Consider the following 55,738-nt stretch of genomic DNA (forward strand, 5'->3'; position numbering starts at 1 on the left):
GGGTTCCTTCCAGACCTGGCGGGTCTTCGCGTACTCGACGGCCCGGGCGAGCGCGTAGCGCCCCATCCCGATGGCGAAGGCGGCGGTCATGATGCGCTCGGGGTTGAGCCCGGCGAAGAGCTGGAGGAGACCGGCGTCCTCGTCGCCGACGAGCGCGTCGTGCGGCAGGCGGACGTTGTCGAGCACGAGCTCGAACTGCTTCTCCTGCGCGTGCAGTTCCATGTCGATCTGCGAGCGCTGGAAGCCTTCGGCGTCGCGGGGCACGATGAAGAGACAGGGCTTGAGTTTCCCGGTGCGGGCGTCTTCCGTCCGCCCGACGATGAGCGTCGCGTCAGCGATGTCCACCCCGGAAATGAAGACCTTGCGCCCGCTGAGGATCCAGCCGTCGTCGGTGCGGCGCGCGGTGGTCGTGATCCGGTGGGAGTTCGACCCGGCGTCGGGCTCGGTGATGCCGAAGGCCATGGTGAGGCTGCCGTCCGCGAGTCCGGGCAGCCAGGCGGTCTTCTGCTGCTCGGTGCCGAACCGGGCGATGACGGTGCCGCAGATGGCGGGCGAGACGACCATCATGAGCAGCGGGCAGCCGGCGGCCCCCAACTCCTCCAGCACGATGGACAGTTCCTGCATCCCGCCTCCGCCGCCGCCGTGCTCCTCGGGAAGGTTCACCCCGAGATAGCCGAGTTTGGCGGCCTCGGCCCACAGCTGCTCGCGGTCGTACCCGCGCCCGTGCCGCTGCCCGAGGGCGGCGACGGCGGCGCGCAGATCGGTGTGCTCCTGACGTTCTACGACGCTGCTCATGCTTCCTGTTCCTCCTGTACGACGGCGAGCAGGGCACCGACCTCGACCTGACGGCCGGGTACGGCGTGAAGTGCGGTGAGTGTGCCGGAGGCCGGGGCCACGATCCGGTGCTCCATCTTCATGGCCTCCAGCCAGACGAGCGGCTGTCCCTGTTCGACCCGGACGCCTTCGCCGATGCCGTCGGCCACGCGGACGACGGTCCCGGGCATGGGCGCGAGCAGCGATCCGGGGACGGCGCGCTCCTCGGGGTCGGTGAACCGGGGCCGGGCGGTGAGGGCGTACGAGCCGAGCGGGCTGTCGATGTGGACGCGGCCGTCGCCGTGGTCGGTGACGTCGAAGTGGCGTACGACGCCGTCGATTTCGAGCGCGACGCGACGGGGGCCGGCGCCGACGACGCGCACGCCGGGCATGTCGTCGACGGCGTACCCGCCACTCCGGGTGGGCCGGTAGCGCACCTCGTGCTCGCCGTAGCCCTTGACCTGGGGCTGGGAGGTCAGGTTGCGCCATCCGCCGAACCTCCCGCTCCGGGATGCCGCGTCCGCGAGTGCCGCGGCGGCCGCGGCGTACGCCTCGCCGGGCGCGGCGCTCGTCAGCTCCTCCAGGTTCCGCTCGTAGAACCCGGTGTCGAACTCCGCGCCGGCGAACTCCGGATGTTCCAGCGACCGTACGAGCAGCTCCCGGTTGGTCACGGGCCCGTGCACCCGCGCCCGCCGCAGCGCGTGAGAGAGCCGCCGCAGGGCCTGGGCGCGGGTCGGTGCCCAGGCGATGACCTTGGCGATCATGGGGTCGTAGTGCACGCCGATGGTGTCGCCGTCGCTGTAACCGGTGTCGACGCGCACGGCCGGAGGCTCGCCCGGGACCCGGAACTCGTGCAGGACGCCCGTCTGCGGGGTCCACTCCTGCGACGGGTCCTCCGCGTAGAGGCGGGCCTCGATCGCGTGGCCGCGCGGTTTTGGGGCATCGCCGAGTGGCGTGCCCTCCGCCACCTGGAGCTGGAGTGCGACGAGGTCGAGGCCGAACACCGCTTCCGTCACCGGGTGTTCGACCTGGAGACGGGTGTTCATCTCCAGGAAGTGGGCCCGGCCGTCCGGAGCGACCAGGAACTCCACCGTGCCCGCACCCCGGTAGCCCACCGCCCGTGCCGCGGCCACCGCCGACTCGTGGAGCGAGGAGACCAGCTCCGGCGCCAGGCCGGGGGCCGGGGACTCCTCGATCACCTTCTGGTGGCGGCGCTGGAGCGAGCAGTCGCGCGTGCCGAGCGCCCATACCGTCCCGTGCGCGTCCGCCATGATCTGGACCTCGACATGGCGGCCGCGTTCGATGTACGGCTCCAGGAACACCTCGCCGTCGCCGAAGGCGGACGCCGCCTCGGAGCGGGCCGCGGCCAGCTCACCGGGCAGCGCGGACAGCGAGCGCACGATCCGCATGCCGCGGCCGCCGCCTCCCGCCGCCGCCTTCACCAGGACCGGGAAATCGGCTTCCGTCACATCGACGAGGGGCGCCAGACCCATGAGCTTTTTCGCCTGCGTCTTCGACGCCATCGCCTCGATCGCGGACGCGGGCGGGCCGATCCACACCAGCCCCGCGTCCTCGACCGCCCGCGCGAACTCCGCGTTCTCGGACAGGAATCCGTACCCCGGGTGCACCGCGTCGGCTCCCGCTGCCAGCGCCGCTTTCACGATCAGCTCGCCGCGCAGATACGTGTCCCCGGGAGCTGCCCCCGGCAGCCGTACCGCCGCGTCCGCCTCCCGTACGTGCAGCGCCGACCCGTCCGCGTCCGAGTACACCGCGACCGTCGCGATGCCCAGCTCCCGGCACGTGCGGAAGACCCGGCACGCGATCTCGCCTCGGTTGGCGACCAGAACAGACCGAATCATCAGGACCTCACATCCGGAAGACGCCGAAGCCGCCGCGCGCGCCTTCGACCGGGGCCGTATGGATCGCGGACAGGCACAGCCCGAGGACGGTACGGGTGTCACGAGGGTCGATCACACCGTCGTCGTACAGCCGCCCGGACAGGAACATCGGCAGGGACTCGGACTCGATCTGCGCCTCCACCATCGCGCGCAGGCCCGCGTCCGCCTCGTCGTCGTACGGCTGCCCCTTCGCCGCCGCCGACGCGCGCGCCACGATCGACAGCACGCCGGCCAGCTGCTGCGGCCCCATCACCGCGGACTTGGCGCTCGGCCAGGCGAAGAGGAAGCGCGGGTCGTAGGCCCGGCCGCACATGCCGTAGTGCCCGGCGCCGTACGACGCGCCCATCAGCACCGACAGATGCGGCACCTTCGAGTTCGACACCGCGTTGATCATCATCGCGCCGTGCTTGATGATGCCGCCCTGCTCGTACTCCTTGCCGACCATGTAGCCGGTGGTGTTGTGCAGGAACACCAGCGGCACGTCCCGCTGGTTCGCGAGCTGGATGAACTGTGCGGCCTTCTGGGACTCCGCGCTGAACAGCACGCCCTGCGCGTTGGCCAGTACGCCCACCGGATAGCCGTGCAGCGATGCCCAGCCCGTCACCAGGCTCGGCCCGTACAGCGGCTTGAACTCGTCGAAGTCCGAGCCGTCCACGATCCGCGCCACGACCTCCCGCGGGTCGAACGGCGTCTTGAGATCCTCCGGCACGATGCCGAGCAGCTCCTCCTCGGCGTACTTGGGCCCGGGCGCCGGTGCCGGATCGGCGCTCGCCTTGCGCCAGTTGAGCCGGGCGACCACGCGGCGTGCCTGCCGCAGCGCGTCCGGCTCGTCGAGGGCGAAGTAGTCCGCGAGACCTGACGTACGGGCGTGCATCTCCGCGCCGCCGAGCGATTCGTCGTCGCTCTCCTCGCCGGTCGCCATCTTCACCAGCGGCGGCCCGCCGAGGAAGACCTTCGACCGCTCCTTGATCATGATCGTGTGGTCGGACATGCCGGGGACGTACGCGCCGCCGGCGGTCGAGTTGCCGAAGACGACGGCGATCGTCGGGATCCCGGCCGCCGAGAGGCGGGTGAGGTCGCGGAAGAGCGCGCCGCCGGGAATGAAGATCTCTTTCTGGGACGGCAGATCCGCGCCGCCGGACTCGACGAGGCTGATGCACGGCAGCCGGTTCGCGTACGCGATCTCGTTGGCGCGCAGGGCCTTCTTCAGGGTCCACGGGTTGGACGCGCCGCCGCGTACGGTCGGGTCGTTCGCGGTGATCAGGCATTCGACGCCTTCGACGACGCCGATGCCGGTCACCATCGACGCGCCCACCGGATAGTCGCTGCCCCACGCGGCGAGCGGCGAGAGCTCCAGGAACGGTGTGTCCGGGTCGAGCAGCAGCTCGATGCGTTCGCGGGCCAGGAGCTTGCCGCGCTTCCGGTGCCGGGCGGTGTACTTCTCGCCGCCGCCCGCGAGGGCTTTCGCATGCTCGGCGTCGAGTTCGGCGAGCTTGCCGAGCATGGCCTCGCGGCGGGCGGCGTACTCGGGACCGGCGGTGTCGAGAGCCGAGGAGAACACGGTCACAGCAGTACCTCCGGGATGTCCACGTACCGCGAGCGGAGCCACTCGCCCAGCGCCTTGCCCTGCGGGTCGAAGCGGGCCTGCGCGGCCACGCCTTCGCCGAGGATTCCTTCGACGGTGAAGTTCAGGGCCCGCAGATTCGGCAGCACATGCCGTACGACGGTCAGTTCCGCCGTCTCGGGAAGCAGCGCGCGGAACCGCTCCACGGTCAGCTCGTGGGCGAGCCAGCGCCAGGCATCGTCGGACCGGGCCCAGACGCCGACATTGGCGTCGCCGCCCTTGTCTCCGCTGCGTGCCCCGGCGATCAGCCCGAGTGGCGCGGCGCGGCGGGGCCCGTCGGGCCACGGCTCGGGCAGCCCGCCGTCGACGACGACCTCGACTGCCCTGGTCCGTACGGGAGTCGGGATCACGACCTGCCGGCCGTCGGGCAGTACGGCCGTGTGCGTCACCTCGGCCGCGTCGATGTGCTCGGCCTCGAAGACCCCGTACGGCGCGCCCTTGCCCGGCGGAGCCGTGACATGGAACCCCGGGTAGCTGCCGAGCGCCAGCTCGACGGCCGCGCCGCTGACCGCGCGGCCGACCTTCTCGGCGTCGCTGTCGCGCACGACGAGCCGAAGGTAGGCGCTGGCACGCTCCTCGGTGTCGCCGTCGGCCCGCTCCGTACGGGCCAGTTCCCAGCGCACTTCGGCCGGCCGGTGTTTGCCGAGGGCGTCCTCCAACTGGTCCCGCACCAGGCGGGCCTTGGCCTCGATGTCGAGTCCGGTGAGGACGAACACGACCTCGTTGCGCCAGCCTCCGATGCGGTTGAGGCCGACTTTCAGCGTGGGCGGCGGGGCTTCGCCGCGTACGCCGGAGATCCGTACGCGGTCGGGCCCGTCCTGCTCCAGCCGTACGGTGTCGAGCCGGGCGGTCACGTCCGGGCCCGCGTAGCGCGCGCCGCCGGTCTCGTACAGCAGCTGCGCGGTGACGGTGCCGACGTCGACGAACCCGCCGGTGCCGTCGTGCTTGGTGATGACGGAGGTCCCGTCGGCGTGGATCTCGGCGAGCGGGAAGCCGGGCCGGCGTACGTCGTGCCCGCTGAAGAACGCGTAGTTGCCGCCGGTGGCCTGGGTGCCGCACTCCAGGACATGCCCCGCGACGACCGCGCCCGCGAGGGCGTCGAGGTCGTCCTCGCCCCAGCCGAAGTGGGCGGCGGCGGGCCCGGTGACGAGTGCGGCGTCGGTGACGCGGCCGGTGACGACGACATCGGCACCGGCGCGCAGGCAGGCGGCGATGCCCGCGCCGCCGAGGTAGGCGTTGGCGCTCAGCGCGCCGGGGAAGCGGCCGGCGAGCTCGTCGCCCTCGACATGAGCGACCTTGACGGGGACGCCCACGCGGTCCGCGAGCTCCCGTACGGCGTCGGCGAGCGCGGCCGGGTTGAGCCCTCCGGCATTGGTGACGATCTTCACGCCACGCTCGTGGGCGAGCCCGAGGCTCTCCTCCAACTGCTTGAGAAAAGTCCTGGCGTAGCCGAGACGAGGGTCCTTCAGCCGGTCGCGGCCGAGGATGAGCATGGTGAGCTCGGCGAGATAGTCGCCGGTCAGGACGTCGAGAGGGCCGCCGGTGAGCATGTCGCGGACGGCGTCGAAGCGGTCGCCGTAGAAGCCGGACGCGTTCCCCACTCTCAGGACGGGGCCGGTCATTGGGCCGCACCCTTCGGCGCGCGGCCGGGACCGGCCGGGCCCGCGAAGGACTGGGCGATGTCCAGCCACTGGTCCGCGTCGGGGCCCTGGGCCCGTACATCCAGATCCGCCCGGTTCGCGCGCTGCGTCACCAGCAGGCAGAAGTCCAGCGCGGGCCCGGTCACGCGCTGGGCCGCGTCCTCGGGACCGAAGGTCCACGGCTCGCCGCCGTCCGGCGCGGTCAGCTCCACCCGGAACGCCTCGGCCGGCGGCGTCAGCGAGCGCACACCGAAGGCGTAGTCCCGCGCCCGGACGCCGATGTACGCGACATGCCGCAGCCGCGCGGTCGGTTCGCGTACGACGCCGAGCGCATCCGCGATGTCCTGCCCGTGCGCCCAGGTCTCCATCAGCCGCCCGGTCGCCATCGACGCGACGCTCATCGGCGGCCCGTACCAGGGGAAACGGGCCTTGGCCGGTGCCTCGCGCAGGGCCAGCTGAAGCCGCTCGCGCCCCTCGCGCCAGCGGTCGAGCAGCTCGTGCGGCGGCAGTGCGGCACCCGCCTCGGCTCCTTCGTCGACGAAGGAGTACGGCGCGGCGAACGCCTTCTCGGTCTCGACGGCGAAGGCCGCGGCGTCGGTGACGGCGAGCAGCGCGGCGGCATCGGTCCAGGCGAGATGCGCGATCTGGTGGGCGACGCTCCAGCGTGGCGCGGGCGTCGCGAGCGCCCAGGCGCTCTCACTCAACTCGCTCACCAGCTGGTCGAGTTGATGGCTCTCATCGCGCAGATCGTCGAGTACGACGGTCGGGTCGGACACGGTGCGCTCCCTCGGGACACGACGTTGTGTGTCCCGGAGCATGGCACCGTACAGAGAAACAAGCAAGCATGCTTGCTTTGATTAGGCCTTCGTTTTCTCCCGCGTCGCGGGCCTGCCGCCCACCTGCGTCCGCACGGCCCCCATGCTCGCCCCGATGACCAGCGCGATCGCCAGCGCGTCGGTCGCGGAGAGCGCCTGATGCAGCACGAGGAACCCGGCGGTCGCCGCGATCGCCGGCTCCAGGCTCATCAGCACGGCAAAGGTCGACGCCGGCAGCCGGCGCAGCGCCAGCAGCTCCAGCGTGTACGGCAGGACGGAGGACATCAGCGCGACGGCCAGCCCGAGGGCGAGTGTGGAGGGCACGACCAGCTTGGACCCGGCCTCCGCGATGCCCAGCGGCAGACTCAGCACCGCGCCGACGGCCATGGCCAGCGCAAGCCCGTCGGCCTGCGGGAAGCGCCGGCCGGTACGCGCGCTGAAGACGATGTACGCGGCCCACATCGCGCCCGCCGACAGCGCGAACAGCGCGCCCACCGGGTCGAGCCGGTCGAAGCCGCCGCCGCTGAGAAGGACGACGCCGCCGAGAGCGAGCCCGGCCCAGACGAGGTTCACCAGCCGCCGCGACACGATCACCGACAGCACGAGCGGCCCGAGCACCTCGAAGGTGACGGCGGCGCCGAGGGGAATGCGCTCGACGGCCTGGTAGAAGAGGATGTTCATCGCGGCCAGGACGGCGCCGAAGGCGACGACGGTGCCCCAGTCGGCACGCGAGTGCCCACGGAGCCGGGGCCGGCAGACGACGAGCAGGACGAGGGCGGCGAGGACGAGCCGCAGCGTGACGACGCCGAGGGCTCCGGCGCGAGGCATGAGCAGTACGGCGATGGCGGCGCCGAACTGGACGGACAGACCGCCGGCGACGACGAGAGCGACGGGCCCGAGGGTGCGGCGCGACCCGGCTGTCCGGGCGCTCGCCTCCAGCGCGGCAGCTGCCTCCGGCTCGTTGGCAACGACTACGGTGCGGCCCTCGTCCACCAAAAACCTCCCTGGTCCGGCCTCCACGCTACGGCCCATCTCCCGCCACGTGAAATGCCGACTGTGCTGCGGTTATGCTCCGCGTCCGACGAGGCCACGGACGCTCGGCGGCTGCGACGGTGGCCGCTGCGCCTCGGCCACGCGTGGTCCGCACTCGGCCCGTACACCACCCCGCTGCTGCGCCGCCGGCCGCGTGAGCACCGCGAGACCCCGCTCGAACACAGCTGCCCGGCCACCGGCGGGCCGGCCCGCCTTCCCCGTGCTAGAGAGGTCGTATGAACCGCGACGACCTGATCTGGTTCCTCCGCAGGTACAAGCTCGCCGTTCAGGCCTCCGTGGGCCTGGACGGAGCGCCCCAGTCCGCGGTCGTCGGCTATGCCGTCAGTGACGACCTGGAGATCGTCTTCGACACCGTCGAGACGACCCGCAAGTGCCTCAACCTGCGCGCCGACCCCCGCATCTCCCTCGTCATCGGCTGGGACGACGCGATCACCGCCCAGATCGAGGGCGTCGCCGACTTCCCTTCCGGCGCCGAGCTCGAACGCCTCCAGGCGTGTTACTTCACCGTGTACCCGGACGGCCGGGACCGTCTCACATGGCCCGGCATCACGCACGTACGGGTGCGGCCCAGCTGGGTGAGGTACAGCGACTTCACGCAGGATCCGCCGCGGATCATGGAGGTCCCCGTCGGGTGACCGCCCGACGGCGCACGCCTCACCCGTTCAGACCTTCCGCCAGCACCTCCGCCACGTGCCTCGCCCGCCTGCCCTGAAGCTGCTCCAGCTGCGTCCGGCACGAGAACCCGTCCGCGAGCAGCTCCGCCCCGTCCCCCGCCGCCCGCACCGCCGGCAGCAGTTGGTCCTCCGCGCACGCCACCGACACCTCGTAGTGGCCCTTCTCGAAGCCGAAGTTGCCCGCCAGGCCGCAGCAGCCGCCGCTCAAGTCGCCTTCCAGGCCCGCCCGTTCCCGCAGGCGGCGGTCCGCGGCGTCGCCCAGAACCGCGTGCTGGTGGCAGTGGGTCTGACCGGCGACGGGCCGGGAGATCAGCGGCGGCGTCCAGTCCGGGGCGCATTCCTCCAGTGTCTGGGCGAACGTGCGGACGGACGCGGCCAGTCGGGCCGCGCGCGGGTCGTCGGTCAGGAGTTCTGGAAGGTCCGTCTTCAGGGCCGCCGCGCAGCTCGGTTCCAGGACCGTGACCGGGACGCCCAGGTCCAGCAGGGGCTCCATGGTGTCGAGGGTGTGGCGCATGACGGTTCGGGCGCGGTCGAGTTGGCCCGTGGAGACGTAGGTCAGGCCGCAGCAGACCCGGCCGGGCGGGAGCGCGAGGCCGATGTCCGCCGACTCCAGGACCTCGACCGCCGCCCGGCCCACCGACGGCGACAGGTGGTCGGTGAAGGTGTCCGGCCACAGGACCGTCGTGCGGTGGGAGGAGAGGACCTGCGTACGGTCGCCCAGGTGCCCGCGCAGCCACGCGCGGAACGTCTCGGGGGCCAGCACCGGGAGCGTGCGCTCCGGCGCGATGCCCGCCACCCGTTTGGCGAGCCGGGCCAGCGGACGGATCCGCGCCGCCGCGTTCACCACCGGGGCGTACGGAGCGGCCAGCCGCAGCCATTGTGGCAACCGGCCCATCGCGTAGTGCGACGCCGGGCGACGCCGGCCCGCGTAGTGGTGGTGCAGGAACTCCGCCTTGTACGTGGCCATGTCCACGCCCACCGGGCAGTCGCTGCGGCAGCCCTTGCACGACAGGCACAGATCGAGCGCGTCCCGCACCTCCGCCGACTGCCAGCCGTCAAGTACGACCTCGCCCGCCAGCATCTCGTGCAGCAGCCGTGCCCGCCCGCGGGTGGAGTGCTGTTCCTCGCCCGTCGCGCGGAAGGAGGGACACATCACGTCGGATCCCGAAGAAGGACCTGACACACGGCACTTGGCGACTCCGACACACCTGCGCACCGCGCTCCCGAAGTCACCGCCATCGTGCGGATAGCCGAACTCCACCTCCACCGGCACCCGCGGCAGCACCGCGAAGCGGAGGTTCTCGTCGAGCCGGGAAGGACGGGCCAGCATGCCCGGGTTCATGGCGCCCGCCGGGTCCCACAGGTCCTTGAAGCGGCCGAAGAGGGCGACCAGTTCGTCGCCGTACATCTTCGGCAGCAGCTCGGCGCGTGCCTGCCCGTCGCCGTGCTCGCCCGACAGCGAGCCGCCGTGCGCGACGACGAGGTCGGCGACCTCCTCCGAGAACCGCCGGAAGGCCCGTACACCCGCGGAGCTCATCAGGTCGAAGTCGATCCGGACATGAATGCAGCCGTCGCCGAAGTGCCCGTACGGCGTCCCGCGCAGCCCGTGCTGCGCCAGCAGCGCGCGGAAGTCCCGCAGATACGCGCCCAGCCGGGCCGGCGGCACCGCGCAGTCCTCCCAGCCCGGCCAGGCCTCGCCGCCGTCCGCCGTGCGCGTCGCCGTGCCCGCCGCGTCCTCCCGGATCCGCCACAGGGAACGCATCCCGGCCGGATCGTCGACGACCGCGCCGTCCAGCGCGTCAGCCGCCCGTACGATCCCGGCCGCCCGCTCCCGCGCCTCGGCCGGCGAATCGCCGCCCGTCTCCACGAACAGCCAGGCCGCGCCGCGCGGCAGGCCCTGCTCGCCGCGCACCAGGTCCTCGGCCATGCCCTCGACCGTCAGCGGGCCGTACGGCAGAAGTCCGGCCGCCGCCTCGGCCGCCGCGCTCTCGTCCGGGTAGCCGAGCACCGCCAGCGCGCGGGCGCGCGGGGCGTCGACCAGGCGCACGGACGCCTCGGTCACCACCCCCAGCGTGCCTTCACTGCCGCAGAACGCCCGCGCGAGGTCGACGCCGTTCTCCGGCAGCAGTGCGTCCAGCGCGTAGCCGGAGATACGGCGCGGCAGCCCGGTCGGAAAGCCGGTCCGCAGCAGCGCGAGATTCCGGTCGATCAGGCCACGCAGGCCGGCCGGAGAGCCGCCGTCCCAGCCCTGGGCGACATCAAGAGCACTGCCGCCGTAGGTGAGCACCGACAGGCTCCGCACATTGTCGGCGGTCGTGCCCCACGCCACCGAGTGCGCGCCGCAGGAGTTGTTGCCGATCATGCCGCCGAGGGTGCAGCGGCTGTGCGTGGACGGATCGGGCCCGAAGGTCAGCCCGAGCGGCCGTACGGCGTCCCGCAGCGTGTCCAGGACCACGCCGGGCTGTACGACGGCGGTGCGGGCGTCCCCGTCCACGGAGACGACGGCGTTCATGTGGCGGGTGAAGTCGAGCACCACGCCGATGCCGGTGGCCTGCCCGGCGATCGACGTGCCCGCGCCGCGTGCCACCACAGGTACGCCGTGCTCCCGGCACACCGCGAGCGCCGCGGCCACGTCGTCCGCGTCGCGCGGGGCCACGACGCCGACCGGCACGCGCCGGTAGTTGGACGCGTCCATGGTCGTCAGGGCGCGGGCGGCCGCGCCGAAGTCCACCTCGCCGCGCACGGCGTTGGCCAGCTCCCGCGCCAGCCCGCCCGCGTCCGAACCCTGCCGCGCGTCCTGCCGTTCCTGTCGCTGTTCCGCCATGTCTCCCAGGATGCCCGCGTCACCGTCCGGGTCACTCTCGTCACACCGTCGGGAAAGATGCCAGTTGAGGACGCCGCATTACGTCAGCCCTTGGCAAAGCCCTCGGGAACTGCCCATAGTGATCGCCAACTCTCCTATAGTGACTGCCACTTCACCAGGAACAGACGGCTCCAGTTATGCCCCCGCCACCCCCCGGAAGGCAACACTCGATGACCGGCACCGCCCAGAACCGATGACCCGCGGCACGCGGGCGGTCCCCCCGGCGCGGCTCCACCCCACGCCCGCCGGGACGACCACGGACACCACGGACACCACGGACATCGACGCCACCGACATCGATGTCCTGGACTTCAACGCCCTGAAGATCGTCGTCGTGGGCGGCTTCGGGGTCGGCAAGACGACGATGGTCCGCTCCGTCAGCGAGATACGCCCGCTGCACACCGAAGAGGTGATGAGCCACGCGGGCCGCAGCCTGGAGAACACCAGCCGGGTCAGCGGAAAGAGCGCCACGACCGTCGCCTTCGACTTCGGCCGGATCACGATCGACGAGCGCACCATCCTGTATCTCTTCGGCGCCCCGGGCCAGGACCGCTTCTGGTTCCTCTGGGAGCGCCTCTTATCAGGCACAATCGGCGCGGTCGTCCTCGTCGACACCCGCTCGCTCACCGACGCCTGGTACGCGCTGGACCGCCTCGAACACCACGGGATGCCGTACATCGTCGCCGTCAACGACTTCGGCGGCCCGCTCCACAGCGACGAACAGATCCGCGCGGCGCTCGCGCTGGCCCCGGACGTGCCGCTGGTCGAGTTCGACGCCCGCGACCACTCCTCGAGCAAGTTCGTACTGATCGCGCTGGTCGAGCATCTGCACGAACTGTCGCTCCACAAGAAGGACTGACGCACCGGCGCCGGCACCGGGGACTGACCAGGTCGGGGGCCTCGCGCGCCGTCTCATCCGCCGGACCACGTGTCCGCCTCGACCCGGGACCGGATACGCTCCGGAACGTGGCTGATATCCAGATTCCCGCTGACATCAAGCCCGCCGACGGCCGTTTCGGCGCGGGCCCCTCCAAGGTGCGGACGGAGGCGCTCGACGCGCTGGCCGCCACCGGCACCTCCCTTCTCGGCACCTCCCACCGCCAGGCCCCGGTCAAGAACCTGGTCGGCGCGGTGCGTGAGGGTGTACGCGAGCTGTTCCAGCTCCCCGAGGGCTACGAGGTGATCCTCGGCAACGGCGGCTCCACCGCGTTCTGGGACATCGCGACGCACGGACTGATCGAGAACAAGTCCCAGCACCTGACCTTCGGCGAGTTCTCCTCCAAGTTCGCGAAGGCGGCGAAGCTCGCGCCGTGGCTGGCCGAGCCGACCGTCATCAGCTCCGACCCCGGCACCCACCCGGACCCGCAGGCCGAGGCGGGCGTCGACGTGTACGCCTTCACCCACAACGAGACCTCGACCGGCGTCGCGGCCCCGGTCAAGCGGGTCGCGGGCGCCGACGAGGGCGCGCTGGTGCTGGTCGACGCGACATCCGGCGCGGGCGGCCTGCCGGTCGACATCGCCGAGTCGGACGTCTACTACTTCGCGCCGCAGAAGTCCTTCGCCTCCGACGGCGGCCTGTGGATCGGCGTCTTCTCGCCCGCGGCCCTGGAGCGCGCGGCGCGCATCCACGGCTCGGGCCGCCATGTCCCGGAGTTCTTCAGCCTGCCGACGGCGATCGACAACTCGCTGAAGAACCAGACGTACAACACCCCGGCGCTGGCCACGCTCTTCCTGCTGAACGAGCAGCTGAAGTGGATCAACGACCAGGGCGGCCTGGAATGGTCGGTCGGCCGCACCGCCACGTCGTCGCGGACGCTGTACGGCTGGGCCGACGCGTCCAAGTACGCGACACCGTTCGTGGTCGACCCGGCCAAGCGGTCGCAGGTCATCGGCACGATCGACTTCGCGGACGAGATCGACGCGGCGGCGATCGCGAAGACGCTGCGCGCGAACGGCATCGTGGACACGGATCCGTACCGCAAGCTGGGCCGCAACCAGCTGCGGGTGGCGATGTTCCCGGCCGTGGACCCGGCGGACGTCGAGGCGCTGACGGCGTGCATCGACTACGTGATCGAGAAGCTGTAGTACGCAAAGACACAGAGACGGGCCCGGTGGCGTGACGCTGCCGGGCCCGTACTCGTACGGATGCAGCGCCGGGTCACCCCATCTGCGCCTTGACGTGGTCGATCACCTTGCGGAACTCGCTGGTCGGTGAGAAGTCCAGAAGCTCACAGTCCTCAAGCGCCTCCGGGACGTGCCCGGCCGGCCAGTAGAAGGCCTGCCCGCCCTCGTAGACCTCCTCGCCCGAAGCGGTCCGCAGCTTCAGTCGCCCGCTGAACAGGTATCCCCAGTGCGGGCACTGGCACATGTCGTCGGGCAGGCCCTTCATGGCCGGGCCCATGTCCGTGCCCTTGGGGAGCCTTATGAACGCGACGGTCGTGTCGCCGCCGACTTCCTTCATCCGCAACTCCACGCCGCCGCCCTCGAGCGCGACAGGAGCCTCGTCCCGCGTGGTTGCCGCCATGGTTCCTCCAGATGCCTCGATACCTCCGGCCTCCCTCCTTCCAGTCTCGTCCCGGCCATGCGAACGCGCCCGGTGTGCGGCACGTCGGCCGGATGGACCAGCAGCACGGGCAGCACGGACCGGGCCACCCGACGCTGAGTGGTGCGACCCCGCTCACGTCAAGGAGATCCCCGTGCCACTGCATCCCCGGCTCCCCGCCGTCGCCCTGCTGGCTGCCGCCTGCCTCGCGGGCCTCGTGTCCGCACCGGCGCAGGCCCGCGACCAGGACCACAACCACAACCACAACCAGCACCATGACTCCCTCGACCAGCAACTGGAGGAACTGGTCCGTACGCCCGGCGGGCCGCCCGGAGTCATCGCCCTCCTGCGGCGCGGGGACCACACCGAGGTCCACCGCGCCGGCGTCGCCGAGGTCGGCACCGACCGCGCGCCGGAGCCGACCGACCACATGCGGATCGCGAGCGTGGCCAAGGCCTTCAGCGGGGCCGTCGCCCTGGATCTGGTCGACAGCGGCCGGCTCAGCCTCGACGACACGATCGGGAAGGTGCTGCCCGCGCTTCCCGAGGCCTGGCACGCCGTGACGCTCCGGCAGCTGCTCCAGCACACCAGCGGTCTGCCGGACTACACCACGTCCCCGGAGCTCCAGGAGATCCTGCGGACGGACCCGCACCATGTCTTCGACTCCCGCCGCCTCCTCGACTTCGTCGCCGGTGAGCCGCTGCTGTTCCCGCCAGGCTCGCAGTACCAGTACTCGAACTCCGACAACATCGCCGTGGCCCTGATGGCCGAAGCGGTGACGGGCCGCCGGTACGAGGAACTGCTGAAGAAGATCGTCTACCGCCCGCTGGGCCTGCGGAACACCAGCCTTCCGCAGGGATTCCGCATCCCGGAGCCGTATCTGCACGGCTACGACGTCGTCCCGCCGAACCCGCCGGAGGACATCAGCACGCTGCTCGGCGCGTCGGGTGTCTGGGCGTCGGGCGGCATCATCTCGACCCCGGCGGACATGACCAGGTTCGTCAGCGCCTACGCGAGCGGCGAGTTGATCTCCCGGCCGACCCATGAGCAGCAGCTGACGTGGGTCGACGGCGCCTCCGAGCCGGCGGGCCCCGGAGTCAACGCCGCCGGGCTGGCGATCTTCCGCTACACCACCCGCTGCGGTGTGGTGTACGGCCACACCGGCAACTTCCCCGGCTACACCCAGCTGGTGGCGGCGACTCCGGACGGACAGCGCTCCCTGACCTTCTCGATCACCACCCATGTGAACCAGACCAACAAGCCGGAGCTGCTCGCCGAGCTGCGGAACATCCAGGAGAACTTCGTCTGCGCCCTGTTGAAGAAGAAGCACTGACGGTTGGGGCGCCGGGGCCTGTCTTCCGGCCTGATCCGGAAGACAGGCCCTGGGGAGTGTCCTAGCGGCTGAGCCGCTGGAACCGCCGTACCGCCAGCGGCAGGAACACCGCCGTCACCACCAGCGGCCACACCACCGCCATGAGCAGCGCGTGCTCCTGGATCCAGCTGCCGTCGCCGGCGACCGGGTTGCCGAACAGTTCGCGTGTCGCCGCCGCCGTCGACGAGATCGGGTTCCAGGCGGCGACCGCGCCCAGCCAGTCCGGCATGGACGACGGCGGCACGAAGACGCTGGAGATCATCGTGAGCGGGAAGACGACGGCGTACAGCCCGCCGGCCGCCTCCGGGCTCGGCACGAGCAGCCCCAGCCAGACGCCGACCCAGATCAGTGAGAACCGCAGCAGCACCAGCAGCGCGAAGGCACCTGCCGTGCCCAGAAGTCCGCCGTCCGAGCGCCAGCCCATCGCGAAGGCCGTCGCCGCCAGGATGGTGAGCTCGGCGCAGGCCACGATCAGATCGTTGCCGCCGCGCCCGGCGACCACCGCGGACGGCGCCATCGGCATCGAGCGGAAGCGGTCGATGACGCCTTTCGACGCGTCGGTGACGACGGCGATCGCGGTGTTCATGAAGCCGAAGGCCATCGTCATCACGAACATGCCGGGCATCAGGAAGTCGCGGTAGTCGCCGCCGCCGGGCGGCTTCATCGCGCCGCCGAACACATAGCCGTACAGCAGCACCGAGACGATCGGGAAGCCCAACTGCCAGGCGATGTACGAGGGTTGGCGCCGGTAGTGGGTGAGGCCGCGGCGCACCACGTTCCAGCTGTCCATGACCGCCCAGTACAGCCGGCGCTCCTCGTCCTCCTGCCTGTGCAGTTCGATCGCGCTCATGCGGCCAGCTCCTCGTTCGTCTCCGTACGGTGTCCGGTCAGGCGCAGGAAGACATCGTCCAGGCTCGGCCTGCGCAGCCCGATGTCCTCGGCCTCGATCCCTTCGTCCTGCAAGGTGCGCGCGACCTCGGTGAGCGCCGCCACCCGGTCCGTCACCACCGCGTGCACCCGCCGCTCCGACCCGACCGTCTCCGGTTCGCCCTTCGCGACCCGCGCGACCGCCTTGACCGCGGCCGCCAGGTCCGCCGCCTCGCCGACCACGACCTCGATCCGGTCGCCGCCCACGGTGTTCTTCAGCCCGTCCGGAGTGTCGTCGGCGATGGCCCGGCCCTGGTCGATGACGGTGATGTGGGAGGCGAGCTTGTCGGCCTCGTCCAGGTACTGCGTGGTGAGCAGCACGGTCGTGCCGCCCGCGACCAACTCCCGTACCGCTTCCCACACTTCGCCGCGGCCGCGCGGGTCGAGTCCGGTCGTCGGCTCGTCGAGGAAGAGGACATCGGGCGCGAGGATCATCGAGGCGGCGAGATCCAGCCGGCGCCGCATGCCGCCGCTGTACTCGCCGACGCCCTTGTCCGCGGCATCCGCCAGGTCGAACTGCTCCAGCAGCTCACCGGCGCGCAGCGCGGACCGCCGCCCGCCGAGATGGAAGAGCCGGCCGAACATCTCCAGGTTCTGACGTCCGGTCAGCAGCTCGTCCACGGCGGCGTACTGGCCGGTGAGGCCGATCCTGCGGCGTACGCGACGGGGGTCGCGCGCCACGTCGACGCCGGCGACCTCGGCATGCCCGCCGTCGAACCGCAGCAGGGTCGCCAGCACGCGTACGGCGGTGGTCTTGCCTGCGCCGTTCGGCCCGAGCAGGCCGTGCACGGTGCCTCTGCGCACGGCGAGGTCGAAGCCGGCGAGCGCGCGCTTGTCGCCGTATCTCTTCTCGATGCCTTCGGCCCGTACGGCGTATTGGTCGGCGTATTCGTCCATGACCCCTCCTGGTGACGCTCGGCCAGTTAACTGAGTACAGTGTACTCATAACAGAGTACGCCGTACCCAGTTATTTTCCGGAGGCTTAGGCTGAAGCCCATGACGACGACGGAAACCAGCGGCAGCGGCGACATCTCCCGCAGCCTGGAGCTCCTGTGGGGCACGGGCGAGCGCCCTTCCCGCGGCCCCAAGCCCGGCCTCACCCTGGACCGGATCGTGACGGCCGCGATCGAGGTCGCCGACGCCGAGGGCCTGGCCGCCGTCTCGATGCGCCGCCTCTCCACGGAACTGGGCACCGGCACGATGTCGCTGTACCGGTACGTCCCCGGCAAGGCCGAGCTGCTCGACCTGATGCTCGACCGCGTCCAGGGAGCCCCGCCGGCCGCGGTCAAACCCGAGCCGGCGGACGCGGACTGGCGCGCGGCCGTCGAGTCCCTGGCCCGCACCGCCCTGGCGCTCTACCGCGCACACCCCTGGCTGCTCAAGGTCAACCAGGCCAGAACGGTCCTCGGCCCGAGCGCGCTGCGCGGCCTGGAACTCTCACTGGCCGGGCTGCGGGGCATGGGCCTGGCCGACGCGGAGCTGATCTCCGTGATCATCGGCGTGCAGAGCTTTGTCGTCGGCATCGCACAGATGGAGGCGCAGTCGGCGGAGGCCGCGGAGGAGACGGGCCTGAGCCACGAGGCGTTCTGGGAGAGCCAGCGGCCGTTCCTGGAGAAGGCCATGAAGAGCGGCGAGTACCCGCTGATGGCACAGCTGGACGAGGACACGTTCAGCGTCGACTTCGACCACTTCGGGTTCGGGCTGCGGAGGCTGATCGACGGCCTCGAGGTGCTGGTGCGGCAGCGCGCGGAGGGTGCGGCGGGTGGGCAGGGTGCGGAGGGTGCGGACAAGCCCGACGCGACGGGGTGACGCGGCAGGCGGGACGTGCATACATGGACGCATGGACACCACCCCGGAACTCACCCGCTTCGACAAGCAGTGGGCGGTCCTGCTCACCAGCTACAAACGGGACGGCACCGGCGTCGGCACCCCGGTCAGCATCGTCGTCGAGGGCGACCACGCATATGTGCGCACCTACGCGAAGGCCGGAAAGGCCAAGCGGATGCGGAACAACCCGGAGATCGAACTCGCCCCTTCGACGGCGCTGGGCAAGCCGACCGGCCCTGCGGTCAAGGCACGGGTGCGGCTGCTGGACCGGGACAGCGAGGAGTCCCGTCACGCGGCGAAGGCGCTGGCGCGCAAGTACCCATTCATGCACGGCGCGCTGGTCCCGTTCGCGCACAAGGTGAAGCGGGACAGGACGCTGCACTACGAGGTGCGCCCGCTGTAGTCGCCCGGCCGCCTCAGTCGCGGCGCAGCAGCCGCTTGATGCCCAGCACCAGCGCGGTCGCGCCGACCAGGACGATGGCGCCGTAGGTGAAGCTGCTCCTGTCGCTGCCGCCGTCGTCCGCGGCCGGACTCCCGTCCCCGGACGGTGAGTTGCCCCCACGGTCGGACTCCGAGTCGTCCCCCAGCGCGACCCGCTTCACCTCGCTCTGCTCACCCTCCGAGCCGAACATCAGCGCCTTGCCGTCCACCGTGTACGTGACCGACTCCGCCTGCCCCTGAATCGGCGCGCTCACCCGGTGGTCGGCGCCGAGCCCGCCGTTCTCCCACGCGTACCCGCGTGCGCTGAAGTACGAGCGCAGCACCAGTTCCTTCCCGTCCGGCGAGAAGGCCCCGTCCGTCACCCACGGCACCTCCGCGATCCGCCGGAAGGTGTTCGTCCCGGACGAGCTGAGCCTGGCGGGCCCTTCGTACAGTCCGCCGCCGTCCTCGTTCTTCGAGGCGATATAGACCCGCCCGGTCTTCGGATGCACCATGAGCGCCTCGGCGTTCCGCGCCCCGTCCGCGTACTTCACGGTGTACTGCGTCGCGGTCACCGTCAGGTCCTTGAGCGCCTTCGGCTCCGGGAACTTGTAGATCCAGACATGGCTCCAGCTGCCGTTGAGGTTGTCGCCGATGTCGCCGACATACACGTTCCCGTCCGGCCCGACGGAGATCGCCTCCATGTCCCGGGGCTTGCCGACGCCGCGCAGCGTGACGGTCGCGAGCGTCTTCCCGGTCTTCGAGTCGACGGCGAAGACCCGCGGCTCGTCCTGGTCGTTGTGCGTCCAGTACACCCCGGGGTGCGCCCGGCTGGCGGCGAGGCCGCTGGACTCCGTGATCCGCGAGTCCTCGATGGTGAACGCGTCGCCGTCGTCGGCGGAGGCCGGCAAGGGGGCGGCGAGGAGGAGGACGAGGGCGGCGGCACCGGTGACGTACGGAAACGAACGCATGGCCCAAGCCTGCCACCTCGCGCCCGCACACCCCGCGCGCCGCCCTGCCAGTGGTCAGCCTCACATCGCAGGTGAGGTGCTTGATCGGCCATGATGGCGCCCATGCGTTTCATGTTCGTCGGCGACTCCATGACCATCGGACGCGCCGGCGACTACACGTGGCGCTACCGCATGTGGCAGCACCTCGCCGCATCCTTCGACGGCCCGTACGAGATCGTCGGCCCGCGCAGCGGCCTGTACGACGCGGCCACCGACGCCGCGCTCTCCCACGACTACGCCACCCCGGACTTCCCGGCGCCCGCCCGCCGCCATCTCGCGGGCTGGGGCGAGGGCTGGCTCCACATGGCGCCGGTCATCCGGGAGGAGGTGCTCGCCCGGGACGCCGACATCCTGCTGGTGTCGCTGGGCCTGATAGACCTCGGCTTCTACACGGACAGCACCCAGACCGCGCTGAACGCCCGCCGCTTCGTCGCCGAGGCCCGCGCCGCGAACCCGCACATCCGCATGGTCCTGCTGCCGGTCATACCGAACATCCGGGCCCACACGGACGCGCCCTTCGCCGCCGAGTGCGACCGCTTCAACGAACTCCTCGCGAAGGCGGTGGCCGACCTGGACGAGCCGTCGTCGCCCGTGCTGCTGGCGTCCCGCCCGGAGTCGTACGACATCGGCGCGGACACCTACGACGGCACGCATCCCGGCCCGTCCGGGGAGCACAAGCTGGCGGCGGCGTTCGCCGGGGCGATGCACCAGGCGTGGGGCCTGGGCGGGCGGTACGAGCCGGCGCGCTGACCGGGCCGGCGGCGCACATCCCTGCGGCCCCTCGTGCGGATGCGCACCGGGCGGAGGAGGATGACGGTGACAGAGGCCGTCCCCAGAACGCGGGAGTAAGCCATGGCCAAGAACAAGCAGCTCACAGCAGGCGACATCATGACCGCGGGCGTACAGTGCGTCGGCGCACACCAGTCGTTGCGCGAAGCGGCGGTGATGATGCGCGACATGAACGTCGGCTGTATGCCCATCTGCGGCGACAACAACCGGCTCACCGGCCTGATCACCGACCGCGACATCGTCGTCGGGTGCTGCGCCGAGGGCATCGACCCGGCAACGGTCCAGGCGGGCTCGCTCGCCGGAGAACTCCACTGGATCGACGCGAACGCGGGCGCCGACGAGGCCCTGTCGACGATGGAGGAGCACCAGATCAAGCGACTGCCGGTGATCGACGTGAAGGGCGGCCACAAGCTGGTCGGCATGATCACGGAGGCCAACCTGGCGAGGAACCTCACGGACGCGCAGATCGCGGAGTTCGCGACCAGGGTGTACGCGGGCGCCTGACGAGTCGGGACATCCTGCTTCACGGAACGTGAGGACACGATCACCGCACGCCACGCTAACCGTGTCGCGCAACAACTCCGGTTCCACGAACGGAACTTCGATTGACGGTCGCGACCGCCGGTCCGGCGGCCACGTCAGCCCGTCCGGCGCGGGCACCCCGACATACGCGAGCGCACCCGCACCCCGGCTCAGGGTCCGTACGCCCGCCGGCCACACGTGCCCGGTCGCGCTTTGCGGAGCCAACAGGAAGTACATGTACCGCTCGCCCGTCGCCTGCCGGACGATCGGCCCGGCGCGGAAGTCCGTGAACTGCATGAGCTCGTAGGCCACTTGCTCGGCCAGTACGCCGGGGATGCGTACGGCATCGACGCACGGGTCCCGGAATGCCGGCCGGTGAATGACGGTTGGAAGCAGGACACCAACCGCAACCCGGGGCCCGGCAGATGTCGAGGAACGACCCGGACCGAATCCGGAGCACGCCATGCCACGTTCGTTCCTGTTTCTCCTCGGCAGCGCCCGCCCGGAGGGCAACACCCAACTGCTGGCCCACGCCGCGGCGGACCAACTGCCGGACGACACAGAACAACAGTGGCTCGACCTGACGCAGCTTCGTCTGCCCGACTACAGCGACGCGCGTCACGCGAAGGACGCCTGGCGGGAGGAAGGGAGCGACGAAGCGCTGTTGTGGGAAGCGACGCTCGCCGCCACCGACATCGTGATCGCCTCTCCGTTGTACTGGTACTCCGTCTCGTCCTACACCAAGCGCTATCTCGACTACTGGTCGAAGTGGCTGCGCACTCCGGACCCCGGTTTCAAGGCGAAGATGGCTGGGCGCACTCTCTGGGGCGTGACGGCGATGGCACACCGCGAGGAGGAGCTCGCCGAGCCGCTGATCCTCACCCTGCATCACACGGCGGCCTACATGGGCATGCGATTCGGCGGTGTACTGCTCGGCAACGGCTCCGAGCCGGGGCAGGTAGTCGGCGACGAGCGGGCGGCCGTCCGGGCCAAGACGTTCTTCGCCCAGGACGCGCCCTTCGCCCAATTCCCCCTCGCCGAGCAGCGATCCTCCGACTGAAGCGCTTGTCACGCCCGCTGCCCGTCACCCGGCCCTGCCACGCAGGTCGGTCCAGCACATCAGAGCGACCAGCAGGGTGCCGCCGACCGCCCCGGTGAACAGCGGGTGTTGAGGCGGGAGCGGCGGCCTCCCGCAGCCGGCTGCCGCCGCCCCCTCGGTACGTCAGAACACGAACGGGCCCGGGCTCTGCGGCGACGTCGCGTTGCATGTCGCCGTGATGCCGAAGACCACGACCGTCAGCGACTTCCCTTCGAGGCTGTCGCCCGCGGCGACCGTGCCGTTCAGTGGGCCGGTGGAGACCGCGCTGCCCGCCGGGATCGCCGGGTTGGAGTTGCCGGTGAACGTCGCCGTGTCGGTGCCGTTCTTCGTCAGGGTGAGGGTGGAGTTGACGGAGTTCGCGGAGATCGGGATGGGCGCGGTGATCGCCGAGGTCGAGACGGTGATCGTCGCCGCCGTACCGTCCTGCGTGGCCGTGAGCGTCGCCTCGCCGGAGCCGAACGAACCGCAGTCGAACGACAGGGTTGCCGTCGTCGGCTCGACCGCCGTCGCCACGGGAGCCATGGCCAGCGTGCCTGTGGCCAGCGCGCCTAAGAGGACGGCGCCGACGGAGAATTTGCCATGCTTCATGAGGGGGTCCCGCCTTCATGTGGGGGTTACGGGTTGACGTCACCGACTACCACATGCGGGCCGCGGCTCGCGGTATCCGGGGCTGGTGTGGGGTGGTGTGGGGTTCCCCGGCGGCTGATGGGCAGTCAGCAACAGGGTCATTGCGTCATGTCCACCTCAAGAAGACAAGGGATGCCTTCATGAATTCTGGCGCGCTACGGCCAAATCCGGCCGGGTTGCAACGTGCCGCCGGCGGACTTACGCGCGCACGAGCCGGTTCGCGAACGTCGACATCGTGTACGTGCCGATGCCCATGACCACCTCCAGCGCGTTCTGCTCGGTGTGACCGTGCGCCAGGAACGCACGCAGCTCGTCGTCGCCCACCGCCCCGGCCGTACGCAGCACCTCCAGCGTGAACTGCCGTACCGCTTCGAGCCGTTCGTCGAGCAGCGGCTCCCGCTCCCGAAGTGCCGTGATCAGCTCCGCGTCCGCGCCCAGCGACCGCAGCTTGCCGGTGTGCATCGCCACGCACACACGGCACTCGTTGCGCGCGGCGACGGTCATGACGACGACCTCGCGGGCGACCGGGTCCAGGGTGGTCTGCTCGAACATCGCGCTGAGCTTGAGGAAGCCGTCCAGGAGGTGGGGCGAGGAGGCGAGCCGGGCGACGGCCGGCGGGAGATGGCCGAGATGCTTGACGGTCGACTCCATGGAGCGGCGCGACGCGGCCGGGGCGGAGTCCAGGGTGTGCTCGGTGAACATGCAAGCCTCTTACAATCGACAACATGGTTGACGATGAAAAGGTAAACCAGGTTGTCGAATCGCGCAACGCCCTTTCCGACGTGCCCGGTTACGAGCTGCCCCTGCTCCTCTTCGCCGGGTTCCGCTCCCTCATCGACCGCCTCCACGCCGAACTCGCCCGCCAGGGCCACCCGGACGTGCGGCCCGCGCACGGCTTCGCGATGCAGGCGATCGGCGTCGAGGGCGCGACGGCGAGCGAGATCGGCCGGCGGCTCGGCGTCTCCAAACAGGCCGCGGGCAAGACGGTCGACCGCCTGATGACCCTCGGCTACGCCACCCGCGCCGACGATCCCGCCGACGCCCGCCGCAAACTCGTCCGCCTCACCCCGCACGGCCTGGACGCGCTGGCACGCTCGGCCGCGATCTTCGACGAACTGCGGGCCGACTGGGCGCGGACGCTGGGTGCGCGGCGGGTCGCCGAACTGGAGGACTCGCTGCGGACGGTGGTCCCGCCGGAGGCCTTCCGCCTGGACGCCGCGGGCTGGTTCGGCGGCGCGTAAGCGTTCTCGCGGCCGTGCCGTCCCCGGACGGCCCGGATTCCGCCCGCCCTTGCCTTGAGCGCGCTCGAAGGCGTTGGCTTGGTGCACATGAAGTACACGCAGCTCGGACGCACCGGACTCAAGGTCAGCCGCATCGTCCTCGGGACGATGAACTTCGGGCCCTTCACCGAAGAGGCCGAGAGCCACACCATCATGGACGCCGCGCTCGGCGCGGGAATCAACTTCTTCGACACCGCCAATGTCTACGGCTGGGGCGAGAACAAGGGCCGCACCGAGGAGATCATCGGCAGCTGGTTCGCCAAGGGCGGCGGGCGGCGCGACAAGGTCGTGCTCGGCACCAAGGTGTACGCCAACATGGCCGCGTCGGACAACGCCTGGCCCAACCACGACAAGCTGTCGGCGAAGAACATCCGTCGTGCCGTCGACGCCAGCCTGAAGCGGCTGGGGACCGACTACATCGACCTCTACCAGTTCCACCACATCGACCGGGACACGCCCGTCGAGGAGATCTGGCAGGCGATCGACGTCCTGGTCCAGCAGGGCAAGATCCTTTACGCGGGCTCCAGCAACTTCCCCGGCTGGAAGATCGCGCAGATGAACGAGACCGCCCGCCGACTCGGCTCGTTCGGCCTGGTCAGCGAGCAGTGCCTGTACAACCTCGAAGAGCGCCGCGCCGAGATGGAGGTCATCCCGGCCGCGCAGGAGTACGGCCTCGGTGTCATCCCCTGGTCGCCGCTTCAGGGCGGACTGCTCGGCGGAATCATCAAGAAGGAGGCCGAGGGCGGGCGGCGTGCCGGGCGGGCCGCGGAGGCACTGAACGACGCCGCGGCCCGTGCGCGGATCCAGGCGTACGAGGATCTGCTCGACAAGCACGGGCTGGAGCCCGGCGAGGTCGCGCTGGCCTGGCTGCTCACCCGGCCCGGGGTCACCGGGCCCATCGTCGGGCCGCGTACGGCCGATCAGCTGACGTCCGCGCTGCGCGCGGTCGAGCTGGAGCTGAGCGAGGAGCTGCTGGCCTCGCTCGACGAGATCTTCCCGGGTACGGGGCCCTCGCCGGAGGCCTTCGCCTGGTAACAGGCGACCGAACGGACGGCCGGAAGGCGGCCGTGGCCGGTCACTGACCGGCGACGGCCGCCACTGCGATGATCGCGAACATCAGCACAAGCACGACTGCCATGATCTGGTTTCTGGTCTTCGGGTTCACGCCACGAGGTTAACGCGCGCGTTCGAGTGGCCAGGACCCGACCGTCTCGTACCGCGGCTCCTCGCCCGGCACTCCGCTGACCGGCAGATTGCTGCGCACCAGCGCCAGCTCCCCGACCTGCCACGGCGCGCCCTCGAACGCGTCCAGCGCTTCGACGAACGGCCGCAGATCCGCATCCGCCCGGCTGCGCGCGATCGTCAGATGCGCGGTGTAGCGGCGGTGCTCCTCCATGCTGACCCCGGACCGGCGCGCCGCCGCGTCCGCGCGTTCCGCGAGCAGCCGCATCTCTTCGAGGCCGCCCGCCGCGCCGGCCCACAGCGCCCGCTTGCCGAAGTGGCCGCCGCCGTGGATCCGCAGCGGGAAGGACGCGGTCCGGTGGGCGGCCCGCCCGAGCCGCTCGTGCAGCTCGGGCAGCAGGCCGTCGTCCACCTCGCCCATGAAGGCGAGCGTGTAGTGCCAGCCGGGCCGGCCGGTCCAGCGCAGGCCGTCCGCATCAGGCAGGGTTCTCAACCGGTCGACGGCGAGGGCGAGTTCGTCGGCTGCCGCGGGAGGCGGCAGTACGGCGGCGAAAAGTCTCATGATCCGAGTCTTGCGCACCGCGGCCCGCGTATACAGAGCCGTATGCGCCCCGGGGCGACTTACGCCGCCGGCGCCAGGATCTCCCGCTCCTGCTCTCGCTCCGGCGTCCTCGGCACGAACTCCAGATGCTTGCGGCCCCTGCGCAGGTCCACCTTCAGCCGCAGTCCGCCGACCCGCGCGAGCATCACACCCACGCCGACCGCCGCGAGCAGCGAGACCGCGCCGCCGGCCGCGAAACCGATCCGCGGTCCGTACGCGTCGGTGAGCCAGCCGACGATCGGCGCGCCCAGCGGCGTACCGCCGACGAAGACCATCATGAACAGGCTCATCACCCGGCCCCGCATGGCCGGGTCCGTCGCCATCTGCAGGCTGGAGTTGGCGGTGACGTTGACCGTCAGGCCGAACATGCCGATCGGCACCAGCAGCACCGCGAAGATCCAGAACTGCGGAGCGAACGCGGCCACGACTTCCAGTACACCGAAGAGCACGGCCGCGCCGACCAGCACCCGCAGCCGCGAGGCGCCCCGCCGGGCCGCGAGCAGCGCGCCCGCCAGCGAACCGGCCGCCATCAGTGTGTTGAGCAGGCCGTACGTACTGGCGCCCGAGTGGTAGACGTCGTCGACGAAGGCCGAGAGCCAGATCGGGAAGTTGAAGCCGAAGGTGCCGATGAAGCCGACGAGCACGATCGGCCAGATCAGCTCCGGATGCGAGCGGACATAGGTCAGGCCCTCGCGCAGCTGGCCCTTTCCGCGCGGCACGCGCTCGACCTTGAACAGCTCGCTGTTGCGCATCAGCAGCAGACCGGCGATCGGCGCGAGAAACGACAGCCCGTTGAAGAGGAAGGCATAGCCGCTGCCGACGGCGGTGATCAGCACACCGGCGACGGCCGGGCCGACCAGCCGGGCGGACTGGAAGTTCGCGGAGTTCAGGCTGACCGCGTTGGCAAGCTGGTCCGGTCCGACCATCTCGGCGACGAAGGACTGCCGGGCCGGGTTGTCGACCACGGTGACCATGCCGAGCAGGAAGGCCGTGAGATAGACGTGCCAGACCTGGACATGGCCGGAGAGTGTGAGGGTGGCGAGCGAGAGACCGGTCAGGCCCATCGCGACCTGGGTCGCCAGCAGCAGCTTGCGCTTGGGCAGCCGGTCGGCGAGTACTCCGCCGTACAGACCGAAGAGCAGCATCGGCAGAAACTGCAGCGCGATGGTGATGCCGACGGCGGACGCGGATCCTGTCAGGGTCAGCACCAGCCAGTCCTGGGCGATGCGCTGCATCCACGTGCCGGTGTTGGACACGACCTGCCCGGTGGCGAAGAGCCGGTAGTTACGGATCTTCAGCGAGCTGAACGTGCCGGTAGGGGCGGTTTCGGCAATAGGGGACGGTGCGGGTGCGGAGTCTGCTCCGGGTCCCGTACTCAAAAGTGTCGCCTCCTTGGCGTGCTGGTCAGAGCTGTGCGAGCTTCTCCAGGACGGGGGCCGCAGCGCGCAGCTTGGCCCACTCCTCATCGTCGAGTCCTTCGGCCAACTGGGCCAGCCAGACGTTCCGCTTGCGGCGGCTCTTCTCGAGCACGGCCTCGGCCTGCTCGGTCTGGCTGACCACCTTCTGCCGGCGGTCGTCGGGGTGCGGCTCGAGCTTGACGAGTCCCTTGGCCTCGAGCAGCGCGACGATCCGGGTCATGGACGGCGGCTGGACATGCTCCTTGCGGGCCAGCTCACCGGGGGTGGCATGGCCGCAACGGGCGAGGGTGCCGAGCACCGACATCTCGGTGGGGCTCAGCGATTCGTCGACGCGCTGATGCTTCAGGCGTCGGCCCAGCCGCATCACGGCCGAGCGCAGAGAGTTCACGGCGGCGACGTCGATGTCATCGCCATGGGACAGGTCAGGCATGTTTGTTAGCATAACTCATTACCCAACCTAAAGACCAGTCGAGAGCCGAGTGAGATCGGCGGAGGTTACGGTCCAGATCGTTTGCTCACTCATATGAGTGAGACAGGTTCGGAAAGTGACACAGCCGCGACGAGCGTCCGGCAACCCTGGCTGACATGGGATCGACAGTGCTCAGCCTCCGCATAGACGGTGAGCTCCTCGACCGGATCCGCGGACATGCCGCCAGACGTGGAATGAGCGTCCAGGACTATGTGGTCCGGACGCTCATCCGCGATGACTTCGACGAACGCCTCAAGGTGGCCGTCGACGAGACAGAGAAGTTCTACAGCCTCACCTGAGGCCCCTTCGGGCTGCGTCAGGCTGCTTCAAGCCACCTCAAGCCGCCTCAAGCCGCTTTACGTGAGGCCGAGCGCCGGCATCGCGTAGTAGAAGACGAACACCGCGGAGACCACGTACATCGCGACGGGGACCTCGCGGCCCCGCCCAGCCGCCAGCCGCAGCACGCTGAACGCGATGAAGCCGATGCCGATGCCGTTGGTGATCGAGTACGTGAACGGCATCATCACCATCGCCAGGAACGCCGGGACGGCGACGGTGTAGTCGTTCCAGTCGATGTCCCGGACCGAACCGGCCAGGATCAGGAAGCCGACCGCCAGCAGCGCGGGCGTCGCCGCCTGGGACGGAACCATCGTGGCCAGCGGTGTGAGGAACAGCGCGACCGTGAACAGCCCACCGGTGACGATGGACGCGAGTCCGGTACGGGCGCCCTCGCCGACGCCCGCCGTGGACTCCACGAAGCAGGTGTTGGCGGACGCCGAGGTGGCGCCGCCCGCGGCGACCGCGATGCCGTCGATGAACAGCACCTTGTTGATGCCGGGGAATCGGCCGTCCTTGTCCATCAGCTTGGCCTCGTCGCCGACGCCGAGAATCGTGCCCATCGCGTCGAAGAAGCAGGACAGCAGCACGGTGAAGACGAACAGCACACCCGTCAGATAGCCCACCTTCCCGAAGCCGCCGAATAGGCTGACCTGGCCGATCAGGCCGAAGTCCGGTGAGGCGACCGGGTTGCCTGGCCACTCGGGCGTGGTCAGTCCCCAGCTCGGGACGGTCGCCACGGCGTCGATGATCATCGCGACGATCGTCATCACGACGATGGAGATCAGGATCGCGCCCGGCACCTTGCGGATGATCAGCGCGAGCGTGAGCAGCACACCGAGGGCGAAGACGAGAACCGGCCAGCCGTCCAGATGGCCGTTGAGGCCGAGCTGCAGCGGGACGGTGGTCTTGGCGATGTCCGGGACGCGGGAGACGAAACCGGAGTCGACCAGGCCGATCAGCATGATGAAGAGGCCGATGCCGATCGCGATGCCCTTGCGCAGACTGCGCGGCACCGCGTTCATCACACGCTCGCGCAGTCCGGTGGCGACCAGCAGCATCACGACGAATCCGGCGAGTACGACCATGCCCATCGCGTCCGCCCACGACATGCGCGGCGCGAGCTGGAGCGCGACGACGGTGTTCACGCCGAGCCCGGCCGCGAGCGCGATCGGGACATTTCCGATCACACCCATGAGCAGCGTGGAGAAGGCGGCGGTGAGCACGGTGGCGGTGACCAGCTGGCCGTTGTCGAGCTGGTGGCCGTACATGTCCTTCGCGCTGCCGAGGATGATCGGGTTCAGCACGATGATGTAGGCCATCGCAAAGAAGGTGGCGAATCCGCCGCGGACCTCGCGGGCGACGGTGGAGCCGCGCTGCGAGATCTTGAAGAACCGGTCCAGAGGGCTGGATCCCTGGTGACCGGGGACCGGCGGCTGGGAGTCGACCGAGACGGGGGCCGTGGGGGGCATGCGGAACCTCAGTCGTACGGAGATGAACACTTGGATGTTTGCACGAATAATTCAGGCCAATGGCAAACCGTTTCAGTATGAACACATGAGGGTGAGATCGCCATCTCCGCGCATAGACCCGTGTGGCGACTGCGGCGACCCGGCGCCCGAAGCCACCGGGACGCCGCCACCTACACTGTGCGCATGGCGAAGTGGACCCCCAGGCACGAGGCACCCGAACCCCTTGAGGGGCCGGTCGTCGCCACCATCACCGGCGGCACGATCATCTGGTTCGTCCTCTTCCTCGTCCAGATCCCCTTCTACAACTGGTTCGACGACCGCGACCTGATGTGGTGGGTGTGGACCTGTCTGGCCGGCGGCGGTCTCGGGCTGATCGGCATCTGGTACGTACGCGGCCGGGACGCCGCGCTCAAGCGCGCGGCGGCGGAGGCAGAGGCCGCGGACGCCTCGGAAGCCACGGAGTCGGGAAAGGCCTCAGGGACGACGGACGGTCCGTAGTGCCAGCGGACGATTCGCCTCATCCCCCGGTCTGATCCTCGGCCTACTCGGCGGGTGAAGCCGCGCCTCCCCCCGTACCGTCGAAACCATGACGCAGCGGGCGAGGATCGACACGGACGGCCCCGAGCAGGGCGGACCCACCATCGACGCGGGCGCCGAACTGGACCCCGTCCATCCGATGAAGCCACCCCAATCGGCCCTCGCACCACGGGCATCCGGGCTGACCGCCGCCGAGGTCGCCGAGCGGATAGCGCGCGGCGAGGTCAACGACGTACCCGTCCGCTCCTCGCGCTCCACCGTCGACATCGTCCGCGGAAACGTCTTCACCCGCTTCAACGCCATCATCGGCGTGCTCTGGGTGATCATGTTCTTTGTCGCGCCGATCCAGGACAGCCTCTTCGGCTTTGTCATCATCGCCAACACCGGCATCGGCATCATCCAGGAACTGCGCGCCAAGAAGACGCTGGACGGGCTCGCGGTCATCGGCGAGGCCAAACCGACCGTACGGCGCGACGGCACCGCCGCCGGGATCTCCACCTCCGAGATCGTCCTCGGCGACCTCGTCGAACTCGGCCCGGGCGACAAGGTCGTGGTCGACGGCGTCGTGGCCGAGGCCGAGAGCCTGGAGATCGACGAGTCGCTGCTCACCGGTGAGGCCGACCCGGTCCTCAAGCGGCGCGGCGACCAGGTGATGTCGGGCAGCTTCGTGGTCGCGGGCGGCGGGGCGTTCACGGCGACGAAGGTGGGACGCGAGGCGTATGCGGCGCAGCTCGCCGAGGAGGCGTCGCGCTTCACGCTCGTCCACTCGGAGCTGCGCTCCGGCATCTCGACGATCCTCAAGTACGTGACCTGGATGATGGTCCCGACCGCGATCGGGCTCATCATCAGCCAGCTGGTGGTGAAGGACAACAACTTCAAGGACTCGGTCGCGCGGACCGTCGGCGGCATCGTGCCGATGATCCCCGAGGGCCTGGTTCTGCTGACCTCGGTCGCCTTCGCGATCGGCGTGATCCGGCTCGGCCGCAAGCAGTGCCTGGTGCAGGAGCTGCCCGCGATCGAGGGCCTCGCCCGGGTGGACGTGGTCTGCCTCGACAAGACGGGCACGCTGACCGAAGGCGGCATGGACGTCACCGAGCTGCGGCCGCTGGGCGGTTCGGACGAGGACTACGTACGGAAGGTGCTGGGCGCGCTCGGTGAATCGGACCCCCGGCCGAACGCCTCGCTGAAGGCGATCATCGACGCGTATCCGGACAGCGATGACTGGCGGTGCACGGAGTCGCTGCCGTTCTCGTCGGCGCGCAAGTACAGCGGGGCCAGCTTCAGCGAGGGCAACGGCGAGAGCTCGACCTGGCTGCTCGGCGCGCCCGATGTGCTGCTGCCGTCGAACGACCCCGCGCTCGTCGAGATCGACCAGCTCAACGAACAGGGCCTGCGGGTGCTGCTGCTCGCCCGTGCGCAAGGGGAACTGGACGCGCCGTCGGTGGCCGCCGGCGCGAAGCCGGCCGCGCTGGTCGTCCTCGAACAGCGGCTGCGGCCCGACGCGTCCGACACGCTCCGGTACTTCGCCGACCAGAGCGTCGCCGCGAAGGTCATCTCCGGCGACAACGCGGTGTCGGTGAGCGCGGTGGCCGGAAAGCTCGGTCTGCCTGGCGCCCAGAACACGATCGACGCCCGCCAACTGCCCGCGGAACAGTCCGAGATGGCGAGCGAGCTGGACGCCAACTCGGTCTTCGGCCGCGTCACACCGCAGCAGAAGCGGGACATGGTCGGCGCGCTCCAGTCCCGCGGGCACACGGTGGCGATGACGGGCGACGGCGTGAACGATGTCCTCGCCCTGAAGGACGCGGACATCGGCGTCGCGATGGGCTCGGGCTCCGAGGCGACGCGGGCGGTCGCTCAGATAGTGCTGCTCAACAACAGCTTCGCGACGCTGCCGTCGGTGGTGGCGGAGGGCCGCCGGGTGATCGGCAACATCACCCGCGTGGCGACCCTGTTCCTCACCAAGACCGTCTACTCGGTACTGCTCGCCATCCTGGTGGTCTGCTTCCAGGTCGAATATCCCTTCCTGCCACGGCACTTGACGCTGCTGTCGACGCTGACGATCGGCGTGCCGGCGTTCTTCCTGGCGCTGGCCCCCAACAAGGAGCGCGCGCAGCCGCACTTCGTCCGCAGAGTGATGCGGTACGCCATCCCGGCCGGTGTCATCGCGGCGGCGGCGACCTTCGTGACGTATGTACTGGCCCGCTCCTACTACAGCGGCCCGGGCTCCCTCGACGCCGAGACGAGCGCGGCAACGCTCACGTTGTTCCTGGTCTCCATGTGGGTCCTCGCGATCATCGCCCGCCCCTACACATGGTGGCGGGTGTGCCTGGTGGCGACGATGGGGCTGGGCTTCCTGATCGTGCTGGTGGTGCCGTGGCTACAGGAGTTCTTCGCGCTGAAGCTGGTGGGCACGACGATGCCGTGGACGGCGGTGGCGATTGCGGCGGCGGGCTCGGCGCTGCTGGAGGTCGCGTGGCGGTGGGTGGACAGACGGGTTCCGGCGTAAAGCGGGAGCGGGGGTTGGATAATCCCCCGCGTGAAGCGACTCATAGCGGCTGCGGCCGCCTCCGTGCTTGTCCTCCTGACGACGACGGGCTGCGGTGAGGAGCGGGCCGCCGATACCGCGGCGTCTGCGTCTGCGTCTGCGTCTGCGTCTGCGTCTGCGTCTGCCTCCTACGAGGCCGAGCGGAAGGCCGCGAAGGCGAAGCACGACCGGATGTTCAAGGACGTGGCGGCCATCTGCTCGGACGTACTGCCGAGCGTGTCACCGACTGTCTCGGAGCCGCCGCCGACGGACCCGGAAGCGGCGAAGTTCGCCGAGAACCACGCGTTCAAGCAGCAGCGTCCGATGACGGCCGACGCCGCTTGCCGCGGGCAGGCTCACGCGAAGCGCATCGCACCGGCGCTCGAAGGCGTACACGACGAGCCCGCCCTGCTCGCCGCGCTGGCCCGGCTCGGCTACCCGAGCACGGACGTCGAGGTCTACCCGGCGACCGGCGCGCTCGGCTTCACCTTCAGCGTCCCGGAGTCCGGCCCGTGCATCACGGGGCTCCTGAGCACAACCCCGGATGTAGAGGCCCACGGCCACTACATGGAGGGCGGCTGTATGGAGCCCAAGGGCGGCCACTGACCCACGTGGACCGGGCCGTCAGTCGAACCAGCGGTCCCTGGCCAGCTCCTCCGTGCGGGACGGGTCCTCAAGCAGCGCCGCCACCTCGAAGCGCCGCGGCCACTGGCCTGACGCCCACGCCAGGCCCGCCGCGACGCCCTCGACCGTGGACGCGTGGATCACGCCGTCCGGGGTGCGGCGCCAGTCGAGTTCGGTGCCGCCCGCCACGAGTTCCTCGTGTTCGACGTACGAGGACGGAGTGCCCGGGCCCAGGAGGACATGGACCGACTCGGGGACCTCGTGCTCCTCGCCCGTCGTCGTCACCTCCGCCGTGACCGTCTCGCTCAGGCGGCGGACCTGGAAGAGCTCCGCCAGTTCGGCGGCGCGCGACGGGGTCACCGGGAGCAGCGCGAGGCCGGCGGCCAGAGGGAGGAGATCGGGTGCGTCGGCGACGACCGCGTCCGAGGCATCGACGACCTGCACCGAACCGTCGACGACCGCGCGGAGGTCGTCCGGGAGCGTCACCTGCTCCGGATCGAGTTCGGCCAGCGCCGTGTACAGGGCGTGCAGTTGGGCAGCCCGCACCGGACGCGACGGGTCCGCCAGGCGGCCCAGGAGTTCCGCCGCGCCGCCCGGCTCGTCGAGAAGCGCCGGGACGGAGGTGCGGACGCCGAGCGCGCGCAGGATCTGCGCGTCGTCGAAGCCGGAGGCATCCACCGGGTCGTACAGCCCGGAAAGCAGCGGGTCCCCGGTCGCCGAGCGCAGTCCCGCCGGACGCCGCCCGTCCAGCACCGGATGGTCCCGCAGCCACCAGGCGGTGTACGAACGGACCGTCTCCGTCGTGCCGTCCGGCAGGAGGACCCGTACGGACTGGGTCAGCGCGTCCCGCAGCGGCGGCTGGGCCAGCAGCGCCAGCGCCTGCGGCCAGCAGCCGTCGTCCACCAGGTCCAGGTCCCGTACGCCGATGAGCTCCGTGGCGACCGGCGGCACCGGCGTGTCCGGCAGCCGGTCCAGCACGTCCTCGCACCACACGTCGACCGCGTCGAGCAGTCCCGCGTCGTCGGGCTCGGCGAAGTCGCCCTCACGGGGCTCCAGTTCATCGGGGTCGAGGACCACGTCCGTGGCGCGTACGAGCGTGAAGTTCGCCAGCACTCCGCACGCGGCGAGCGGCTGCTCGCCCCAGCGTTCGGCGAGCCGGGCATCGCACAGGGCCAGTTCGTCCTCGCTCATCACGGAGGCGAACGGACTGCCGGGCAGAACGAGTTCACCCGCGGGTGCCAGCTCGCCGTCCTCGTCCGGCAGCGCCAGCGCGCCCAGCCACGGCTCGTCGCCGGGCTCCAGACCCGCGTCCTGCACCAGCGCGAGGACCGTGTCCACGATCTCGTCCGCGTCGAGCGCGTCCTCGTCCCAGATCTCGCCCACGTCGAGCGAGCCCGCGACCGCCGCCCGCACCTGCGGCGTCGTCAGCACCGCGCGCGGTGTCGCGGGCAGCGCGCCAAGCTTCTCCAGCAGCGGATGCGCGGCGTCTGGATGGACGACCTTCAGGCCGAGACGGGCCAGCTGCGGCGGGGTCTCGGCGAGCGGCAGCAGCGTCTGCCGCGGGCCGATCGTCGTCCGCCCGTCCGACAGGGGCACGGGAAGACCGGACAGCCGGTCCGGGTCGACACCGGCGAGGCTGTCGTACAACCGGCGCCACCAGCCGGGCTCGCGCTCCAGACCCGCGAGCCGGTCGATCGCCTCGGTCAGCGGCACACGCGCGACACCCAGCGTCCGCAGCTCGACCCGGCGCTCCAGACCCGCGGGCAGCAGGTTCGGCATCACCTCGGCCAGCACCTGCACCGTCTCCGCGCCCGCACCCTCCAGGACCTCCGCCTCGATCGGCCGCAGTCCGGCGGGAACCTCGCGGTCCGGCAGGCCGGTGTCCTCGCTCGGCAGCTCGCGCGGCGCGGCCGCCTCCAGGAACGCGGTACCAGGCAGCAGCCGCAGGATCTCCGCCCGCAGCACGCCGTCCAGCTCGCCCTTGCCGAGGGCACCCGGGACGAGGTCGATGGTGCCGACGCTCACCGGCTGCCACGCGCCGAGCAGTTCGGCGTACGCGTCCGCCGCCTTGCGCACCACGAAGTCGGTGAGCGGGCCGGGCGCGGGGTGGCGGCGGGTCGTGTCCAGCGGCAGGGAGGCGATCAGCAGCGCGGGCACGCCGAGAGGTTCGTCGGTGGGCGTCGGCGCGTGCACGACGGGTGCGGTACGCGGCCTGGCCGGCGCGCCGGCGTCGTCCACGGGCACGGCCCAGGTGACGGTCCACCAAGGCCGCAGCCGCTCCTCGATCGGCCGGTCCGCGAGCAGCGCGGGCTCGATGCCGCCGCTGTGGCTGACGACGCGCCAGCGGCGGTCGCCGTGCGTGCTGTCGGTGACGCTGACGTACGGGCCCTGGGCGGAGCGCCGCAACTCCCGTACGCCGTCCGGGGTTTCGATCACGATCTCGGAGAGACCGGTGAGGGTGAGGAGCAGCGCGTCGTCCACCCCGGCGAGCAGCCGCTCCACCAGATCGACGGCGGCGCCGTCCCGGAGCGGCAGGACGACCACGGTGTCATAGCCCTCGGGGGCGGTGCCCTCGGCGGGCAGCGGGAGGCGCAGCAGCGGTACGTGACCGTCGCGGCGGCGCAGCTCGTCGCCGAGGCCCGGGTTGTTCTTGGCCGTTTCCCCGGTCATCTCCCTGGCCTCCGCCAGGGACCAGCGGACACCGCCGTGCCGTCCGACGACGGCGGGCTCGTCGCTCACCGCGAGCACGGCCGCGAAGCCGACGCCGAACCGGCCGACGGCGCCTTCGTGGTCCTCACGCTTGGCCGACGCGCGCAAGGTGCTGAGGGACTCGACGCCGATCGCGTCGAGCGGGGCGCCGGTGTTGGCGGCGGCGAGCGTGTTCTCCCGGAGGGTGAGCCGCAGCCGGCCGGGGACACGGGCGCGGGCGGCGGCGTCGGCGGCGTTCTGGGCGAGCTCGACGACGAGGCGGTCGCGGTAGCCGCCGAGTACGAGGTCCTCCTCGGCGTTGGCATCCTCCCGAAAGCGGGCGGGACTGGCCCCCCACGCGTCAAGCACCCCGCGCCGCAGCCGCGCCGTCCCGAACGGGTCGGCCCACTCGGTCGTCCTGACGCTCACGCTGTGACTCCGCTCGTGTAAGTCCTGATGCCCGTTGCACCTGTGCGGCCGAAGGTACCGCGTACGGGGGGTGGTGGGCCCGCGGGCCCTGTGCTTGTGGGCGGGACTGGCGGAATTTGCTGGGGGTGGGGGTACGGGTGCGGGTGCGGGGCGCGCTGCGCACACCCACCTCGTCCCACCCACCCACCCGATCACCGGCCCTGCAGGTTCCGCCCGTCCGATCACCGGCCCCTGCCGATGCGGGCGCGGCCGCAGCCCCCAGCGGTGCCAAGCCGCCGGACGGCGCACGCGGGGCCTGGGCCGCCCGCCGGGCTCGCGGCGCGAAGGTGCTGCGCAGGCGGGGATGGGCCGTCCGCCAGCCCGACCCGCACGTTCCGTCCACCCGATCACCGGCCTGCCGGTGCGTGCGCGGCCTGCAGGGGCAGCGGCGCGAAGCCGTCGGGCAAGCGAGGCGTGGGCGCACACCGGCCCGACCCTCACGTTCCACCACCGCCCCGCCCATGCGGGCGCAGCCCGCCCTACTCGCGGCGCGGAGCTGCCGCGCGCCGGGGTCGGGGGTACCCCGTACCCCCGCAACAAGGGCGGGCGGGTGGGAGAAGAAACCCCGGGCCCGGGGCCGGCTACGAGTGGCCCAGGTCCTCCGACGGGTCGTCCGGGTCCGGGGAGACCGAGCCGCCGTCGCGGGCCGGGCGGAGGGGGAACGCGTCCGCGCCCAGTGAGTCGAAGACCGGTGGCGGCGGCGTCGGCGGCTTCGGCATCACCGCCGCCTCCGAGTGGCCACCGCACCCGTACGACAGCGAGACCACATGGCCGTCCGCCGGCGAGAACTCGTTCGCGCAGACTCCGAAGGCCTGCCGCAGCGAGCCCCCGATCGGCACCAGGAAGCCGCACGTCTGGCAGGACGCCGGTGCCGCCTGTGCCATCGGGGTCTTCGCGCCGAAGGACTCCTCCCAGCGGTCCGCGGCGACATGCAGGCCGTACCGGGACAGCACCCGCGCCCGGCGCATGCCGAGCTCTTCGGCGACCGCGGCGATCGTGCCGCGCGTGTTGCCCGAGGACGCGTCCGCAGTGCGGCGCTCGGTGAGCTCCGCGTCTTCCGCCTCGACCCGTTCGACGAGGTCGTGCGACGGCTCGCCGAGTACGGAGTTCGGCGGTGGCGCGTCCTCGCCTGTGTAGCCCGGCTCCAGGCGCAGGTCCTCCGCCTCGGTGGGCAGCAGGTCCCCCGGGCCCATGTCGCCCGGCCGCAGCCGCTCGCTCCACGGCACCCACTCCGGCGCGAGCAGCGCGTCGGGGCCCGGCAGGAGGACCGTCTCGTCGAGGGTCACGACCTTCGCGCGGGAGGCGCGGGCGACCGTGACGGCCCAGCGCCAGCCTCGGTAGCCGATCTCCTTGCACTCGAAGAAATGCGTGACGACACGGTCTCCCTCCGAGACGAGGGACACATGTTCGCCGACCACACCCGGGGCCGCGGCCTCTTCGGCCGCCGCCCGGGCTAGGTCTACCGCCTCGGCGCACAGACGGTCGGGGGTACGGCTTCGCGTCGCAGCACTCACAGGTCTCGCTTCTCTCCTACGCCGTATCACGGGTGCGCCGACCGATTCGTGAGGTACGGGCCGCAGGCGGAGCGGACCAAGGGGCCGCATCGACGTCCGCGCCCAGACCACCGTCCCGGGCACACCTACCGTCATCCATTCTGCGGGATGCCGAAGAGGCGCGCGGCCGAGAACAACCGCCGGTGGCGCGCTACGCACGCTACCCCCTCCGCAGCCCGCCGCCCACCTGCCCGCCCCAACAAGGGGCGAACAACGGAGCTTACGGTTCGTCGCGGCACCCCTTGGGGCACTATGGCGAGGTGGCAGCCGTGAGGTCGTCCGAGCAAGCCGGTTCGCTCAGAAGAGCAGGCCGGGCGGTGGGCCGTGCCCTGCACCTGCCGTTCACGGGCACGGCGCGCGGCATCCGCCGGGCGACGCACGCGCACGGCGCGGGCGAGTCGGGCCTGGGCAAACTGATCGAGCTGCACGCCGTGAACGGCGCGGGCGACGTCATGATCACCGTCGCCCTGGCGTCGACGGTGTTCTTCTCCGTCCCGACAGACGAGGCACGCGGCCGGGTGGCGCTGTATCTCGCGGTCACGATGCTGCCCTTCACCCTGCTGGCCCCGGTCATCGGCCCGCTGCTGGACCGCATCCCGCACGGCCGCCGCGCGGCGATGGCCGGCGCGATGCTCACCCGGGCACTGCTCGCGGTGACCATGTCGGGCGCGGTGGCGACGGGCGGGCTCGAGCTGTATCCGGCGGCGCTGGGCGTACTGGTCGCGTCGAAGGCGTACGGAGTGGTCCGCAGCGCGGTGGTGCCGCGGCTGCTGCCGCCGAAGTTCTCGCTGGTGAAGGCGAACTCCAGAGTGACCCTGGCGGGCCTGGTGGCCACCGGCGTGGCGGCGCCGATCGGGATCGGGCTGCAGCGGATCGGGCCGCAGTGGCCGCTGTACGGGGCCTGCGCGCTGTTCCTGCTGGGCACGTACTGGGCGTTCACGATGCCGCACAAGGTTGACTCGGCGAAGGGCGAGCGCAAGGCGCACATGCTGACGCACGGCGAGACGAAGCCGTCGCTGCGTACGGTCGGGCCCTCCGTACTCCACGGGCTCCAGGCGAACGCGGCCTTCCGTGCACTGTCCGGGTTCCTGATCTTCTTCCTCGCGTTTCTGTTGCGGCAGCATCCGCTGGCCGGGCAGAGCGCGGCGGTGTCGCTGGCGATAGTGGGCGTGGCGGCCGGTGTGGGCAACGCGCTCGGCACGACGGTCGGCGCGTGGCTGAAGGCTCGCGGCCCGGAGCTGATCATCGCGGCGGTGGAGGGGCTTGTGCTGGGTGCGGCGATCACGGCGGCGCTGTTCTTCGGCGCCGGGATGGTGGCGGTGTTGTGCGCGACGGCCGGCCTGTGCGCGGCGCTGGCGAAACTGTCCCTGGACGCGCTGATCCAGCGCGACGTCCCGGAACAGGTCCGTACGTCCGCCTTCGCCCGCTCGGAGACGCTGCTCCAGATGTCGTGGGTGGCGGGCGGCGCGATCGGCATCGCGCTGCCGCTGAACGGGTCGCTCGGAATGTCGGTGGCGGCGGGCATCGTGGGGGCGGGCGCGCTCTTCTCGGTCCGCGGCCTGCTGACCGCGGCGCGCAGAGGCAGCGGCCCGCGCGCACGGGTGGCGTGACGTCCGGACCGGGCGCGCCCGGTCCGGCGCGGCGCGCGCGTGGTGACCCGGGCGCGGTGGGGGGCATCGCGACCTATAGCCTTTCGGCATGACCGTTGCGTACTTCTCCGGCAAGCGCCGCCGGGCCGCTGCTGCCGTGGGTGCCGTCTCTGCCGGGCTCCTCGTACTTTCCGCCTGTGACAAGCCGACGCCGCTCGCGACCGTGACGGTCGGGACGAAGTCCGTCAGCTCCGAGGCGACCTGCTACGACGATGGCAAGGCCATCAAGGAGTCCCTCATCCAGGGCTGCCTGAACAAGAAGACCGGCAAGACCATCAAGGTCGGCGCGGACGACAAGGTCCGCTTCGGCGTCGACCCGGAGGTCGCCGACAACGGCTGGACCCTCTTCATCGGCGGCCAGCAGGCCGAGCAGGAGCCGTACCACAACACGTACCGGTCCATCCCCGGCAACGCCTTCTTCCAGTCCCAGACCGGTGAGGTCACCAGCAAGGCCCAGGTCAGCATCGTCGAGACCGATGGCAAGAAGCTGGTCGGCATCTGGCACTTCGTACTCGAGAAGTCTTCCTGACCCTGGCCCTTGCCCTGGCCCTGCCCCTGACCCAGGAGGCCGTGTCGTGCGCGTACTCGTCGTGACCGCGGTGGCGGCGGAGGCCGACTCCGTCGCCGCGGGCCTGCGAGCCTTCGCGGGCCCGGGTCCGGGCCCGGGTCCAGGCCCGGGTTCCCTGGCCCTGCCTGGCGGATACACGCTGACGCGGTTCGCCCGCACGCTCCCGCCGGCGCTCGAGAGCGACACACTCGTGGACGTGCTCGCCGCCGGCGTCGGCCCGGCAGCCGCGGCGGCCGCGACGGCAACGGCCCTGACCACAGCGCCGTACGACCTCGTCGTCTCCGCCGGCATCGGCGGCGGTTTCCAGCCCAACGCTCCCGTCGGCTCCGTCGTCGTCGCCGACGCGATCGTCGCCGCCGACCTCGGCGCCCAGACTCCCGACGGCTATCTCACCGTCGACGAACTCGGCTTCGGACGGTCGGTGCACCTCCCGCCCGCCGACCTCGCCGCCCGCGTCGCCAAGACCGCCCAGGCCCTGTACGCGCCCGTGCTCACCGTCTCCACCGTGACCGGCACCGCGGAACGCGCCGCCGAGCTGAGCGGACGTCATCCCCGGGCCGCCGCCGAGGCCATGGAGGGTTTCGGAGTCGCCGAGGCCGCCGCCGCGCACGGCGTGCACGTCCTCGAGATCCGCGCGATCTCCAACACCGTCGGCCCGCGCGACCGCGAAGCCTGGCGCATCGGGCAGGCGCTGGACTCGCTGCGGTACGCCTTCCAACTGCTCAGCCCTCTCTTCGAGGAGTCGCCGTGACCCTGCAGATCGCGTACTCGCCGTGCCCGAACGACACCTTCGTCTTCGACGCCTGGGCACACGGCCGGGTCCCGGGCGCGCCCGCCATCGATGTGACGTTCGCGGACATCGACATCACCAACGGCATGGCCGAGCGCGGCGAGTTCGACGTCCTCAAGGTGTCGTACGCCGTGCTGCCGTGGGTCCTCGACGAGTACACGCTGCTGCCGTGCGGCGGCGCGCTGGGCCGCGGCTGCGGACCGCTCGTGCTGACCCGCGAGCCTGGGGTGGACCTCACCGGGAAGACCGTCGCCGTGCCGAGCGAGCGCTCGACCGCGTATCTGCTGTTCCGGCTGTGGGCCGCGGACATGGTCCCGGGCGGCGTCGGCGAGGTCGTCGTGATGCCGTTCCACGAGATCATGCCCGCGGTACGGGACGGCAAGGTCGACGCCGGGCTCGTCATCCACGAGGCCCGTTTCACCTATCAGAACTACGGACTGCACTGCCTTGCCGACATGGGCGAGCACTGGGAGACCACCACCGGGCTCCCGATCCCGCTCGGCGCGATCATCGCCAAGCGCTCGCTGGGCGAGGAGACGCTGCGGCTGCTGGCCGCATCGGCGCGCACATCCGTACGGATGGCCTGGGACGACCCGGTTGCCTCCCGGCCCTACGTACTGGAGCACGCGCAGGAGATGGACCCGGCCGTGGCCGACCAGCACATCGGGCTCTACGTCAATGAGTTCACGTCGGACCTGGGTGAAGACGGCTATGCCGCGGTACGCGGGCTGCTGACACGCGCCGCGGCCGAGGGGCTCGTACCGCCCCTCGGCCGCGATGCGCTGTCGTTCGTCTAGGACCTTCGGATCAGGCCCTGGGGCCTACCGCCCTGGGGCTACACATCCAGCTGGTCCGCCACCGCCCGCAGCAGGCCCGCGATCTTCGCCCCGTGCACCTTGTCCGGGTAGCGGCCGCGCTCCAGCATCGGCGTGATGTTCTCCAGGAGGGTCGTCAGGTCCTGCACGATCGACGCCAGCTCGTCCGGCTTGCGCCGCTGCGCCGCCGCCACGGACGGGGTCGGGTCCAGTACCGTCACGGAAAGCGCTTGGTCACCTCGCTGGCCGGCGACTACGCCGAACTCCACGCGCTGGCCCGGCTTGAGCACGTCGACCCCGTCGGGCAGCACTGACGAGTGAACGAAGACGTCGCCGCCGTCGTCGCGGGAGAGAAAGCCGAAGCCCTTCTCGCTGTTGAACCACTTGACCTTGCCGGTAGGCACGTCTGTCCTCGTCCTCGTACTCGTTGGGGCGCTGGGGCACCGGAAGCTGAGCGCCGAAAAAACGGCTCTGGATAGCACTACAGCGGGTCGCCTGACCCGCCACCCCCAAGGCTAATGGTCCAGGGGCTGGTGACAAGACGTCGCCGAACGGTTCCTACGCGCAGGGAACTACCCTGGCCGGATGACTGCTACTCCTCCCGCCCCCGGTGACGGGCTGGTCCGCATCGGCGCGATCGTCTTCATCGTCGGCGCTGTGGCCACACTGGTCACGGTGGCCCCGCTGTTCCTGGGCACCGAGCCCTTCCCGCCGATCGCGTACGCGGTCTGCATGCTGATGGGCGTCGGCTTCCTGATCGCGGCGGCCGGTGTGCTGCGCTCGATCGCGGCTCAGCGGCGCGCGGCCAGATCGGCCCTGTAGTCACGCAACCAGGCCGGGAACGCGGTCAGATCGTCGATGACCACATCCGCACCGGCTTCGCGCAGCTCATCGGCGGTGCAGGGGCCGGTCGGCACGGCGACCGAGATCGCGCCGGCGATGAGCGCGCCCCGTACGTCCCCGATGTGGTCGCCGACGTACACGCTCGCACCGTACTCGCGCAGCGCCTCCGCCTTTGCCTCCGCCCACAGCCAGCCGATGACCGCGTCCGGCTCGATGCCGAGATGCGCGAGATGGCGCTTGGCGTTCGGCTCGTGCTTCGCGGTGACGACGATCGCCCGGCCACCGAATTCCTGAACCGCGGACACGGCCTCGTCGGCGCCGGGCATCGCGAGGGTCGGCTCAATCGCGTAATCCGGATAGATCTCGCGGTACCGGTCGCCCATCGCCTGGATGTCCTCGTCCGGGAACCAGTGCGCCAACTCCTGCTCCAGCGGCGGGCCGAGCCGGGTGATCGCGAGATCGGCGTCGATCCACACGCCGGTCTCGGCGGCGAGCGCGAGGTAGGCGGCGTGGATGCCGGGGCGGGAGTCGATGAGGGTCATGTCGAGGTCGAAGCCGACGGTGAGGGTGGCGCGGGGGGCCGGGTGCGGTGCCATGAGGCCATTGTGCCGATCGGGGTCCGCGACCCGGCGCTCTGTCCGCTGCTTAGACTTAGCCAAGCCTTACCAGGCATTACCGAGCTTTTCGCCTCTTGCCCCGTTGATTGGTCTTCATGTCAGCCAGACGCGCGTTCGCGGTCCGCCGCATCGGCTGGACGACGGCTGCCGTCGTGGCCCTGCTGTTCGCGGTCCTGCTGAGTCTCGCGGTCGGGGCGCGCGCGATCGCACCCTCCGCGGTGTTCGACGCGCTGCTGCACGGCGGCGGGAACGCCGACGCCGATGTCGTACGGCAGTTGCGCGTGCCGCGCACGCTGATCGGTCTCATGGTCGGCGCGGCTCTCGCTCTCGCGGGCACGGTCCTGCAAGGCATCACGCGCAACCCGATCGCCGATCCCGGGATCCTCGGCATCAGCCAGGGCGCCTCGGTGGGCGTCGTTCTCGCCATCGCCTTCGCCGGGATCCACACGCTGACCGGCTACGTCTGGTTTGCCTTCGCGGGCGCGGCGATCGCATCCGTCGCGGTGTACGCCATCGCCGCGTCGGGACGCGGCGGCGCGACGCCGGTGAAACTCGCGCTCGGCGGCGCGGCGATCAACGCGCTGCTGGTGTCCGTGACCATGGCGGTCCTGACGACCAAGGCGGCGGCGCTGGACGAGTTCCGCTTCTGGCAGGTGGGGTCGGTGGCAGGGCGGGACGCGGAAGTCGTCGCACAGGTCTGGCCGTTCCTGCTCGTGGGTGTGGTGCTGGTGCTGTCGGTCGCGCGCGGCCTTGACGCGCTGGCGCTCGGCGACGACATGGCGAAGGGCCTCGGCCAGCGGGTCGCGACCGTACGGATCGTGGGCGGCGTCGGCGCGACGGTCCTCACGGGCGTGGGCGTCGCGGCCGCGGGCCCCATCGCCTTCGTCGGCCTCGCCGTCCCCCACATCGCCCGTGCGATCGTCGGCACGGACCACCGCTGGGTCCTGCCGATGGCGGCCCTCATCGGCCCGGTGATGCTGCTGGTCTCGGACGTGATCGGCCGGGTGGTGTTCCCGCCGAGCGAGATCCCGGCGGGCGTGATGACGGCACTGATCGGGGTCCCGTTCCTGGTGACGCTGGTGAGGCGAAGGGCGGTGCCCGCATGACCACCACCGTCCGCCCCGCGGGTTACGCCGTGGTGCGAGCCGGGCGAGGCTCGTATCTCCTGCACCGCCGCGCCGCCCTCGTCGCGATCGGACTCACCGTCGCCCTCGCCACGATCTGCGTCGCGTACCTCTCCGTCGGCGAAAGCTTCGTACCGCCCGGCGAAGTGCTCGACGTGCTCCTCGGACAGCCGTCCGCGCACGAGCTGGTGGTCGGGACCCTCCGCCTGCCGCGCATGGTGGTCGGTCTCCTCGTCGGCATCGCCTTCGGCGTCGCCGGCGCGCTCATCCAGACCGTGGCCCGCAATCCGCTCGCCAGTCCCGACATCATCGGCATCAGCCAGGGCGCGAGCGCGGTCACCGTCGGTGCGCTGACCTTCGGCGTCACCTCGTACACGGTCCTGCCGTACCTCTCCGTCGCCGGCGGCATCCTCGCCGCCGCCCTCGTGTACGTGTTCGCCTGGCGCGGCGGACTGCACGCGACCCGCTTCGTCCTCATCGGCATCGGCTTCGCCATCGCGCTGCGCTCGGTCACCACGCTCTTCATGACCAAGGGCGACTATCTCGTCGCCCAGCAGGCCCAGATCTGGATGACCGGCTCCCTCAACGGCCGCGGCTGGGACGAGGCCGCGCCTCTCGGCTGGACGTTGCTCGTGCTCGTGCCCGCCGTCCTGTGGGCGGCCCGCGCGCAGCGCACCGTGACCATGGACGACGACACCGCGACCGCGCTCGGCGTACGCCTGGGCCGGGTACGGCTGGGGCTCGTCCTCCTCGGCGTCGTCCTCGCCTCCATCGCGACCGGCGCCGCGGGACCCGTGGACTTCGTGGCGCTGCTGGCGCCGCAGATCGCCCGCCGGATGACGCGTACGGCCCAGATCCCGCTGCTCTGCTCGGCACTGATGGGCGCGGTCATCGTGGTCTTCGCCGATCTCCTCGCGCGAAAGCTGCTCGCGCCCACCGAACTGCCGGTGGGTGTGCTGACGGCCGCCGTCGGCGCCCCGTATCTGATCTGGCTCATCGTCCGGAGCCGTACCGCTGGAGGAAAGTCGTGAGGGGAAAGTCGTGACCAGGCTGACGGCCCGCGAGCTGACGCTCGCCTACGAGGACCGCACGGTCGTCCACGAACTCGACCTGGCGGTCCCGGACGGTCGCGTCACGGTGATCGTCGGCCCGAACGCCTGCGGCAAGTCGACCACCCTTCGGGCCCTCGGCCGCCTGCTGAAGCCGAAGGGCGGCGCGGTCGTCCTCGACGGTACGGAGCTCTCCCGCATCCCGACGAAGAAGATCGCGCAGTCGATCGGCCTGCTGCCGCAGTCCCCGGCCGCGCCCGAGGCGATCACCGTCGCCGACCTGGTCGCGCGCGGCCGCCAGCCGCACCAGGCGTGGTGGAAGCAGTGGTCGGACGAGGACGAGCGGGCCGTCACGGACGCGATGACGCGTACGGATGTCACGTCGCTCGCCGGCCGGCCGGTGGACGAACTGTCCGGCGGGCAGCGGCAGCGCGTGTGGATCGCGATGGCTCTGGCGCAGGAGACGGATCTGCTGCTGCTGGACGAGCCGACGACGTATCTCGACATCGCGCACCAGGTGGAGGTCCTCGACCTGGTGCGCCGGCTCAACCACGAGCGCGGCCGGACGGTCGTGGCCGTACTCCACGACCTCAACCAGGCGGCGCGGTACGCGGACCATCTCGTCGCCATGAAGTCCGGCCGGATCGTCGCGGAGGGCCACCCGGCGGAGATCGTCACGGCAGCGCTCGTACGGGAGGTCTTCGGCCTGGAGTCGACGGTCATCCCGGACCCGGTGACGGGCTCACCGCTGGTGGTGCCGGGCGCGCCGTGGGCGGCCGACGCCGCCGGAAACCCGCGGGTCCATGCCGGGGTGCAGGACGCCGCCGCCGACCGGCCGGGCAGCGGCACTGTCGTCCCCGCGCCGGCGAAGCCGGACGACAGCAGGCAGCACTGACCGCCGACCGCCTCCACCCGCCCCTTCCACCGAAAGGCAGCTGCCCATGACCGGAAACCCCCGCCGCCGCGGCCTCGTCGCCGGAACTCTCGTCGTGGCGGCCGCCGTTGCTCTCTCCGCGTGCGGATCGTCGGACTCCGACGCCTCCTCGCCCGGCAAAGGCGGCACGCACACCGTGAAGACGGCCATGGGCGACGTCCAGGTGCCCGACGCTCCGAAGCGGGTCGTCGTGCTCGACACCGCCGAGCTGGACTCCGCGATCACCCTCGGCGTGAAGCCGGTCGGCTCCACGCACGCCGACGTCGAATCGGGCTTCCTGAGCTATCTGCCGAAGGACCGGGTCGCGGGCATCAAGGACGTCGGCGAGATGATGACGCCGAACCTGGAGGCCATCGCCGCGCTGAAGCCGGATCTGATCCTGACCAGCAAGATCCGCCACGGCGACAAGTACGCGCAGCTGAAGCAGATCGCGCCGACGGTGATGACGGAGACCACCGGCCACCCCTGGAAGGAGAACTTCCAGGTCCACGCCGACGCCCTCGGCAAGAAGGCCGAGGCGCGGCAGACCGTCGCGGCCTACGACGCGCACGCGAAGCAGGTCACCGAGTCGATCGGCGGCACCGCCGCGGCGGCGGCCACCACGGTCAATGTGGTGCGCTTCGTCGAGGGCGCGGACATCCGGATCTACGGCAGGCAGAACTACATCGCCACGATCCTCGCCGACGTCGGCCTGGGCCGTCCCGCCATCACCGACAAGGCCAAGGACGGGTTCTCGTACGACGTGAGCCCGGAGAAGATCGACCTCGCGGACGCGGACGTCATCTTCCACTCCACGTACGGAGATCCGAAGAAGGCGAAGCAGACGCAGACGCTCGGCAGCGGGCTGTGGAAGAACCTGCCCGCGGTGAAGACGGGCAAGGTGTTCGCCGTCGACGACGAGCTGTGGATCCAGGGCATCGGCTACACCGCGGCGAACAAGATCCTCGACGAGCTGCGCACCAACGTGGCCGAGTAGGAAGGGCGTTCAGCGTCGGCGCGCCCGCCACAGCAGATACAGCGCCGACGCCACCGCCGCTCCTTTCACCACCCACGGCCAGGTCCCCGCCAGCACGTCCCGCATGCCGTCCTCCGGAATCGGTTCGCCCCAGCGGCCGTTGATCCGGCCCCAGAGCCAGACCACGCCGCCCGTGACCACCAGTCCCGGCAGACCGGCCACCACCCACTTCGCCTCGGTACGGGAGAGCCTGCGCGAGGCGTACGCCAGCAGCCAGCCGCCGCCGAGCGCGATCCAGGAGCCGAGTACCGCGCCCGCGATCAGCAGCGCCGCGGCGAGCAGCAGGAACGGGTTGCCGAAGCCTGCCCGCGGCAGCCACCGGCGCGGCCCGGCGGCCTCTTCCTCCGCGTCCTCGTCCTCGTACTCCTCCTCGTACGGGTCCTCTTCCTCGTCCTCGACGTCCTTCTTCACCGGCGGCGGTTTCAGTATTTCCGGGATCTCCACCCCGCCCACGAACCCCGCCACACTCTCGCCCGCCCCGAACGGCTTCGGCTCGACCCGCCACCAGTCCGGCTGGGCGCCGGACGCGCCCAGCTCGTCCATCCCGGCCAGGTGCGGCGGCGAGGCGCCCGCGGAGGCGGACGGCGCGCCGGCCTGATCGGGAGCGGATCTGCGCGGGCGCGGAATCCGGCGGCGTACGCGCTGACCGGGCAGTGCGGTCTTGCCCGTCGAGGGCTCCGCAGGCTCCCGCACGGGAGTTTGCGGCGCCGACGCGCCGCCGGCCGAAGCCACGATCTCGTCCGGTGTGCCGAGCCGTCCGAGGATCCGGCGCACCGCGGCCGGGCTGTCGGCGCTCGCTTTCGCGCGCTGCCGGTCGATCTCGTTCCGCAGCGCCGACACCAGCTGCATCCGCGTCCCGGACGGCAGCTGTTGCTGCTGGGCCAGGTCGCCGACCTTGCTCAGATAGTCGTAGACGAGCTGGTCGCTCTCGATCCCCACAGGCGTTCCCCTGCCGTTCCCTGCCGGGCCGCCCTGTCTTCCCGGGCCCGCCCTGTCCCCGACGGTAGCGTTCCAGGGTCTACCGTGGGGCGGATGGGGACCATGCCCGAAGGAAGCAGTCCGCGCACGCTGGCCGAGGCCCTGCGTAACCGCGACGACGAGGAGCTGGCCGCGCTGCTGCGTGCCCGCCCCGATCTGCTGAGCCCCGTGCCCAACGATCTGACGCAGCTGGCCACCCGTGCCGGTACGCGTGCCTCGGTCGTACGGGCACTGGAACGCCTCGACCGGTTCACTCTGCAGACCGCCGAGGCGCTGGCCGTGGCCCCCGACCACGCCCCGTACGCGACGCTGCTCGCGCTGCTCACCGGCGACGAGGGTGACACGGCGATCGAGGCCGCCCTGCCGCGCGCGGTCGGCGCGCTGCGCACACAGGCGCTGATCTGGGGCGGAAACGACAAGCTGCGGCTGGTGCGCACCGCGCGCGAGCTCCTCGCGCCGTCGCCCACCCGGCCCTCGCCCACCGGTCTCGGTCCGACCGTCGCCGAGTCGACCTCGGGCATGTCGCCGGGCCGGATCCAGGACATTCTGGCAACGGCCGGACTGCCGACGACCCATGACCCGGTCTCCGCCGTCGCGGCGCTGACCTCGCTCTTCACCGACCGTACGCGGATGGCGGCGCTGCTCGACACGGCCCCCATGGAGGCGCTGACGGTGCTGGACCGGCTGGTCTGGGGCCCGCCGTACGGAGAGGTGACGGCGAATCCGACGCCGCCGGTGCAGTGGCTGCGCGACCGCGGGCTGCTGCTGCCCGCGTCGCCGCGCACGGTCGTGCTGCCGCGGGAGGCGGCGCTGCATCTGCGGGCGGGGCGGGCACACCGTGTGCCGGAGCCGGAGCCGCCGGAGGTCAGACCCGCGGCAACGGCGTCGGCCACCGGCCGTCCACAGGTTGTGGACAGCACGGCGGCCGGCCAGGCGTACACCGCGCTGCAGACCGTCGAGGACCTGCTCCAGGACTGGCACGAGGGCGGGCCCGCGGTGCTGCGGTCCGGCGGACTTTCGGTTCGCGACCTCAAGCGGACCGCGGTCGCGCTGGACGCGAGCGAGCCGATGGCCGCGTTCTGGCTCGAACTTGCTTATGGCGCGGGCCTGTTGGCGTCGGACGGGGAGGCGGACGAGCGCTACGCGCCGACGCCCGCGTACGACGAGTGGCTCACCTGGCCCCCGGCCGAGCAGTGGGCGCTGCTCGGCACGGCCTGGCTCACCGCGACCCGCACACCGGGCCTGGTCGGCACACAGGACGGCAAGGGCCGGGCCCTTGCCGCGCTCGGCCCCGACCTGGACCGGTCGGCGGCCCTGGAGGTACGCCGCCGGGTCCTCGACCTGCTCGCCACCCTTCCGGCGGGCACGGCCCCGGACCCGGAGACGGTCCTGGCGCGCCTGCGCTGGGAACGCCCGCTGCGGGCCTCGGGCTCGAACCCGGACTCGAACGCGGCCCGCAACGTGGCGGAAGGACCGCTGGACCTGCGCTCCCGCATCGCCGCGTGGACGCTGTCGGAGGCGGAAGCCCTGGGCATCACGGGCCGCGGAGCCCTGTCGACGCATGCGCGTGCGCTGCTGAGCCCCGAACCGCTCGACGCCCGGGCCGCCACCGCCGCCGGCATCCTCGCGCCCCTCCTCCCCCAGCCCCTCGACCATGTCCTCCTCCAGGCCGACCTCACCGCCGTGGCACCGGGCCCCCTGGAACGGCCGCTGGCCGAGACGCTCGCCGTGCTCGCCGACGTCGAGTCCAAGGGCGGCGCGACCGTCTACCGCTTCACGCCCGGCTCCGTGCGCCGCGCACTGGACGCCGGGCGGGCCGCGTCCGACCTGCACACCTTCCTGGCCACGCACTCCCGTACGCCCGTGCCGCAGCCGCTGAGCTATCTGATCGACGATGTGGCCCGCCGCCACGGCCATCTGCGCATCGGCGCCGCGTCCGCGTACGTCCGCTGCGACGACGACGCGCTGCTCGACGAGATCCTCGCGGACAAGAGATCGCAGGGCCTGCGGCTGCGCCGCCTCGCACCGACCGTGCTGGCCGCGCAGGCCGACCCGGCCACGCTGCTCGACGGGCTGCGGACCATGGGCTACGCGCCGGCCGCCGAGTCCGCGGAGGGCGACGTACTGATCACCCGGGCCCACGCCCGCCGCACTCCCCCGCGCACCGCCCCGGTCCCGGTCCCGGACGGCCCGCCGACGCCGGACGCCACGCTGCTCGGCGCCGCGGTGAAGGCGATCCGCGCGGGCGACCTCGCGGCCACGGTCGTCCGCAAACCGGGCCTCGACACGGCGGCGCGCAACGGCGAACTGCCCCGCAGCACCTCCGCCGAGACCCTCGCCACCGTCCAGGCCGCGGCGATGACGGGCGCGGCGATCTGGATCGGCTACGTCAACGCGGAGGGCGCGGCGAGCCAGCGCGTGATCGCCCCGGTCCGCGTGGAGGGCGGCTTCGTCACGGCGTACGACCACACGGCGGACGAGGTCCGCACGTACCCTCTGCACCGGATCACGGGCGTCGCGGAACTCGCGGACGACCCTGCCTGATCCGGCCGGCAGGCCCTAGGCCTGCACGTTCCCGGTGAGAAGCGCCACAAAGAACACCAGCATCACAGCCGCGAACAGCAGCTTCGCGTAGAGGAAGGCGAAGACGCACGCCAGCGCCCCCAGCACGAGGCTCAGCGGACGACGCCGCACTGTCCGCGCCGTCAGCCAGGCGGCCACGACCATCGCCACCGGCACCAGGTAGCCGAAGGCAAATCCCAGGGGCAGCGCCCGGAAGTCGAGGTACGCGCACAGCAGTACCAACGGCGTGAAGAGCGCCGGCGGCACCCACCACCAGTCGTCGCGGACCGGCGCCGGAGCGTACGCCGGGTAGGTGGCAAGGGCCTCCGCGGGCGGCTGTGCGTACGGATTCGGCTGGATTCCCATGACCCCAGCCAACCGCTCCGCGCCGCTCGCAGGCACTGTGCGCCTACTCATCCACTCGAGTACGAGTACTCAGTACGGCACACTGGAGGTTTGGCTTACCGAAAGGGCGCAGGCGTGAACGGACCCCTCATCGTTCAGAGCGACAAGACTCTCCTCCTCGAAGTCGACCACGAGCTGGCCGACGCCTGCCGTCGTGCCATCGCGCCCTTCGCCGAGCTGGAGCGCGCCCCTGAGCACATCCACACCTACCGGGTCACCCCGCTCGGCCTGTGGAACGCCCGGGCCGCCGGGCACGACGCCGAGCAGGTCGTGGACGCGCTCGTGGAGTTCTCGCGGTATCCCGTGCCGCATGCGCTCCTCGTCGACGTCGCCGAGACGATGGCCCGCTACGGCCGGCTCACGCTGAGCAAGCACCCGACCCACGGGCTCGTGCTGACCAGCACCGACCGGCCGGTGCTGGAGGAGATCCTGCGGTCGAAGAAGGTGCAGCCGCTGGTCGGCACGCGGATCGACGCGGACACCGTCGTCGTGCATCCGTCCGAGCGCGGGCAGATCAAGCAGACGCTGCTGAAGCTGGGCTGGCCCGCCGAGGACCAGGCCGGTTATGTGGACGGCGAGGCGCACCGTATCGAGCTCGACGAGACCGGCTGGGGCCTGCGGCCGTACCAGAAGCAGGCCGTCGAGGGCTTCTGGCACGGCGGGTCCGGAGTCGTCGTGCTCCCCTGCGGCGCCGGGAAGACGCTGGTCGGCGCGGGCGCGATGGCGCAGGCGAAGGCCACCACGCTGATCCTGGTCACCAACACCGTCTCCGCCCGTCAGTGGAAGCACGAGCTGGTGAAGCGGACCTCGCTGACCGAGGACGAGATCGGCGAGTACAGCGGCACGCGCAAGGAGATCCGCCCGGTCACCATCGCCACCTACCAGGTGCTGACGACCAAGCGGAAGGGAATCTATCGGCACCTCGAGCTCTTCGACTCACGCGACTGGGGTCTGATCGTCTACGACGAGGTGCATCTGCTGCCCGCGCCGGTCTTCAAGTTCACGGCCGATCTGCAGGCGCGGCGGCGGCTCGGCCTCACGGCCACGCTCGTACGCGAGGACGGACGCGAGTCGGACGTCTTCTCGCTCATCGGGCCCAAGCGTTTCGACGCTCCGTGGAAGGAGATCGAGGCGCAGGGCTATATCGCCCCGGCGGACTGTGTCGAGGTCCGGGTCAATCTCACGGACGCCGAGCGGCTGGCGTACGCGACGGCGGAGACCGAGGAGAAGTACCGCTACTGCGCGACGACGGAGACCAAGCGGAAGGTGACGGAGGCGCTGGTACGGAAGTTCGCGGGCCAGCAGACCCTGGTCATCGGCCAGTACATCGACCAGCTCGACGAACTCGGCGAGCATCTGGACGCGCCGGTCATCAAGGGCGAGACGTCCAACGCGCAGCGCGAGAAGCTTTTCGAGGCGTTCCGGCAGGGTGAGATCAGCGTGCTGGTCGTGTCGAAGGTGGCGAACTTCTCCATCGACCTGCCGGAGGCGACCGTTGCCATCCAGGTCTCCGGCACCTTCGGGTCGCGGCAGGAGGAGGCGCAGCGCCTCGGCCGTGTTCTGAGGCCGAAGGCGGACGGTCACCAGGCGCACTTCTACTCGGTGGTCGCACGCGACACGATCGATCAGGACTTCGCGGCGCACCGGCAGCGGTTCCTGGCGGAGCAGGGGTACGCCTACCGGATCGTCGACGCCGACGAACTGCTCGGCTAGGGCCTGATCCAGACGACGGGCCCTAGGGCTGAGCCACCGGACTTCGGCGTCGGACGCCTGCCTCCTCCGCGTACTCACCGAGGACGGCGACGCTGAAGATCGCTTCGGCGAAGACCTTGACCGCGCGCAGTGCGTTGCCGACGCGGTGCGGAGAGTGGTGCGGGGCGGCGCCGCTCGCGGTGGCGCCCTGCCGGGGGTGGGGGACATGGGCTGTGGGAGTGAAGGCTGCTGTGCTCATGTCTCCATGGTGGTCTCCGGGCCCGCGTAACACATCGATCCATGGACCGAACTCCGGGGACGCGGACGTACGACTCGAGGCATACGGCATCCCCTACGGGGAGGACCCGCCGCGTCCTACCGGCGTCTCCTCCCCGGAGAAATTCGGTCGCACCGGCCGATGGCGCTGATTAGACTCCTCCGCTTGCCCGCCTCCCGCCGAGGAGCGCCGCCGACCGGACGGAAACCGGCCGGTCACCGTCTGCCCTTCTGTCTGCCCTTCCTCTTGCCGTAGTCGGAGGCAACCCGTGTCCGCGCATGCCCCTGTGACCGACCCCGAACGCCAGGACTCCGATCCACTCGCGCGAGAACGCGCGCATCTGTCCGACTCGCGTGCCGCGCTGCGCGCGATGCGCGAGGACGTCGAGGCCCTCGACATCAGCGATGTCACCGCGAACTGGGTCAACGCCGCGGTGCTCGAGGCGCAGATCGACGACCGCATCAAGGCGCTCGCCGATCTGACCCACACCCCGCTCTTCTTCGGCCGCCTCGACTATCTGCACACGATGCACGACGGCGTGCAGGAGGGTCACCGCTTCTACATCGGCCGCCGCCATGTCCACGACTCCGACGGCGACCCGATGGTCATCGACTGGCGTGCGCCGGTCTCTCAGCCGTTCTACCGGGCGTCGCGGAAGGACCCGCAGGACGTCGGCCTGCGGCGGCGCTTCGGCTACACCGGCGGCGACCTCACGGCGTACGAGGACGAGCATCTGACCGACCCGTCGGAGACGGAGCGCACCAGCAGACTCCTCCAGGCCGAGATCGAACGGCCGCGTGTGGGCCCGATGCGGGACATCGTCGCGACGATCCAGCCGGAGCAGGACGAGATCGTACGGTCCGGGCTCGGCGGCACGGTCTGCGTGCAGGGCGGTCCGGGCACCGGCAAGACGGCGGTCGGCCTGCACCGGGTGGCGTATCTGCTGTACGCGCACCGTGACCGGCTGGCGCGTACCGGCACGCTGGTCATCGGGCCGAACCGGTCCTTCCTCCACTACATCGAGCAAGTGCTGCCCGCGCTCGGCGAGTTGGAGGTCAGGCAGTCGACGGTCGACGAGCTGGTCTCCCATGTCGAGGTGCGCGCCACCGACGAGGCGGCGGCCGCGGTCGTCAAGGGCGACGCGAGGATGGCGGAGGTGCTGCGGCGGGCCGTCCGCTCGCATGTCACGATCCCGGCCGAGCCGGTGATGGTCGTGCGCGGCTCGCGGCGGTGGCGGATCCCGGCGTACGAACTCGAGGAGATCGTGCGGGAGTTGCTCGGCCGGGACATCCGGTACGGGGCCGCCCGTGAGGCGCTTCCGCAGCGCATCGCGCACGCGGTGCTCGTCCGCATGGAGCAGGCGGGCGAGGCGCCGGACGACCGGGTGCAGGACGCGGTGGCGCGCAATCCCGCGGTGAAGGCGGCGGTGAAGTCGGCATGGCCGCCGGTGGATCCGGCGAAGCTGGTGCACCGGCTGCTGTCCGACGCGGACTTCCTCGCGGAGCACGCGGAGGGGCTGCTGCCGCCCGACGACCAGAAGAAGATCCTGTGGCAGAAGCCGCCGCGCGGCGTCCGGGCGGCTAAGTGGTCGCCGGCGGACGCGGTGTTGATCGACGAGGCGACGGACCTGGTGGCGCGGACGCCGTCGCTGGGCCATGTGGTGCTGGACGAGGCGCAGGACCTGTCGCCGATGCAGTACCGCGCGGTGGGCCGGCGCTGTACGACGGGTTCGGCGACGGTCCTCGGCGACCTGGCGCAGGGCACCACGCCGTGGGCCACGGCCAGTTGGGCCGAGGCCCTGGCGCATCTCGGCAAGCCGGACGCGGCGGTCGAGGAACTGACGGCGGGCTTCCGCGTCCCGCGCGAGGTGATCGCGTACGCGTCCCGGCTGCTTCCGCACATGTCACCGGGCCTGACGGAGGTCCGCTCGGTCCGGGAGTCCGCGGGCTCGCTGGAAATCCACCGGTCGGAGGGCGACGCCTCGGTGGTGGCGGCGTGTGTGGAGTCCCTGCGCCACGAGGGCTCGATCGGCCTGATCGCGGCGGATGCCCGTGTCCCCGTGCTGTCCGCGGCGCTCGCGTCGGCGGGCCTGCCGCATCTCTCCCCGGGCGAGGAGACGACGCAGGACTCCCGCCTGACACTGGTCCCGGCGTCCTTGGCGAAGGGCCTTGAGTACGACTACGTGGTCCTCGACGACCCGTCGTCCATCATGTCCGCCGAACCCGACGAACGCACGGGCCTGCGCCGCCTGTACGTCTGCCTGACGCGAGCCGTCTCGGGCCTGAAGGTGCTGTGGGTGAACCCGCTGCCGGAGCAACTGGGCTGAGCACGGGTGCGGTGCGAGCGCCCGCGGGCGCCGGGTGCCTGCGCGGGCCGCCCGGTGCCCGCGCGGGCGCGGCCTACCCGTCCAGCGCGGCCCGCCACTCCCGTACCGCCTCCGGCGACACAGCCGCTCCCCAGCCTTCCGGCCTCGCCGCGCCCCCGATGTGGAACGCGTTCACGCCTCCCGCGCGCAGCACGGGCACATGCTCCAGGCGCAGGCCTCCGCCCACCAGGATCTGCGGCTCGTAGCCCGGCTCACCCCGTCGGGCCGCCTCCGCGAGCAGCGTCGGAAGGCCGTCGTCGACGCCGTCGGCCGAGCCCGCGGTCAGGTAGGTGTCCAGGCCCGGCAGGTCCGCGAGCTGCTTGCGCAACGCGTCGCGGTCCGCGGCGCGGTCGATCGCGCGGTGGAAGGTCCAGCGGCAGTCGTC

52 protein-coding genes and 1 pseudogene (2 of these 53 cut by a window edge) are annotated in these 55,738 nt (G+C 71.2%); 28 read left to right on the forward strand and 25 right to left on the reverse strand.

The genetic code is table 11. From position 1 onward, the window contains the following. From ACH4YL_RS31300 to ACH4YL_RS31325, 6 genes are all read right to left on the reverse strand, one after another. A protein-coding gene (locus tag ACH4YL_RS31300) for an acyl-CoA dehydrogenase family protein (RefSeq protein ID WP_398510845.1) crosses the window boundary here: on the reverse strand, positions 1 to 795 show its 5' portion. It extends 339 nt beyond the left edge of the window; 795 of the gene's 1,134 nt are visible here — the first part of the coding sequence; the start codon lies at positions 793 to 795; its stop codon lies off the left edge, out of view. Then, the gene (locus ACH4YL_RS31305; RefSeq protein WP_398510846.1) at positions 792 to 2,672 is read right to left on the reverse strand and encodes a biotin carboxylase N-terminal domain-containing protein; all 1,881 of its coding nucleotides are present in this window, start codon (positions 2,670 to 2,672) and stop codon (positions 792 to 794) included. The genes ACH4YL_RS31300 and ACH4YL_RS31305 overlap by 4 nt, the downstream gene beginning before the upstream one ends. A gap of 7 nt (positions 2,673 to 2,679) precedes the next feature. Further along, complete coding sequence (locus tag ACH4YL_RS31310) at positions 2,680 to 4,278, reverse strand: acyl-CoA carboxylase subunit beta (protein WP_398510847.1); 1,599 nt, start codon at positions 4,276 to 4,278, stop codon at positions 2,680 to 2,682. Further along, entirely contained in the window at positions 4,275 to 5,957 is a 1,683-nt protein-coding gene (locus ACH4YL_RS31315; protein WP_398510848.1) for an acyclic terpene utilization AtuA family protein, read from the reverse strand. Before ACH4YL_RS31315 ends, ACH4YL_RS31310 begins: the two co-directional genes overlap by 4 nt. Further along, complete coding sequence (locus ACH4YL_RS31320; RefSeq protein ID WP_398510849.1) at positions 5,954 to 6,751, reverse strand: TIGR03084 family metal-binding protein; 798 nt, start codon at positions 6,749 to 6,751, stop codon at positions 5,954 to 5,956. Before ACH4YL_RS31320 ends, ACH4YL_RS31315 begins: the two co-directional genes overlap by 4 nt. Before the next feature lie 81 nt (positions 6,752 to 6,832). After that, positions 6,833 to 7,783 carry an EamA family transporter gene (locus tag ACH4YL_RS31325; RefSeq protein WP_398510850.1) on the reverse strand — a complete coding sequence of 317 codons (951 nt, stop codon included), beginning with the start codon at positions 7,781 to 7,783 and terminating at the stop codon, positions 6,833 to 6,835. Positions 7,784 to 7,861: 78 nt separating this feature from the next. Here ACH4YL_RS31325 and ACH4YL_RS31330 point away from each other — a divergent pair. Continuing rightward, positions 7,862 to 8,002, forward strand: a pseudogene (locus tag ACH4YL_RS31330) (LysR family transcriptional regulator); the annotation flags it as partial. A 56-nt stretch (positions 8,003 to 8,058) separates the two neighbouring features. Continuing rightward, positions 8,059 to 8,478, forward strand: a complete 420-nt coding sequence (locus ACH4YL_RS31335; protein ID WP_398510851.1) for a pyridoxamine 5'-phosphate oxidase family protein — start codon at positions 8,059 to 8,061, stop codon at positions 8,476 to 8,478. Between the two features lie 19 nt (positions 8,479 to 8,497). On the opposite strand, the gene ACH4YL_RS31340 is transcribed toward ACH4YL_RS31335, so the two are convergent. Beyond that, complete coding sequence (locus ACH4YL_RS31340; protein ID WP_398510852.1) at positions 8,498 to 11,341, reverse strand: FAD-binding and (Fe-S)-binding domain-containing protein; 2,844 nt, start codon at positions 11,339 to 11,341, stop codon at positions 8,498 to 8,500. A 232-nt stretch (positions 11,342 to 11,573) separates the two neighbouring features. Here ACH4YL_RS31340 and ACH4YL_RS31345 point away from each other — a divergent pair, with 232 nt between their 5' ends. Both ACH4YL_RS31345 and serC read left to right on the forward strand, forming a co-directional pair. After that, the gene (locus ACH4YL_RS31345) at positions 11,574 to 12,239 is read left to right on the forward strand and encodes a GTP-binding protein (protein ID WP_398510853.1); all 666 of its coding nucleotides are present in this window, start codon (positions 11,574 to 11,576) and stop codon (positions 12,237 to 12,239) included. A 107-nt stretch (positions 12,240 to 12,346) separates the two neighbouring features. Further along, a complete protein-coding gene (gene serC, locus ACH4YL_RS31350) occupies positions 12,347 to 13,465 on the forward strand; it encodes a phosphoserine transaminase (protein WP_398510854.1) in 1,119 nt (372 codons plus the stop codon). Positions 13,466 to 13,538: 73 nt separating this feature from the next. Here the strand turns inward: serC and ACH4YL_RS31355 are convergent, their stop codons facing one another. Then, a complete protein-coding gene (locus ACH4YL_RS31355) occupies positions 13,539 to 13,904 on the reverse strand; it encodes a hypothetical protein (RefSeq protein WP_398510855.1) in 366 nt (121 codons plus the stop codon). A gap of 172 nt (positions 13,905 to 14,076) precedes the next feature. On the opposite strand from ACH4YL_RS31355, the gene ACH4YL_RS31360 reads away from it, so the two are divergent. Beyond that, complete coding sequence (locus tag ACH4YL_RS31360) at positions 14,077 to 15,255, forward strand: serine hydrolase domain-containing protein (RefSeq protein ID WP_398510856.1); 1,179 nt, start codon at positions 14,077 to 14,079, stop codon at positions 15,253 to 15,255. Between the two features lie 61 nt (positions 15,256 to 15,316). Here ACH4YL_RS31360 and ACH4YL_RS31365 read toward each other — a convergent pair whose 3' ends face one another. Together ACH4YL_RS31365 and ACH4YL_RS31370 are read right to left on the reverse strand one after the other, a co-directional pair. Continuing rightward, positions 15,317 to 16,144, reverse strand: coding sequence for an ABC transporter permease (locus ACH4YL_RS31365; RefSeq protein WP_398510857.1), 828 nt, complete (start codon positions 16,142 to 16,144; stop codon positions 15,317 to 15,319). Beyond that, positions 16,141 to 17,118 carry an ATP-binding cassette domain-containing protein gene (locus ACH4YL_RS31370; RefSeq protein ID WP_398510858.1) on the reverse strand — a complete coding sequence of 326 codons (978 nt, stop codon included), beginning with the start codon at positions 17,116 to 17,118 and terminating at the stop codon, positions 16,141 to 16,143. Before ACH4YL_RS31370 ends, ACH4YL_RS31365 begins: the two co-directional genes overlap by 4 nt. A 99-nt stretch (positions 17,119 to 17,217) precedes the next feature. Here ACH4YL_RS31370 and ACH4YL_RS31375 point away from each other — a divergent pair, with 99 nt between their 5' ends. Both ACH4YL_RS31375 and ACH4YL_RS31380 read left to right on the forward strand, forming a co-directional pair. Further along, positions 17,218 to 18,030, forward strand: coding sequence for a TetR/AcrR family transcriptional regulator (locus ACH4YL_RS31375; RefSeq protein WP_398510859.1), 813 nt, complete (start codon positions 17,218 to 17,220; stop codon positions 18,028 to 18,030). Between the two features lie 31 nt (positions 18,031 to 18,061). Beyond that, entirely contained in the window at positions 18,062 to 18,451 is a 390-nt protein-coding gene (locus ACH4YL_RS31380; RefSeq protein ID WP_398510860.1) for a PPOX class F420-dependent oxidoreductase, read from the forward strand. Between the two features lie 13 nt (positions 18,452 to 18,464). Here ACH4YL_RS31380 and ACH4YL_RS31385 read toward each other — a convergent pair whose 3' ends face one another. After that, positions 18,465 to 19,439: a WD40 repeat domain-containing protein gene (locus ACH4YL_RS31385; protein WP_398510861.1), complete on the reverse strand. Its 975-nt coding sequence runs from the start codon at positions 19,437 to 19,439 to the stop codon at positions 18,465 to 18,467. Between the two features lie 102 nt (positions 19,440 to 19,541). Between ACH4YL_RS31385 and ACH4YL_RS31390 the strand changes: the two genes are divergently transcribed. From ACH4YL_RS31390 to ACH4YL_RS31400, 3 genes are all read left to right on the forward strand, one after another. After that, on the forward strand, positions 19,542 to 20,228 hold the full coding sequence (locus tag ACH4YL_RS31390) for a GDSL-type esterase/lipase family protein (RefSeq protein WP_398510862.1): 687 nt from the start codon (positions 19,542 to 19,544) through the stop codon (positions 20,226 to 20,228). Between the two features lie 102 nt (positions 20,229 to 20,330). Next, complete coding sequence (locus ACH4YL_RS31395; RefSeq protein ID WP_398510863.1) at positions 20,331 to 20,771, forward strand: CBS domain-containing protein; 441 nt, start codon at positions 20,331 to 20,333, stop codon at positions 20,769 to 20,771. A 481-nt stretch (positions 20,772 to 21,252) separates the two neighbouring features. Next, positions 21,253 to 21,849 (forward strand): flavodoxin family protein, encoded by a 597-nt coding sequence (locus tag ACH4YL_RS31400; RefSeq protein WP_398510864.1) that lies wholly within the window; start codon positions 21,253 to 21,255, stop codon positions 21,847 to 21,849. 162 nt (positions 21,850 to 22,011) lie between these two features. Here the strand turns inward: ACH4YL_RS31400 and ACH4YL_RS31405 are convergent, their stop codons facing one another. After that, complete coding sequence (locus tag ACH4YL_RS31405) at positions 22,012 to 22,476, reverse strand: hypothetical protein (protein WP_398510865.1); 465 nt, start codon at positions 22,474 to 22,476, stop codon at positions 22,012 to 22,014. A gap of 237 nt (positions 22,477 to 22,713) precedes the next feature. Then, positions 22,714 to 23,217: a carboxymuconolactone decarboxylase family protein gene (locus ACH4YL_RS31410; protein ID WP_398510866.1), complete on the reverse strand. Its 504-nt coding sequence runs from the start codon at positions 23,215 to 23,217 to the stop codon at positions 22,714 to 22,716. Positions 23,218 to 23,240: 23 nt separating this feature from the next. On the opposite strand from ACH4YL_RS31410, the gene ACH4YL_RS31415 reads away from it, so the two are divergent. Then, on the forward strand, positions 23,241 to 23,756 hold the full coding sequence (locus ACH4YL_RS31415) for a MarR family winged helix-turn-helix transcriptional regulator (protein ID WP_398510867.1): 516 nt from the start codon (positions 23,241 to 23,243) through the stop codon (positions 23,754 to 23,756). A gap of 87 nt (positions 23,757 to 23,843) precedes the next feature. Continuing rightward, positions 23,844 to 24,830 (forward strand): aldo/keto reductase, encoded by a 987-nt coding sequence (locus ACH4YL_RS31420; RefSeq protein WP_398510868.1) that lies wholly within the window; start codon positions 23,844 to 23,846, stop codon positions 24,828 to 24,830. A 139-nt stretch (positions 24,831 to 24,969) separates the two neighbouring features. Here the strand turns inward: ACH4YL_RS31420 and thpR are convergent, their stop codons facing one another. The 3 genes from thpR to ACH4YL_RS31435 are packed head-to-tail and all read right to left on the reverse strand — an operon-like array spanning position 24,970 to position 27,426. Next, complete coding sequence (gene thpR / locus ACH4YL_RS31425; protein WP_398510869.1) at positions 24,970 to 25,539, reverse strand: RNA 2',3'-cyclic phosphodiesterase; 570 nt, start codon at positions 25,537 to 25,539, stop codon at positions 24,970 to 24,972. 59 nt (positions 25,540 to 25,598) lie between these two features. Further along, entirely contained in the window at positions 25,599 to 26,957 is a 1,359-nt protein-coding gene (locus tag ACH4YL_RS31430) for an MFS transporter (RefSeq protein ID WP_398510870.1), read from the reverse strand. Positions 26,958 to 26,982: 25 nt separating this feature from the next. Continuing rightward, complete coding sequence (locus tag ACH4YL_RS31435) at positions 26,983 to 27,426, reverse strand: MarR family winged helix-turn-helix transcriptional regulator (RefSeq protein ID WP_398510871.1); 444 nt, start codon at positions 27,424 to 27,426, stop codon at positions 26,983 to 26,985. A gap of 155 nt (positions 27,427 to 27,581) precedes the next feature. On the opposite strand from ACH4YL_RS31435, the gene ACH4YL_RS31440 reads away from it, so the two are divergent. Then, positions 27,582 to 27,764 (forward strand): ribbon-helix-helix protein, CopG family, encoded by a 183-nt coding sequence (locus ACH4YL_RS31440; RefSeq protein WP_398510872.1) that lies wholly within the window; start codon positions 27,582 to 27,584, stop codon positions 27,762 to 27,764. Between the two features lie 57 nt (positions 27,765 to 27,821). Here ACH4YL_RS31440 and ACH4YL_RS31445 read toward each other — a convergent pair whose 3' ends face one another. Next, entirely contained in the window at positions 27,822 to 29,273 is a 1,452-nt protein-coding gene (locus ACH4YL_RS31445; RefSeq protein ID WP_398510873.1) for an NCS2 family permease, read from the reverse strand. Between the two features lie 183 nt (positions 29,274 to 29,456). Between ACH4YL_RS31445 and ACH4YL_RS31450 the strand changes: the two genes are divergently transcribed. The 3 genes from ACH4YL_RS31450 to ACH4YL_RS31460 all read left to right on the forward strand — a co-directional run bounded on the left by ACH4YL_RS31450 (position 29,457) and on the right by ACH4YL_RS31460 (position 32,943). Next, positions 29,457 to 29,771 (forward strand): DUF2530 domain-containing protein, encoded by a 315-nt coding sequence (locus ACH4YL_RS31450; RefSeq protein WP_398510874.1) that lies wholly within the window; start codon positions 29,457 to 29,459, stop codon positions 29,769 to 29,771. Between the two features lie 88 nt (positions 29,772 to 29,859). Continuing rightward, the gene (locus ACH4YL_RS31455) at positions 29,860 to 32,319 is read left to right on the forward strand and encodes an HAD-IC family P-type ATPase (protein WP_398510875.1); all 2,460 of its coding nucleotides are present in this window, start codon (positions 29,860 to 29,862) and stop codon (positions 32,317 to 32,319) included. A gap of 30 nt (positions 32,320 to 32,349) precedes the next feature. Next, complete coding sequence (locus ACH4YL_RS31460; RefSeq protein ID WP_398510876.1) at positions 32,350 to 32,943, forward strand: hypothetical protein; 594 nt, start codon at positions 32,350 to 32,352, stop codon at positions 32,941 to 32,943. An 18-nt stretch (positions 32,944 to 32,961) separates the two neighbouring features. Here the strand turns inward: ACH4YL_RS31460 and ACH4YL_RS31465 are convergent, their stop codons facing one another. Continuing rightward, a complete protein-coding gene (locus ACH4YL_RS31465; protein WP_398510877.1) occupies positions 32,962 to 36,078 on the reverse strand; it encodes a sacsin N-terminal ATP-binding-like domain-containing protein in 3,117 nt (1,038 codons plus the stop codon). A gap of 620 nt (positions 36,079 to 36,698) precedes the next feature. Further along, entirely contained in the window at positions 36,699 to 37,631 is a 933-nt protein-coding gene (locus ACH4YL_RS31470) for a DUF3027 domain-containing protein (RefSeq protein ID WP_398510878.1), read from the reverse strand. A gap of 299 nt (positions 37,632 to 37,930) precedes the next feature. Here ACH4YL_RS31470 and ACH4YL_RS31475 point away from each other — a divergent pair, with 299 nt between their 5' ends. The 4 genes from ACH4YL_RS31475 to ACH4YL_RS31490 all read left to right on the forward strand — a co-directional run bounded on the left by ACH4YL_RS31475 (position 37,931) and on the right by ACH4YL_RS31490 (position 41,474). Beyond that, positions 37,931 to 39,280 (forward strand): MFS transporter, encoded by a 1,350-nt coding sequence (locus tag ACH4YL_RS31475; RefSeq protein ID WP_398510879.1) that lies wholly within the window; start codon positions 37,931 to 37,933, stop codon positions 39,278 to 39,280. An 88-nt stretch (positions 39,281 to 39,368) separates the two neighbouring features. Continuing rightward, entirely contained in the window at positions 39,369 to 39,848 is a 480-nt protein-coding gene (locus ACH4YL_RS31480) for a DUF2771 domain-containing protein (protein WP_398510880.1), read from the forward strand. A 46-nt stretch (positions 39,849 to 39,894) separates the two neighbouring features. Further along, positions 39,895 to 40,638 (forward strand): futalosine hydrolase, encoded by a 744-nt coding sequence (locus ACH4YL_RS31485; RefSeq protein ID WP_398510881.1) that lies wholly within the window; start codon positions 39,895 to 39,897, stop codon positions 40,636 to 40,638. Beyond that, a complete protein-coding gene (locus ACH4YL_RS31490) occupies positions 40,635 to 41,474 on the forward strand; it encodes a 1,4-dihydroxy-6-naphthoate synthase (protein WP_398510882.1) in 840 nt (279 codons plus the stop codon). The genes ACH4YL_RS31485 and ACH4YL_RS31490 overlap by 4 nt, the downstream gene beginning before the upstream one ends. A gap of 38 nt (positions 41,475 to 41,512) precedes the next feature. On the opposite strand, the gene ACH4YL_RS31495 is transcribed toward ACH4YL_RS31490, so the two are convergent. After that, positions 41,513 to 41,896, reverse strand: coding sequence for a cold-shock protein (locus ACH4YL_RS31495; protein WP_398510883.1), 384 nt, complete (start codon positions 41,894 to 41,896; stop codon positions 41,513 to 41,515). A gap of 181 nt (positions 41,897 to 42,077) precedes the next feature. Between ACH4YL_RS31495 and ACH4YL_RS31500 the strand changes: the two genes are divergently transcribed. After that, positions 42,078 to 42,314, forward strand: a complete 237-nt coding sequence (locus ACH4YL_RS31500) for a hypothetical protein (protein WP_398510884.1) — start codon at positions 42,078 to 42,080, stop codon at positions 42,312 to 42,314. On the opposite strand, the gene ACH4YL_RS31505 is transcribed toward ACH4YL_RS31500, so the two are convergent. After that, entirely contained in the window at positions 42,284 to 42,931 is a 648-nt protein-coding gene (locus ACH4YL_RS31505; protein WP_398510885.1) for an HAD family hydrolase, read from the reverse strand. The genes ACH4YL_RS31500 and ACH4YL_RS31505 overlap by 31 nt on opposite strands. Before the next feature lie 116 nt (positions 42,932 to 43,047). On the opposite strand from ACH4YL_RS31505, the gene ACH4YL_RS31510 reads away from it, so the two are divergent. Genes ACH4YL_RS31510 through ACH4YL_RS31525 form a run of 4 tightly spaced genes read left to right on the forward strand, consistent with a single transcriptional unit; the run spans position 43,048 to position 47,035 of the window. Then, positions 43,048 to 44,058, forward strand: a complete 1,011-nt coding sequence (locus tag ACH4YL_RS31510; protein WP_398510886.1) for a FecCD family ABC transporter permease — start codon at positions 43,048 to 43,050, stop codon at positions 44,056 to 44,058. Next, entirely contained in the window at positions 44,055 to 45,107 is a 1,053-nt protein-coding gene (locus ACH4YL_RS31515; protein WP_398510887.1) for a FecCD family ABC transporter permease, read from the forward strand. Before ACH4YL_RS31510 ends, ACH4YL_RS31515 begins: the two co-directional genes overlap by 4 nt. A gap of 10 nt (positions 45,108 to 45,117) precedes the next feature. After that, complete coding sequence (locus tag ACH4YL_RS31520; RefSeq protein WP_398510888.1) at positions 45,118 to 46,020, forward strand: ABC transporter ATP-binding protein; 903 nt, start codon at positions 45,118 to 45,120, stop codon at positions 46,018 to 46,020. A gap of 46 nt (positions 46,021 to 46,066) precedes the next feature. Next, positions 46,067 to 47,035: an ABC transporter substrate-binding protein gene (locus ACH4YL_RS31525; RefSeq protein WP_398510889.1), complete on the forward strand. Its 969-nt coding sequence runs from the start codon at positions 46,067 to 46,069 to the stop codon at positions 47,033 to 47,035. Positions 47,036 to 47,044: 9 nt separating this feature from the next. Here ACH4YL_RS31525 and ACH4YL_RS31530 read toward each other — a convergent pair whose 3' ends face one another. Further along, positions 47,045 to 48,013: a hypothetical protein gene (locus ACH4YL_RS31530; protein ID WP_398510890.1), complete on the reverse strand. Its 969-nt coding sequence runs from the start codon at positions 48,011 to 48,013 to the stop codon at positions 47,045 to 47,047. Positions 48,014 to 48,115: 102 nt separating this feature from the next. Between ACH4YL_RS31530 and ACH4YL_RS31535 the strand changes: the two genes are divergently transcribed. Beyond that, entirely contained in the window at positions 48,116 to 50,596 is a 2,481-nt protein-coding gene (locus tag ACH4YL_RS31535) for a helicase-associated domain-containing protein (protein ID WP_398510945.1), read from the forward strand. Positions 50,597 to 50,611: 15 nt separating this feature from the next. Here the strand turns inward: ACH4YL_RS31535 and ACH4YL_RS31540 are convergent, their stop codons facing one another. Next, positions 50,612 to 50,980 (reverse strand): hypothetical protein, encoded by a 369-nt coding sequence (locus tag ACH4YL_RS31540; protein WP_398510891.1) that lies wholly within the window; start codon positions 50,978 to 50,980, stop codon positions 50,612 to 50,614. Between the two features lie 114 nt (positions 50,981 to 51,094). Here ACH4YL_RS31540 and ACH4YL_RS31545 point away from each other — a divergent pair, with 114 nt between their 5' ends. After that, positions 51,095 to 52,732: a DNA repair helicase XPB gene (locus ACH4YL_RS31545; RefSeq protein WP_398510892.1), complete on the forward strand. Its 1,638-nt coding sequence runs from the start codon at positions 51,095 to 51,097 to the stop codon at positions 52,730 to 52,732. A 22-nt stretch (positions 52,733 to 52,754) separates the two neighbouring features. Here ACH4YL_RS31545 and ACH4YL_RS31550 read toward each other — a convergent pair whose 3' ends face one another. Beyond that, positions 52,755 to 52,970 (reverse strand): hypothetical protein, encoded by a 216-nt coding sequence (locus tag ACH4YL_RS31550; RefSeq protein WP_398510893.1) that lies wholly within the window; start codon positions 52,968 to 52,970, stop codon positions 52,755 to 52,757. 286 nt (positions 52,971 to 53,256) lie between these two features. On the opposite strand from ACH4YL_RS31550, the gene ACH4YL_RS31555 reads away from it, so the two are divergent. Then, positions 53,257 to 55,314 (forward strand): HelD family protein, encoded by a 2,058-nt coding sequence (locus ACH4YL_RS31555; RefSeq protein ID WP_398510894.1) that lies wholly within the window; start codon positions 53,257 to 53,259, stop codon positions 55,312 to 55,314. A gap of 73 nt (positions 55,315 to 55,387) precedes the next feature. On the opposite strand, the gene ACH4YL_RS31560 is transcribed toward ACH4YL_RS31555, so the two are convergent. Further along, a protein-coding gene (locus tag ACH4YL_RS31560; RefSeq protein ID WP_398510895.1) for a copper homeostasis protein CutC crosses the window boundary here: on the reverse strand, positions 55,388 to 55,738 show its 3' portion. Its footprint extends 348 nt past the window's final position; 351 of the gene's 699 nt are visible here — the last part of the coding sequence; its start codon lies off the right edge, out of view; the stop codon is at positions 55,388 to 55,390.

This window comes from Streptomyces sp. NPDC020681, from assembly GCF_044334895.1.
Classification (GTDB): domain Bacteria; phylum Actinomycetota; class Actinomycetes; order Streptomycetales; family Streptomycetaceae; genus Streptomyces.

Excerpts from the sequence above, each read along its gene's own strand:
- ACH4YL_RS31480 (WP_398510880.1), top strand. The coding sequence starts at position 39,369 with ATGACCGTTGCGTACTTCTCCGGCAAGCGCCGCCGGGCCGCTGCTGCC.
- ACH4YL_RS31505 (WP_398510885.1), bottom strand. The coding sequence starts at position 42,931 with ATGGCACCGCACCCGGCCCCCCGCGCCACCCTCACCGTCGGCTTCGAC.
- ACH4YL_RS31445 (WP_398510873.1), bottom strand. The coding sequence starts at position 29,273 with ATGCCCCCCACGGCCCCCGTCTCGGTCGACTCCCAGCCGCCGGTCCCC.
- ACH4YL_RS31535 (WP_398510945.1), top strand. The coding sequence starts at position 48,116 with ATGCCCGAAGGAAGCAGTCCGCGCACGCTGGCCGAGGCCCTGCGTAAC.
- ACH4YL_RS31550 (WP_398510893.1), bottom strand. The coding sequence starts at position 52,970 with ATGAGCACAGCAGCCTTCACTCCCACAGCCCATGTCCCCCACCCCCGG.
- ACH4YL_RS31375 (WP_398510859.1), top strand. The coding sequence starts at position 17,218 with ATGACGACGACGGAAACCAGCGGCAGCGGCGACATCTCCCGCAGCCTG.
- ACH4YL_RS31420 (WP_398510868.1), top strand. The coding sequence starts at position 23,844 with ATGAAGTACACGCAGCTCGGACGCACCGGACTCAAGGTCAGCCGCATC.
- ACH4YL_RS31510 (WP_398510886.1), top strand. The coding sequence starts at position 43,048 with ATGTCAGCCAGACGCGCGTTCGCGGTCCGCCGCATCGGCTGGACGACG.
- ACH4YL_RS31415 (WP_398510867.1), top strand. The coding sequence starts at position 23,241 with ATGGTTGACGATGAAAAGGTAAACCAGGTTGTCGAATCGCGCAACGCC.
- ACH4YL_RS31380 (WP_398510860.1), top strand. The coding sequence starts at position 18,062 with ATGGACACCACCCCGGAACTCACCCGCTTCGACAAGCAGTGGGCGGTC.
- ACH4YL_RS31315 (WP_398510848.1), bottom strand. The coding sequence starts at position 5,957 with ATGACCGGCCCCGTCCTGAGAGTGGGGAACGCGTCCGGCTTCTACGGC.
- ACH4YL_RS31340 (WP_398510852.1), bottom strand. The coding sequence starts at position 11,341 with ATGGCGGAACAGCGACAGGAACGGCAGGACGCGCGGCAGGGTTCGGAC.
- ACH4YL_RS31435 (WP_398510871.1), bottom strand. The coding sequence starts at position 27,426 with ATGCCTGACCTGTCCCATGGCGATGACATCGACGTCGCCGCCGTGAAC.
- ACH4YL_RS31525 (WP_398510889.1), top strand. The coding sequence starts at position 46,067 with ATGACCGGAAACCCCCGCCGCCGCGGCCTCGTCGCCGGAACTCTCGTC.
- ACH4YL_RS31345 (WP_398510853.1), top strand. The coding sequence starts at position 11,574 with ATGACCCGCGGCACGCGGGCGGTCCCCCCGGCGCGGCTCCACCCCACG.
- ACH4YL_RS31455 (WP_398510875.1), top strand. The coding sequence starts at position 29,860 with ATGACGCAGCGGGCGAGGATCGACACGGACGGCCCCGAGCAGGGCGGA.
- ACH4YL_RS31365 (WP_398510857.1), bottom strand. The coding sequence starts at position 16,144 with ATGAGCGCGATCGAACTGCACAGGCAGGAGGACGAGGAGCGCCGGCTG.
- ACH4YL_RS31440 (WP_398510872.1), top strand. The coding sequence starts at position 27,582 with ATGGGATCGACAGTGCTCAGCCTCCGCATAGACGGTGAGCTCCTCGAC.
- ACH4YL_RS31515 (WP_398510887.1), top strand. The coding sequence starts at position 44,055 with ATGACCACCACCGTCCGCCCCGCGGGTTACGCCGTGGTGCGAGCCGGG.
- ACH4YL_RS31305 (WP_398510846.1), bottom strand. The coding sequence starts at position 2,672 with ATGATTCGGTCTGTTCTGGTCGCCAACCGAGGCGAGATCGCGTGCCGG.
- ACH4YL_RS31450 (WP_398510874.1), top strand. The coding sequence starts at position 29,457 with ATGGCGAAGTGGACCCCCAGGCACGAGGCACCCGAACCCCTTGAGGGG.
- ACH4YL_RS31370 (WP_398510858.1), bottom strand. The coding sequence starts at position 17,118 with ATGGACGAATACGCCGACCAATACGCCGTACGGGCCGAAGGCATCGAG.
- ACH4YL_RS31390 (WP_398510862.1), top strand. The coding sequence starts at position 19,542 with ATGCGTTTCATGTTCGTCGGCGACTCCATGACCATCGGACGCGCCGGC.
- ACH4YL_RS31540 (WP_398510891.1), bottom strand. The coding sequence starts at position 50,980 with ATGGGAATCCAGCCGAATCCGTACGCACAGCCGCCCGCGGAGGCCCTT.
- ACH4YL_RS31335 (WP_398510851.1), top strand. The coding sequence starts at position 8,059 with ATGAACCGCGACGACCTGATCTGGTTCCTCCGCAGGTACAAGCTCGCC.
- ACH4YL_RS31405 (WP_398510865.1), bottom strand. The coding sequence starts at position 22,476 with ATGAAGCATGGCAAATTCTCCGTCGGCGCCGTCCTCTTAGGCGCGCTG.
- ACH4YL_RS31500 (WP_398510884.1), top strand. The coding sequence starts at position 42,078 with ATGACTGCTACTCCTCCCGCCCCCGGTGACGGGCTGGTCCGCATCGGC.
- thpR (WP_398510869.1), bottom strand. The coding sequence starts at position 25,539 with ATGAGACTTTTCGCCGCCGTACTGCCGCCTCCCGCGGCAGCCGACGAA.
- ACH4YL_RS31400 (WP_398510864.1), top strand. The coding sequence starts at position 21,253 with ATGCCACGTTCGTTCCTGTTTCTCCTCGGCAGCGCCCGCCCGGAGGGC.
- ACH4YL_RS31410 (WP_398510866.1), bottom strand. The coding sequence starts at position 23,217 with ATGTTCACCGAGCACACCCTGGACTCCGCCCCGGCCGCGTCGCGCCGC.
- ACH4YL_RS31385 (WP_398510861.1), bottom strand. The coding sequence starts at position 19,439 with ATGCGTTCGTTTCCGTACGTCACCGGTGCCGCCGCCCTCGTCCTCCTC.
- ACH4YL_RS31395 (WP_398510863.1), top strand. The coding sequence starts at position 20,331 with ATGGCCAAGAACAAGCAGCTCACAGCAGGCGACATCATGACCGCGGGC.
- ACH4YL_RS31355 (WP_398510855.1), bottom strand. The coding sequence starts at position 13,904 with ATGGCGGCAACCACGCGGGACGAGGCTCCTGTCGCGCTCGAGGGCGGC.